Origin of the sequence: Absiella sp. AM29-15 (assembly GCF_003434225.1) — a bacterium.
GTDB lineage: Bacteria > Bacillota_I > Bacilli_A > Erysipelotrichales > Erysipelotrichaceae > Hoskinsella > Hoskinsella hominis.
In genome coordinates this window covers 57,672-115,342 of sequence record NZ_QVFL01000011.1, presented here as the reverse complement: position 1 = coordinate 115,342, position 57,671 = coordinate 57,672, and the positions used below count along the sequence as shown (strand labels likewise).

Annotated in this window: 61 protein-coding genes, 4 tRNA genes and 2 pseudogenes (2 of these 67 cut by a window edge); 54 read left to right on the top strand and 13 right to left on the bottom strand. The window is 34.3% G+C overall.

Annotated features, from left to right (window positions below; genetic code table 11):
• The 12 genes from DW761_RS12285 to DW761_RS21855 all read left to right on the top strand — a co-directional run.
• A protein-coding gene (locus DW761_RS12285) for an energy-coupling factor transporter ATPase (RefSeq protein WP_117453418.1) crosses the window boundary here: on the top strand, nucleotides 1-438 show its 3' portion. The gene continues 390 nt to the left of window position 1, outside the view; only the last 438 of its 828 coding nucleotides appear in the window; its start codon lies off the left edge, out of view; its stop codon occupies nucleotides 436-438.
• Complete coding sequence (locus tag DW761_RS12280; RefSeq protein ID WP_117518348.1) at nucleotides 414-1,274, top strand: energy-coupling factor transporter ATPase; 861 nt, start codon at nucleotides 414-416, stop codon at nucleotides 1,272-1,274. Before DW761_RS12285 ends, DW761_RS12280 begins: the two co-directional genes overlap by 25 nt.
• Nucleotides 1,267-2,067, top strand: coding sequence for an energy-coupling factor transporter transmembrane component T family protein (locus DW761_RS12275; protein ID WP_117453420.1), 801 nt, complete (start codon nucleotides 1,267-1,269; stop codon nucleotides 2,065-2,067). The genes DW761_RS12280 and DW761_RS12275 overlap by 8 nt, the downstream gene beginning before the upstream one ends.
• Complete coding sequence (gene truA / locus DW761_RS12270) at nucleotides 2,061-2,819, top strand: tRNA pseudouridine(38-40) synthase TruA (protein ID WP_117518363.1); 759 nt, start codon at nucleotides 2,061-2,063, stop codon at nucleotides 2,817-2,819. Before DW761_RS12275 ends, truA begins: the two co-directional genes overlap by 7 nt.
• Before the next feature lie 67 nt (nucleotides 2,820-2,886).
• Nucleotides 2,887-3,675 (top strand): histidinol-phosphatase, encoded by a 789-nt coding sequence (locus tag DW761_RS12265; RefSeq protein WP_117518347.1) that lies wholly within the window; start codon nucleotides 2,887-2,889, stop codon nucleotides 3,673-3,675.
• 815 nt (nucleotides 3,676-4,490) lie between these two features.
• Complete coding sequence (gene rplM / locus DW761_RS12260; protein WP_117453422.1) at nucleotides 4,491-4,928, top strand: 50S ribosomal protein L13; 438 nt, start codon at nucleotides 4,491-4,493, stop codon at nucleotides 4,926-4,928.
• A 12-nt stretch (nucleotides 4,929-4,940) separates the two neighbouring features.
• Nucleotides 4,941-5,345, top strand: coding sequence for a 30S ribosomal protein S9 (gene rpsI, locus DW761_RS12255; RefSeq protein ID WP_117453423.1), 405 nt, complete (start codon nucleotides 4,941-4,943; stop codon nucleotides 5,343-5,345).
• Nucleotides 5,346-5,813: 468 nt separating this feature from the next.
• Entirely contained in the window at nucleotides 5,814-6,017 is a 204-nt protein-coding gene (locus DW761_RS12250) for a helix-turn-helix domain-containing protein (RefSeq protein ID WP_117518346.1), read from the top strand.
• Nucleotides 6,007-6,711 (top strand): response regulator transcription factor, encoded by a 705-nt coding sequence (locus DW761_RS12245; protein ID WP_117518345.1) that lies wholly within the window; start codon nucleotides 6,007-6,009, stop codon nucleotides 6,709-6,711. Before DW761_RS12250 ends, DW761_RS12245 begins: the two co-directional genes overlap by 11 nt.
• The gene (locus tag DW761_RS12240) at nucleotides 6,695-8,275 is read left to right on the top strand and encodes a sensor histidine kinase (protein WP_117518344.1); all 1,581 of its coding nucleotides are present in this window, start codon (nucleotides 6,695-6,697) and stop codon (nucleotides 8,273-8,275) included. Before DW761_RS12245 ends, DW761_RS12240 begins: the two co-directional genes overlap by 17 nt.
• Before the next feature lie 123 nt (nucleotides 8,276-8,398).
• On the top strand, nucleotides 8,399-9,724 hold the full coding sequence (locus tag DW761_RS12235; protein ID WP_117518343.1) for an alpha/beta fold hydrolase: 1,326 nt from the start codon (nucleotides 8,399-8,401) through the stop codon (nucleotides 9,722-9,724).
• Nucleotides 9,725-9,736: 12 nt separating this feature from the next.
• Nucleotides 9,737-9,853 carry a TSCPD domain-containing protein gene (locus DW761_RS21855; protein WP_117518342.1) on the top strand — a complete coding sequence of 39 codons (117 nt, stop codon included), beginning with the start codon at nucleotides 9,737-9,739 and terminating at the stop codon, nucleotides 9,851-9,853.
• 63 nt (nucleotides 9,854-9,916) lie between these two features.
• Here the strand turns inward: DW761_RS21855 and rhuM are convergent.
• Both rhuM and DW761_RS12215 read right to left on the bottom strand, forming a co-directional pair.
• Nucleotides 9,917-10,402, bottom strand: a pseudogene (gene rhuM / locus DW761_RS21760) (RhuM family protein).
• A 237-nt stretch (nucleotides 10,403-10,639) separates the two neighbouring features.
• A complete protein-coding gene (locus DW761_RS12215; protein ID WP_117518339.1) occupies nucleotides 10,640-10,978 on the bottom strand; it encodes a hypothetical protein in 339 nt (112 codons plus the stop codon).
• Nucleotides 10,979-11,699: 721 nt separating this feature from the next.
• Between DW761_RS12215 and DW761_RS12210 the strand changes: the two genes are divergently transcribed.
• The 9 genes from DW761_RS12210 to DW761_RS21035 all read left to right on the top strand — a co-directional run bounded on the left by DW761_RS12210 (nucleotide 11,700) and on the right by DW761_RS21035 (nucleotide 17,975).
• Entirely contained in the window at nucleotides 11,700-12,095 is a 396-nt protein-coding gene (locus DW761_RS12210) for a hypothetical protein (RefSeq protein WP_233509605.1), read from the top strand.
• A gap of 77 nt (nucleotides 12,096-12,172) precedes the next feature.
• On the top strand, nucleotides 12,173-12,607 hold the full coding sequence (locus tag DW761_RS12205; RefSeq protein WP_117518338.1) for an NUDIX hydrolase: 435 nt from the start codon (nucleotides 12,173-12,175) through the stop codon (nucleotides 12,605-12,607).
• A gap of 105 nt (nucleotides 12,608-12,712) precedes the next feature.
• Nucleotides 12,713-13,606: a hypothetical protein gene (locus DW761_RS12200; RefSeq protein ID WP_117518337.1), complete on the top strand. Its 894-nt coding sequence runs from the start codon at nucleotides 12,713-12,715 to the stop codon at nucleotides 13,604-13,606.
• Between the two features lie 272 nt (nucleotides 13,607-13,878).
• The gene (locus tag DW761_RS12195; protein WP_117518336.1) at nucleotides 13,879-14,295 is read left to right on the top strand and encodes a pyridoxamine 5'-phosphate oxidase family protein; all 417 of its coding nucleotides are present in this window, start codon (nucleotides 13,879-13,881) and stop codon (nucleotides 14,293-14,295) included.
• Nucleotides 14,296-14,427: 132 nt separating this feature from the next.
• On the top strand, nucleotides 14,428-14,970 hold the full coding sequence (locus DW761_RS12190) for a hypothetical protein (protein ID WP_117518335.1): 543 nt from the start codon (nucleotides 14,428-14,430) through the stop codon (nucleotides 14,968-14,970).
• Between the two features lie 102 nt (nucleotides 14,971-15,072).
• The gene (locus tag DW761_RS12185; protein ID WP_117518334.1) at nucleotides 15,073-15,432 is read left to right on the top strand and encodes a hypothetical protein; all 360 of its coding nucleotides are present in this window, start codon (nucleotides 15,073-15,075) and stop codon (nucleotides 15,430-15,432) included.
• A 143-nt stretch (nucleotides 15,433-15,575) separates the two neighbouring features.
• A complete protein-coding gene (locus DW761_RS12180) occupies nucleotides 15,576-16,142 on the top strand; it encodes a suppressor of fused domain protein (RefSeq protein ID WP_117518333.1) in 567 nt (188 codons plus the stop codon).
• An 82-nt stretch (nucleotides 16,143-16,224) separates the two neighbouring features.
• Entirely contained in the window at nucleotides 16,225-17,580 is a 1,356-nt protein-coding gene (locus DW761_RS12175; protein ID WP_117518332.1) for a hypothetical protein, read from the top strand.
• A 254-nt stretch (nucleotides 17,581-17,834) separates the two neighbouring features.
• Nucleotides 17,835-17,975, top strand: a complete 141-nt coding sequence (locus DW761_RS21035; RefSeq protein WP_158552222.1) for a hypothetical protein — start codon at nucleotides 17,835-17,837, stop codon at nucleotides 17,973-17,975.
• Between the two features lie 13 nt (nucleotides 17,976-17,988).
• Here the strand turns inward: DW761_RS21035 and DW761_RS12170 are convergent, their stop codons facing one another.
• The 4 genes from DW761_RS12170 to DW761_RS12155 form a co-directional block, all read right to left on the bottom strand.
• Entirely contained in the window at nucleotides 17,989-19,203 is a 1,215-nt protein-coding gene (locus DW761_RS12170; RefSeq protein ID WP_158552727.1) for a DUF2812 domain-containing protein, read from the bottom strand.
• Between the two features lie 112 nt (nucleotides 19,204-19,315).
• Nucleotides 19,316-20,536 carry a tRNA guanosine(34) transglycosylase Tgt gene (tgt, locus tag DW761_RS12165; RefSeq protein ID WP_117518330.1) on the bottom strand — a complete coding sequence of 407 codons (1,221 nt, stop codon included), beginning with the start codon at nucleotides 20,534-20,536 and terminating at the stop codon, nucleotides 19,316-19,318.
• On the bottom strand, nucleotides 20,523-21,167 hold the full coding sequence (locus DW761_RS12160) for a queuosine precursor transporter (protein ID WP_117453462.1): 645 nt from the start codon (nucleotides 21,165-21,167) through the stop codon (nucleotides 20,523-20,525). The genes tgt and DW761_RS12160 overlap by 14 nt, the downstream gene beginning before the upstream one ends.
• A 142-nt stretch (nucleotides 21,168-21,309) precedes the next feature.
• Nucleotides 21,310-23,352, bottom strand: coding sequence for a sensor domain-containing diguanylate cyclase (locus tag DW761_RS12155; protein WP_117518329.1), 2,043 nt, complete (start codon nucleotides 23,350-23,352; stop codon nucleotides 21,310-21,312).
• A gap of 288 nt (nucleotides 23,353-23,640) precedes the next feature.
• On the opposite strand from DW761_RS12155, the gene DW761_RS12150 reads away from it, so the two are divergent.
• Entirely contained in the window at nucleotides 23,641-25,899 is a 2,259-nt protein-coding gene (locus DW761_RS12150) for an EAL domain-containing protein (RefSeq protein WP_117453466.1), read from the top strand.
• Between the two features lie 170 nt (nucleotides 25,900-26,069).
• A complete protein-coding gene (locus DW761_RS12145) occupies nucleotides 26,070-26,930 on the top strand; it encodes a sulfite exporter TauE/SafE family protein (RefSeq protein ID WP_117518328.1) in 861 nt (286 codons plus the stop codon).
• Between the two features lie 82 nt (nucleotides 26,931-27,012).
• Here DW761_RS12145 and DW761_RS12140 read toward each other — a convergent pair whose 3' ends face one another.
• Nucleotides 27,013-27,732: a Crp/Fnr family transcriptional regulator gene (locus DW761_RS12140; protein ID WP_117518327.1), complete on the bottom strand. Its 720-nt coding sequence runs from the start codon at nucleotides 27,730-27,732 to the stop codon at nucleotides 27,013-27,015.
• 132 nt (nucleotides 27,733-27,864) lie between these two features.
• Here DW761_RS12140 and DW761_RS12135 point away from each other — a divergent pair, with 132 nt between their 5' ends.
• The 4 genes from DW761_RS12135 (at nucleotide 27,865) to DW761_RS12120 (ending at nucleotide 31,380) form a co-directional block, all read left to right on the top strand.
• Entirely contained in the window at nucleotides 27,865-28,698 is an 834-nt protein-coding gene (locus DW761_RS12135; RefSeq protein ID WP_117453469.1) for a DUF3100 domain-containing protein, read from the top strand.
• A 3-nt stretch (nucleotides 28,699-28,701) separates the two neighbouring features.
• Entirely contained in the window at nucleotides 28,702-29,148 is a 447-nt protein-coding gene (locus DW761_RS12130) for a hypothetical protein (protein WP_117453470.1), read from the top strand.
• A gap of 1 nt (nucleotide 29,149) precedes the next feature.
• Nucleotides 29,150-30,448: an amidohydrolase family protein gene (locus DW761_RS12125; protein ID WP_117518326.1), complete on the top strand. Its 1,299-nt coding sequence runs from the start codon at nucleotides 29,150-29,152 to the stop codon at nucleotides 30,446-30,448.
• Nucleotides 30,449-30,540: 92 nt separating this feature from the next.
• Nucleotides 30,541-31,380 carry a ZIP family metal transporter gene (locus tag DW761_RS12120; RefSeq protein WP_117518325.1) on the top strand — a complete coding sequence of 280 codons (840 nt, stop codon included), beginning with the start codon at nucleotides 30,541-30,543 and terminating at the stop codon, nucleotides 31,378-31,380.
• A gap of 26 nt (nucleotides 31,381-31,406) precedes the next feature.
• Here DW761_RS12120 and DW761_RS12115 read toward each other — a convergent pair whose 3' ends face one another.
• On the bottom strand, nucleotides 31,407-31,958 hold the full coding sequence (locus DW761_RS12115) for a chromate transporter (RefSeq protein WP_117518324.1): 552 nt from the start codon (nucleotides 31,956-31,958) through the stop codon (nucleotides 31,407-31,409).
• Nucleotides 31,955-32,518 carry a chromate transporter gene (locus DW761_RS12110; RefSeq protein ID WP_117518323.1) on the bottom strand — a complete coding sequence of 188 codons (564 nt, stop codon included), beginning with the start codon at nucleotides 32,516-32,518 and terminating at the stop codon, nucleotides 31,955-31,957. The genes DW761_RS12115 and DW761_RS12110 overlap by 4 nt, the downstream gene beginning before the upstream one ends.
• Nucleotides 32,519-32,617: 99 nt before the next feature.
• Between DW761_RS12110 and DW761_RS12105 the strand changes: the two genes are divergently transcribed.
• The 5 genes from DW761_RS12105 (at nucleotide 32,618) to DW761_RS12085 (ending at nucleotide 37,668) form a co-directional block, all read left to right on the top strand.
• Nucleotides 32,618-33,490, top strand: coding sequence for a LysR family transcriptional regulator (locus DW761_RS12105; protein WP_117518322.1), 873 nt, complete (start codon nucleotides 32,618-32,620; stop codon nucleotides 33,488-33,490).
• An 89-nt stretch (nucleotides 33,491-33,579) separates the two neighbouring features.
• A complete protein-coding gene (locus tag DW761_RS12100; RefSeq protein WP_117518321.1) occupies nucleotides 33,580-34,533 on the top strand; it encodes a lactonase family protein in 954 nt (317 codons plus the stop codon).
• Nucleotides 34,530-35,939, top strand: coding sequence for an NADP-dependent phosphogluconate dehydrogenase (gndA, locus tag DW761_RS12095; RefSeq protein ID WP_117518320.1), 1,410 nt, complete (start codon nucleotides 34,530-34,532; stop codon nucleotides 35,937-35,939). Before DW761_RS12100 ends, gndA begins: the two co-directional genes overlap by 4 nt.
• A complete protein-coding gene (zwf, locus tag DW761_RS12090; protein ID WP_233511962.1) occupies nucleotides 35,881-37,329 on the top strand; it encodes a glucose-6-phosphate dehydrogenase in 1,449 nt (482 codons plus the stop codon). The genes gndA and zwf overlap by 59 nt, the downstream gene beginning before the upstream one ends.
• Nucleotides 37,330-37,338: 9 nt before the next feature.
• Entirely contained in the window at nucleotides 37,339-37,668 is a 330-nt protein-coding gene (locus DW761_RS12085; RefSeq protein WP_117518319.1) for an inorganic pyrophosphatase, read from the top strand.
• A 98-nt stretch (nucleotides 37,669-37,766) separates the two neighbouring features.
• Here the strand turns inward: DW761_RS12085 and DW761_RS12080 are convergent, their stop codons facing one another.
• From DW761_RS12080 to DW761_RS12065, 4 genes are all read right to left on the bottom strand, one after another.
• Nucleotides 37,767-38,972 (bottom strand): tetratricopeptide repeat protein, encoded by a 1,206-nt coding sequence (locus tag DW761_RS12080; RefSeq protein WP_117518318.1) that lies wholly within the window; start codon nucleotides 38,970-38,972, stop codon nucleotides 37,767-37,769.
• A gap of 78 nt (nucleotides 38,973-39,050) precedes the next feature.
• Entirely contained in the window at nucleotides 39,051-39,905 is an 855-nt protein-coding gene (locus tag DW761_RS12075) for an alpha/beta hydrolase (protein WP_199484174.1), read from the bottom strand.
• 55 nt (nucleotides 39,906-39,960) lie between these two features.
• Nucleotides 39,961-40,170 (bottom strand): hypothetical protein, encoded by a 210-nt coding sequence (locus DW761_RS21455; RefSeq protein WP_117518316.1) that lies wholly within the window; start codon nucleotides 40,168-40,170, stop codon nucleotides 39,961-39,963.
• 123 nt (nucleotides 40,171-40,293) lie between these two features.
• Nucleotides 40,294-40,590 carry a hypothetical protein gene (locus DW761_RS12065; RefSeq protein ID WP_117518315.1) on the bottom strand — a complete coding sequence of 99 codons (297 nt, stop codon included), beginning with the start codon at nucleotides 40,588-40,590 and terminating at the stop codon, nucleotides 40,294-40,296.
• A 165-nt stretch (nucleotides 40,591-40,755) separates the two neighbouring features.
• On the opposite strand from DW761_RS12065, the gene DW761_RS12060 reads away from it, so the two are divergent.
• The 22 genes and pseudogenes from DW761_RS12060 to DW761_RS11955 form a co-directional block, all read left to right on the top strand.
• Nucleotides 40,756-41,331, top strand: coding sequence for a GNAT family N-acetyltransferase (locus DW761_RS12060; protein ID WP_117518314.1), 576 nt, complete (start codon nucleotides 40,756-40,758; stop codon nucleotides 41,329-41,331).
• Nucleotides 41,315-42,388, top strand: a complete 1,074-nt coding sequence (locus DW761_RS12055; protein ID WP_117518313.1) for a M42 family metallopeptidase — start codon at nucleotides 41,315-41,317, stop codon at nucleotides 42,386-42,388. The genes DW761_RS12060 and DW761_RS12055 overlap by 17 nt, the downstream gene beginning before the upstream one ends.
• Before the next feature lie 82 nt (nucleotides 42,389-42,470).
• Nucleotides 42,471-43,157, top strand: coding sequence for an N-acetylmuramoyl-L-alanine amidase (locus DW761_RS12050; protein WP_117518312.1), 687 nt, complete (start codon nucleotides 42,471-42,473; stop codon nucleotides 43,155-43,157).
• Nucleotides 43,158-43,399: 242 nt separating this feature from the next.
• Nucleotides 43,400-44,878 (top strand): DUF3502 domain-containing protein, encoded by a 1,479-nt coding sequence (locus DW761_RS12045; protein ID WP_117518311.1) that lies wholly within the window; start codon nucleotides 43,400-43,402, stop codon nucleotides 44,876-44,878.
• Nucleotides 44,862-45,737, top strand: coding sequence for an ABC transporter ATP-binding protein (locus DW761_RS12040; RefSeq protein ID WP_158552728.1), 876 nt, complete (start codon nucleotides 44,862-44,864; stop codon nucleotides 45,735-45,737). Before DW761_RS12045 ends, DW761_RS12040 begins: the two co-directional genes overlap by 17 nt.
• Nucleotides 45,715-47,928, top strand: a complete 2,214-nt coding sequence (locus tag DW761_RS12035) for a hypothetical protein (protein WP_178695219.1) — start codon at nucleotides 45,715-45,717, stop codon at nucleotides 47,926-47,928. The genes DW761_RS12040 and DW761_RS12035 overlap by 23 nt, the downstream gene beginning before the upstream one ends.
• Nucleotides 47,921-48,949: a hypothetical protein gene (locus tag DW761_RS12030; RefSeq protein ID WP_117518308.1), complete on the top strand. Its 1,029-nt coding sequence runs from the start codon at nucleotides 47,921-47,923 to the stop codon at nucleotides 48,947-48,949. Before DW761_RS12035 ends, DW761_RS12030 begins: the two co-directional genes overlap by 8 nt.
• Nucleotides 48,950-49,043: 94 nt before the next feature.
• A tRNA-Ile gene (locus DW761_RS12025) sits at nucleotides 49,044-49,120 on the top strand.
• 18 nt (nucleotides 49,121-49,138) lie between these two features.
• Nucleotides 49,139-49,214, top strand: a tRNA-Ala gene (locus DW761_RS12020).
• Nucleotides 49,215-49,404: 190 nt separating this feature from the next.
• Nucleotides 49,405-49,481: transfer RNA gene (locus tag DW761_RS12015), tRNA-Ile, on the top strand.
• Between the two features lie 18 nt (nucleotides 49,482-49,499).
• Nucleotides 49,500-49,575 (top strand) — tRNA-Ala (locus tag DW761_RS12010).
• Nucleotides 49,576-49,716: 141 nt separating this feature from the next.
• Nucleotides 49,717-50,088, top strand: a complete 372-nt coding sequence (locus DW761_RS12005; RefSeq protein WP_117456208.1) for an Imm1 family immunity protein — start codon at nucleotides 49,717-49,719, stop codon at nucleotides 50,086-50,088.
• A gap of 107 nt (nucleotides 50,089-50,195) precedes the next feature.
• Nucleotides 50,196-51,521 (top strand): sensor histidine kinase, encoded by a 1,326-nt coding sequence (locus DW761_RS12000; protein ID WP_117518307.1) that lies wholly within the window; start codon nucleotides 50,196-50,198, stop codon nucleotides 51,519-51,521.
• A gap of 11 nt (nucleotides 51,522-51,532) precedes the next feature.
• Nucleotides 51,533-52,273 carry a LytR/AlgR family response regulator transcription factor gene (locus tag DW761_RS11995; protein WP_117518306.1) on the top strand — a complete coding sequence of 247 codons (741 nt, stop codon included), beginning with the start codon at nucleotides 51,533-51,535 and terminating at the stop codon, nucleotides 52,271-52,273.
• 103 nt (nucleotides 52,274-52,376) lie between these two features.
• The gene (locus DW761_RS11990; RefSeq protein WP_117518305.1) at nucleotides 52,377-53,228 is read left to right on the top strand and encodes an ABC transporter ATP-binding protein; all 852 of its coding nucleotides are present in this window, start codon (nucleotides 52,377-52,379) and stop codon (nucleotides 53,226-53,228) included.
• A gap of 145 nt (nucleotides 53,229-53,373) precedes the next feature.
• A complete protein-coding gene (locus tag DW761_RS11985) occupies nucleotides 53,374-54,120 on the top strand; it encodes an ABC transporter permease (protein WP_147322890.1) in 747 nt (248 codons plus the stop codon).
• Nucleotides 54,121-54,251: 131 nt separating this feature from the next.
• Nucleotides 54,252-54,756 (top strand): annotated as a pseudogene (locus DW761_RS11980) (MGMT family protein).
• 122 nt (nucleotides 54,757-54,878) lie between these two features.
• Nucleotides 54,879-55,601, top strand: a complete 723-nt coding sequence (locus DW761_RS11975) for a leucine-rich repeat domain-containing protein (protein WP_117518303.1) — start codon at nucleotides 54,879-54,881, stop codon at nucleotides 55,599-55,601.
• A 14-nt stretch (nucleotides 55,602-55,615) separates the two neighbouring features.
• A complete protein-coding gene (locus tag DW761_RS11970; protein WP_117518302.1) occupies nucleotides 55,616-56,440 on the top strand; it encodes a hypothetical protein in 825 nt (274 codons plus the stop codon).
• The gene (locus tag DW761_RS11965; RefSeq protein WP_117518301.1) at nucleotides 56,437-56,685 is read left to right on the top strand and encodes a hypothetical protein; all 249 of its coding nucleotides are present in this window, start codon (nucleotides 56,437-56,439) and stop codon (nucleotides 56,683-56,685) included. Before DW761_RS11970 ends, DW761_RS11965 begins: the two co-directional genes overlap by 4 nt.
• Nucleotides 56,640-57,137, top strand: a complete 498-nt coding sequence (locus tag DW761_RS11960; protein WP_117518300.1) for a DUF3916 domain-containing protein — start codon at nucleotides 56,640-56,642, stop codon at nucleotides 57,135-57,137. The genes DW761_RS11965 and DW761_RS11960 overlap by 46 nt, the downstream gene beginning before the upstream one ends.
• A gap of 15 nt (nucleotides 57,138-57,152) precedes the next feature.
• A protein-coding gene (locus tag DW761_RS11955; RefSeq protein ID WP_117518299.1) for a hypothetical protein crosses the window boundary here: on the top strand, nucleotides 57,153-57,671 show its 5' portion. The gene runs 333 nt beyond the window's last position; the window shows 519 of its 852 coding nt (coding positions 1-519); the start codon lies at nucleotides 57,153-57,155; its stop codon lies off the right edge, out of view.

The window sequence follows — 57,671 nt, the reverse complement described above, 5'->3', positions numbered from 1 at the left end:
ATGAACAGTGAACCTACCAAACTATCTGGCGGACAGAAACAGCGTGTCGCAATCGCTGGTGTGCTGGCAATGTCACCTCAAATCATTATTTTTGATGAATCCACAAGTATGCTGGATCCTCAAGGAAAGGCTGAAATTAATGAACTGATTCAGGAAATTCATAAAGAAAGCAAAATGACAATTATATCTATTACACATGATATAGAAGAAGTTGCACATAGTGATGATGTCATTGTCATGGATGATGGTAGAATTGTCATGCATGGAAAACCCGAAGAAATCTTATTACAGGAAGAAAAACTGATTGATTTAAAATTAGATATTCCTTTTTCATTAAAGTTCACAAAAGCATTACAGAAACAAGGCATAGAAATTGAGGCCTGTACAACAATGGAAAGGTTGGTGGATGAAGTATGCCGATTACATTTCGACAAGTAGAACATACCTATCAAGCCGATTCACCATTCTCATATGCGGCATTAAAAGGTATAGATTTAGATATTCAGGAAGGAAAAGTCACTGCCATTATCGGAGAAACAGGCAGTGGAAAAAGTACACTGGTACAGCATTTAAACGCCTTATTGCTGCCAACGGGTGGAGAAATTGAGATATTAGATAAGAAAATTATCGCCAAAGAGAAACCTAAAAATCTAAAGGCCTTAAGAAAACAGGTGGGATTGGTTTTTCAATTTCCAGAATACCAGTTATTTGAAGAAACTATCGCAAGAGATATCAGCTTTGGACCAAAAAACTTTGGTGTCAGTGAAGAAGAAGCATTGCAAAGAACAAAAGATGTATTAAAAGTTGTTGGCTTAGATGAAAGCTATATGGAAAAAAGCCCATTTGATTTATCAGGAGGGCAAAAACGAAGAATCGCAATTGCCGGTATTTTGGCGATGGATCCAAGTGTCCTTGTATTAGATGAACCAACAGCTGGACTAGACCCACAAGGCGCAAAAGATATGATGCAGCTGTTTCAGGATATGAATACCAAATATCATAAAACAGTATTAATCGTAACACACGATATGGAGCATGTATTAAACTATTGTGACCGTGTGGTAGTCGTAAAAGATGGATATATCAAAAAACATTGTGATGTACAAGCGTTCTTTGAAAATATAAATTTATTAAAAGAGTTAAGAATCAACCCACCGGCAGTGATTCGTTTACGTGAAGAACTGCGTGCCAAAGGCTTTCAAATCGATTCATCCATTCTGGATATCGAAGCATTAGCTGAAGCGGTGGCAAAGGAGGTGAAGGCTCGTGGATAATATCGCATTAGGAAGATACCTTCCCTTAGATTCTATCATTCATAAGATGGATCCCCGTGCCAAAATCATGGCGATGCTGTTTGTGATGATTGCCATCTTTATTGATGCTGGATATATCGGTTATGCGATCATTGGGGCAGTTGTCATTGCCATTGCGCTTATGGGAAAATTAAAGTTAAGCTTTTTGTGGAGAAGTATGAAACCAATGTTATTCATGCTGGTATTCTTGTTAATCATCAACTTGTTGGTGATCAAGGATGGAAGTATTCTGTTTTCCATTGGCAGCTTTCATATATATAGTGGTGCCTTGTCCCAGACATTATATATCGTTATTCGTCTGGCATTGATGATTATGGTTACCACGATTTTAACAGCAACAACCAAGCCTTTACAGCTTACCTTGGGAATCGAAGACCTGTTAAAACCATTTCAGGTTATTCATGTACCTGCGCATCAAATCGCTATGATGATATCCATTGCATTACGTTTTATTCCAACTTTGATAGAAGAAACACAGCGAATCATGAAAGCCCAGGCAAGTCGTGGTGTAGATATCGAAGAAGGAAAATTAATGGAAAAAATTCGTGCAATCCTTTCCCTGATCGTACCATTGTTTGTTTCTGCATTCCAAAGAGCTGAAGATTTAGCGTATGCCATGGAAGCACGTGGCTATATACCAGATCGTGAAAGAACCAGATACCAGCAGTTGAAGATGTATGCGAAGGATTATATCCTGTTATGCGGCAGCGTGGTAATTCTGGCAGTTATGATTACTTTAAATATTCTATTATGAGATATCAGGCAATTGTAAGTTATGATGGCTTCGCTTATGGAGGCTGGCAGAAACAAACCAATACCAATGCGATACAGGAAGAAATAGAAAATGTGTTATTAAAAATCAACGGTTATGATACACCAATTATCGCCAGTGGCAGAACAGATGCGAAAGTACATGCAAAAGGCCAGGTGTTTCACTTTGACAGTGATCGTATATTGGATGATTTCCATTTTACCAGAGCAATGAATTCATTATTGCCATCAGATATCCGTATACAACATGTATATCAGACATCAGATGACTTTCACGCGCGTTTTGACGCCTTTGGAAAGCGATATGACTATTTGGTAACCAATGATATCAAAAATCCTTTTTACGAGCGCTACATGGGGAAAGAATGGAAAACACTGGATATATCCATGATGCAGGAATGTGCACAGGTATTTTTGGGAGAACACGATTTCACAAGCTTTACCAGCAATAAAATCGACCCTAGAAAACCAAGAGTCAAGACCATACGAAAGCTGGAAGTCATTGCCCATCAAGACCATATCCAGATGATTTTTATAGGTACAGGTTTCTTGCGTTATATGGTACGCATGATTGCACAGACTCTCATTGAAGCCGGAAAACACAGAATCACAAAACAACAGATACAGGACATGCTGAACGCCAAAGATAAACATGCCTGTCGATATAAAGCAGACCCACAGGGATTATACTTAATAGAAGTATTTTATAATGAAGAGGACTATCTGAAAGGATAGTTTTTTTCTAATGATTCTGCGTTTTTGTGATATAATAATAGCCGATAAGAAGGAATAAGGTGAGATTATGCGAAAGACAAATTATCATATGCATACCAAACGCTGTATGCATGCTTCTGGTAGTGATGAAGAATATGTATTAGCAGCCATTGAGGGAGGATATGAAGAAATTGGATTTTCTGATCATTGCCCATGGAAATATGATTCAGATTTTGTGGCACATATGCGTATGCCATTATCCCAGTTTGATGATTATTATCAATCCATTGCGGCATTGAGAGATAAATATAAAGATCAAATTAGTATTAAAATCGGATTGGAATGTGAATATTTTCCTAAGTATATGAAATGGTTAGAAGAATTTAAAGAAGCAAAAGGCTTAGATTATATTATATTTGGAAATCATTATTATAAGACTGATGAAAAGCGTATATATTTTGGCACGGAATGTGAATATGATCATATGTTGAAAGCCTATATTGATGAAGCAATTCAGGGAATGGAAACAGGATTATATGCATATCTTGCACACCCGGATTTATTTATGCATGGTAGACGTAAGTTCGATGAGCTTGCGGAAAAGAAAAGTGTGCGATTATGTGAGGCAGCAAAACATTTGCATATTCCTTTAGAATATAATCTGAATGGGGCATTATATAATGATGTGATGAATGTGACACATTATCCACATCCTAAATTTTGGGAAATTGCTGCACATGTTGGAAATGATGTAATCATTGGTGTTGATGCACATGAACCTAAAGCGATGATGAATGATCGATACAGAGATGAAGCGATTGCTTATTTAACATCTTTGGATATGAATATTATCGATAAGCTGCCAGAAAAACATTAATTTTGTTTTTCACATACTTCTACATATTTTCTACAAAATTCTCTTATAACGCTAGTTTATACTATAGTCAGCAAGTGAGATAAGGTACTTGCTAAAATATGATAATTTCCCCTCAAAAATTATTTCATATTTTCTCCCTTTCAAAAACATAATAATTTTAAGCAAAAGAAGCATACTTCCCTCAATGCTTCTTTTGTTTTATCTATGTGCTTTTTCTTATCACATATTTCAAATGTAATTGTATTTGCATTCAACATAATCTAACATAATTTCTACAAACTTATACGCAAAGTATTTGTTATACTATAGTCAGCAAGTGAGGTAAAGCCACTTGCAGGTATGATAATTTCCCCTCAAAAAATTCATACTTTTCTCCCTTTCAAAAAATAAATTATAATAGAACAAAAGAAGCACTCACCCCTCAGGTGCTTCTTTTGTTTATGTTAAAAAGGTATTCACATAATTGTCTGAATAAGTTAGTTAACAACAACATAATCTAACATAATTCCTACAAACTTGTACGTAAAGTATTTGTTATACTATAGTCAGCAAGTGAGGTAAAGCCACTTGCGGTATGATAATTTCCCCTCAAAAAATTCATACTTTCTCCCTTTTTAAAACTATAATTTACAGAAGAAGCGCTATTCCCTCGGCGCTTCTTTTGTATATATACATAGAATTCACAAAAAAACATGAATTTATTGAAAAAACTGAAAGTTTTAGTTGACTTCTTGCCAATTTAAATATAAACTATTAAATAGGCACTTATGCCTTTGTAGCCCCGGAAACTACATAGGAAAGGAAGTTTAAAGAACATGCGCCAAACAACATTTGCAAAACCTGCTGAAGTAGAACGTACTTGGTACGTTGTAGACGGAACAGGAAAGACTTTAGGTCGTTTAGCTACTGAAGTAGCATCTGTGTTAAGAGGAAAAAACAAACCTACTTACACACCAAACGTTGACTGTGGAGATTTCGTTATCGTTATCAACGCTGACAAAATCGAATTAACAGGAAACAAACTTGATACTAAAAAATACTACAACCACTCTGGTTACGCTGGAGGACTTCGTACACGTACTGCACGTACAATGAAGGAAAACTATACTGTTGAATGGGTTGAAAAAGCTATTTACGGTATGTTGCCTCACACTAAATTAGGTGACGTAATGCGTAAACACTTATTTGTTTACACAGGTAATGAACATCCACATGCAGCTCAGAAACCAGTTGAGCTGGAAATCAAAGGTTAGGAGGAATAAGAAATGGCAGCTAAGAAAAATACAGTAACTTACAATGGTACAGGACGCCGTAAAACTTCTGTTGCTCGTGTCTTTATGACTCCGGGTAAAGGTAACATCGTTGTTAATGGTAAAACATTAGAAGAATACTTACCTTTAGAAACTTTACGTATGGTTGTTCGTTCACCATTAGAATTAACAGAAACTTTAGATCAGTTTGATATCAAAATCAACGTTCAAGGTGGAGGATACACAGGTCAGGCAGGAGCTATGCGCCATGGTATCACTCGTGCTTTAATGGAAGCTAGTGCAGACTATCGTCCTGCATTAAAAGCAGCTGGATTCGTAACACGTGACTCTCGTATGAAAGAACGTAAGAAATACGGATTAAAAGCAGCACGTCGTGCTCCACAGTTCTCTAAGAGATAGTTATTATTGTTTCTTAAGAGAGCAAAAGAAAACTACAAAAACGAGAAAAAGCCTTTATTTAATGGCTTTTTTTCATATTCAGTGATTTTATGAATTTTTATAAAAAGTGGGAGAAGTGCTATAAAATTTGGAAAAAGTGGCTCAGTTGGTGGAAAATAAGCAGCAAATAAGCAACAATTTGGCGTAAAATCTGGCGTAATTTTTGGCGTAAAGTTGACGTAAAATTTCAATTCCTCGCTGACATTGTTTTATCCGTGCGATAGAATGATTGTGTAGAAAGCATAAAGGTGTGAAATTTGTAGAGGGTATTTTTAATAGATAGGATTGGTGAAAAAATATCTGAAATAGAAAAAGTGGCTGTAAAGTGCTGTGTAATCCCCTATATATAAAGCGATAGTTTTTTATTAGCATCTTGCATACTTCGGAGAAACGAAGTATAATATAACATTATTATGCAGGAGGTGCGATATGGATTACATTACCACGAAAGAAGCCGCCGCTAAGTGGGGCATATCAGATAGACGGATTTTACAGTATTGTAACAGTAATCGAATTGAGGGCGCAGTCAAAATGGGCAATACTTGGCTGATACCCAAAGTGGCTGGCAAGCCTGTTGACAGACGAAGAAAAATACAGGCTGACGGCAAAGAGGTGAAGCTATATGAATCGTAAAATTCTGGTAGCTGAAGATGACGCCGATATTCTGAATCTGTTGAAAATTTACTTGGAAAGCAGTGGATTTCAGGTTTTGACAGCACAGAACGGCGAAGTTGCTTGGCAGCTACTCCAAGCTGAGAAGATTGACCTTGCTGTTTTAGATATTATGATGCCGAAAATGGACGGCTTTGCCCTTACCCAAAAAATTCGTAGCGAGTATAATATGCCTATTTTGTTGCTTACTGCAAAAACAGAGGATACGGATAAGATTTTAGGACTGAATCTCGGGGCAGACGATTATATGACAAAACCGTTTAATCCGCTGGAGGTTGTTGCAAGGGTAAATGCAAATCTCCGCAGATTTTATCAGTTGAATCCTGCGTCGTCGGAAGAACCCGTTTCTTCGGTTATCACGCTGGGAGAACTTGCATTGGATACAGAAAAATGGATTTTACGAAAAAACGGGACAGAAATTATTTTAACGCCGAACGAATACAAGCTCCTTGCATATTTAATGCAATCTCCTGGGCGTGTTTACACAAAGTCACAGCTTTGTATGGCAATAAACGGCGAGTATTATGATAATTATGAAAATGCAATGATGGTACATATCTCTCATCTGCGTGAGAAAATCGAGGAAGACCCAAAAGCTCCCCGTTATATCAAAAATGTAAGAGGGGTGGGATATAAGATTGAAAAAATCGAATAAGCGTGGCAGTGTTTTTACGCTTCTGCTTAAAAATTATATTTTACTTACGCTGATTTTGCTGCTGTTTTTGACAGGTTTGTTTATCGGTTTGCTGCAAAAAATGAATGGTATTGTAGCAGGAATTGAACCGTCACAGATTTTAGAATACAATGAAGTTTTAGAGCAAGAGCGGTTTAATGACTTTCCTATAAAACAGATATTAGGTATAAAAGGCGGAATTCTTATCGTTGATGATCAGTATCAGCCAATTTATCAAAATGGTAAGGCTCTGCCTGTAACGAGCTTTGATAAAAATGATATTGCCTGCATTTCTGAATACAGCCTTGCGCCTGAAATTATAAGCAAAGAAATGATTACAGCCGACGGACAGCGGCAGGTATCCATATCTATTTTGGAAAAGCATGAGGGTAAGGATATTTTCAGAATATATATTTTAGATAAAGATAATACCATTCTTTATCAGCCAGGCGATTTGCCGATGGATACGCTTACTGCAAAACAAGTTCGTTTGCTCTCCGACAGTTTTACTCCCGAATATAGCATTAAAAAGCATTCTTTCGTAACTACGGACGGCAAGACATATACAATGCTATTATTTGGCAACCCTGCACGCCCTGAAACGGCAGAAGCGCTTGAGCGTTCCGTTTATGACTTTATTTTGTTATGCCTTTTGGTCTATTGTCTGATTATATTTGTATTTGTTATCTTTCTGAAAAAGAAAATAAGCAAGCCGTTAAAGCTACTGTGTTCAGAACTGAATCATTTAGAAAACGGAGAAAGTCAGCATACTTCTTACAGAGGTCCAAAAGAGTTTGTGGAAATCTTTGACAGCTTTCATTCTCTTTCCGAACGGCTGCACCAAAGCGAACAAGAACGGCAGAAATTAGAACTGGGACGGCAGAAAATGCTTGCTGATATTTCCCACGATTTAAGGACACCTATTTCGGTCATTCAAGGATATTCCAAAGCTTTGCACGATGGTGTGATTCCTCACAAACAGCAATCGCAGTATTTAGAAATTATTGAGCAAAAAGCGGGCAATCTCAATGAATTGATTAATACCTTTTACGAGTATAGCAAAATGGAGCATCCTGATTATGTGCTTAATTTAGTCTCGGAGGACATCTGCAATACGCTTCGTGACTATGTAGCGGACAGATATGCCGAGCTGGAATTGGCAGGATTTTCAGTCAAGGTTGATATACCTGAAACACATATTATGTGCGGTATTGACACCGCAGCATTTCGGCGTGCCCTTGATAATATCGTAAATAACTGTATCAAGCACAATCAGAAAGGCACGACATTTTCTGTGTGTCTTACGCCGTATGAAAAGCAAGTTTGCATTATTTTATCCGATAATGGCGCAGGCATACCGGCAGAATTGCGTGATACAATTTTTGCACCGTTTGTAGTAGGTGAAGCTTCACGCAGTAATTACGGTTCAGGCTTGGGACTTTCTATCGCAAAGAAAATTATTGAAGCGCATAACGGAAACATTACGCTTTTAGAGAGAGAATTGGCAGACGGCACTGCTTTTGAAATTACATTACCTATTGTATAGTAATGCGAAAATTCGCTAAATCAGCGGATTTTTTTGTTTCTTAAGAAATCTTAAGAGTACTCACAATCTGTCTTAAGAATGATGCGGTAAACTGCAATTGACAAATCACTTGGAGGTAACGAAATGAAATACTTAAAAGGTTTTCTGAATTTTTTAACTGGAGCATTTTTTGCAATTCTGACCGTGCTGTCAGCGATTCTTTGCTTCAGTCTGCTTGTCTATCCCACAAATGAATATATCGCCGTAATCCTCTCCATTACGCTTGCGTTTGCCGTGGCATTCTTTCTAAACAGGCAGCGCAGAAAGATGTTTAAATCTGTCCCTGTGAAAAAGCCGATTTTTGCTGCTGTTACAACAGCAGTTCTTGCGGTAGCTATGATAGTTGTATTTTGGATTCCCGTAGATACATTTGAAAGCACTAGGACGGTTGTTAACGGTTACGGACTTGAGCCTGAATACATTAAAATTCATACCGGCGATGAAATTGCAGTGTATGTGCATAAGCCTGATGTTCCGAACAGTGAAGATCCAATCCTTTTTGTTACTGGCGGACCGGGTGGTTATCCGTCACACAGCACAAAGTTATATCTTGATGAATACGCAAAACTCGGCTATACCGTTTATACCTATGATCCCATTGGCTGCGGCAAGTCGCCTTTGCCGAAAGAAACCTCTGCTTATTCAATGACTCACGAGGTTGAAGTTATAAACGATATTATGAAGCACTACAATATGGAACAGGTGAGCCTTATAGCTTCCTCCTACGGCGGTAATGTAGTTGCGAGATTTATTGAACAATACCCTGAACAGGTAAACGCCTATCTCTCTGTTGATACAGCCCCTATTTATTCTATGGACGCCAATTGTCCCGGTCAGGAAAATGACACGGCATTTATGAACACCGTAGAAGATGTCCGCAGCAATCCGTCAAACGTAGAGCCGTCGCCGATAACGGACTATACATCTCCGAGACAGTTGATACGCATATTGTACGGAATGAATTTGATGAAACTGATGGGCAAGAATGATATTCCTTACGGAAGCTGTGAGGAATACGATTATATGATGAGCATTATGACAAGTTTCGCTACAAACTCTTTTGCAGAAGGTGGAAAACCCACACGGCACATGAATTATCTTTCCAATATACTTAACACAGCTTCACTTGAAAGCTCACCTGATTTCACTGAGAGCCTTAAAAATAAGAACACGCCGCCTGTTTTGGTTGTCCAGCCTGAATTTGGCGTTGTACCGTGGCAGATTCATCATCAGTACAGCAAATACTTTGATGATGTAAAATTTGTAATTGCACCCGAATCAGGACACAGTGTTTGGGCAACGGAAATCGGAAAAGATATTTTAGTACGAAACGGTGATGCCTTATTCAAAGGCGAAGCGATTCCTGATGAATACACATCAGCAGAGAATCCATTTCCTCCTGTTCAGTAGTAGATAAAAGGTATGATGGCAGAATGGATTATCTCAAAATGCAGCAGAATTAACTGTAACATTAACATACGAAGAACTTCGTGTGCCGATCAGTTAGCTTGTGCATTGAAAAAAGTAGTTGAAGAATAAGTAAGGAAGTCTTGATTATGAAAAGCTATGCAGATGATAGTCATTATTGTTTCTTAAAGAAGACTACAAAAATGAGAAGAAGCCTTTATTTAAGGGCTTTTTTTCATATTCAGTGATTTTATGAATTTTCATATGATCAATAAGCGCTCGACATTTTTTGTAGGTTAGTGTGTATGTTGAAAGAATTCCTTCAGGTTTTTTAATGCATCCATGATCATAATCAACTAGAAGATTTAAAGCATCAGTATATGCCATAACAACATCATAAACATCTTTTTCATCGATTTCTAAGGCATTAGCAATAATTCGAGATTGTATTTCTATAGTTTTATTTAATGCTTCAAGACGTTTTTGATTAATAGTGTAATCTTGAATCATATAATCCTTTAAAATACTAGTAGCCCATTTTCTAAATGTTATACCACGCTTAGATTAAACACGATATCCAACAGAAATTATCATATCAAGATTATAGAATTTTATTTTTCTTTTGATTTTACGTGAACCTTCGCCTTGAACTAGTGCGTTTTCCGCACATGTTAAATCCATAGATAATTCATTATCTTTATAGATAAAATACGTCTTGTGATTCTTGTTCTGTCTACTTTAAATAAATCTGTCATTTGATCCTGTGTTAACCAAACTGTTTCTCTATTCTCGCTAACATTGACTTCTAATACTAATTATCCATCTTTTAAAAATTATAATCTCGTTATTCATGTTCTTCCTTTCCAAAAAAATGAGTATTTTGTTTATACCTATAAACTGGAATTTGTCTACATCTTTTTATACTCCAAAATGTATTATAAATTTATTATTATCAATTGCCATACTTATTAAATTTGCCAGTTCTACCAGATGTGTATCTTCATTTATTCTTTTATCTGAGAGAATAATATCTTGAAATGCTGGTAAAGACTCAGGCGGAATTAAAGTGATCCCCCACCTAGCAAGCGCTTGCGCTGGCCTATCCAAATTATGAAAATAAGTTTTTATTGTTAGAAGTTTATTCCACCAATCATTAATGTACTTATCTTCATCAATATAAATAAGTTCGATGGATTCATCTATAACATATTCACCATTATCAAAATATTCTACAATTCCGAATTCAGTTTTAAGCATATCATACCTCCACAAATTCTAATTAGATTGGTTTTCATAATTATAACATTCTTTATTTTATAGTCAAAGGAGTGCGATAATTAAAAACACCAATAGAAACATATTTTTGAAAATCAAATAGAGTCAAAGGAAACTTAATTCATCGAGTTACGTAAAATCGCATAGAGAAAGCAACAGTGACTTTGCTCACTATAATTGTGATAGGATAATGATCCCGGATTTTTTTAATGTAAAATGAATCTTTAAAGCATATAGAAGAATTTGTGGTGGTTTATAGGTTGGTCACCAATAGTTAACAAACTGTTAACAAAGTAAAGTAATTTGTGATGTAAAGTTGACGTAAGATTATGTGATGATTTATTAGACGTATTCAAGTTTCATTCATAAGATTTAATTATTTTTTTTAAACTATTTTTGAATTTAGGATATGAAAAATGATACAAGTTATCCTTGTGAGGATCAATATTGAACAAGCCTAGCTTTCATCTGTTGAGACACAGTATGAAACAAAACGCTAGGTTTTAAGAAAATAGTGATACTATTTTTATAACAGCCTTGCCTTCATCAGAACCGTTTATCCATAGCCAAACCGCAAGCTGTATAGTTTATAGGTGTTCAAAAATGAATACTGTTTTAAAATCTTGTGTTTTCATTCATGAAATGTCATAATGGTATAAGAAAGATGAACTTGAATTTTTATAAAGTCCAGGAGATGATAAAAATGAATTTAGACGCACAAGTTGAACAGCTTGTTTGCACAGATAATAAACAAGCATATAAAATATTGAAAGAGCTGTTGAAAATAAGTGAGAAGTGTAATGACGAATATCCATATTTCGATAAGTTTGTTGAGATGATGAATGATCGTACAAAATCATATATTCGTACAAGAGGATTACGATTGATTGCTTATAATGCAAAATGGGATATTGAAAATAAAGTGAATAATATTATTGATGAGTGGCTTAAACATATCGAAGATGAAAAACCAATTACAGCAAGACAATGTATTAAAGATGTGGTTATGATAGCAAAATATAAACCGGAGTTAATAGATGTTATTCTTGAGGCATTGGAAAATATGAGAAAATATATGATGATAGTATGCAGAATTTAATTTTTAAAGACAGGCAAAAAGCAATACGCACAATAAGACAGTATACTTGGTAAATTAGAATTATTGGAGGTAGAAAAATGATTGAAGTTAAATTTTATGATAATGTAGATGATAGATTATTAAAATTTGCAGTTATTATTTCTAAGTCAAATGGGCAATGGATATTTTGTAAGCATAAGGATAGAAATACTTATGAAGTACCTGGCGGACACAGAGAAAAAAATGAACTGATTTTAGATACTGCGAAACGTGAGTTAAAAGAAGAAACTGGTGCCGTAGATTTTACGATGAAGCCTATTTGCGTGTACTCTGTGAAAGGAAAAACCAGAGTAAATGAGAATGTGAATGATGAAACATTCGGAATGCTTTATTATGCGGATATTTATTCATTTGAAGAAATACATAGTGAAATAGAAAAAATCATTTTAATAGACGATTTAGTGAAAGATTGGACTTATCCTTTCATTCAACCTAAATTAATCGAAGAAGCAAAACGTAGGGGAGTTATATAAATACCGCTAAAATCAAATACCCTTTTAGCTAAACTACGGTATGTTTGTAATATCATAGATTGCATATTTGAGGCTACGTATTTAATCATAAAAAGGAAAACACATATGAAAATCAAAAAAATTGTAAAGGGAAGAATCATTTTAGGAAATCATCATGAGGATTATATAGCCTATAAAAAAAGAGGCAAACTTGCATTATTTAATCTTGAGGATTTATCGGAAATACAAACAACCTATAAAATTGGTTTATTTGTATATTTCAATGATGATTGGAATATCGCCATACTTGCATCAGAAAATAATGATGTCTATAAACTTGATCTAAAAGATTTCAGTGCTGAAAAGATAACAAAGAAATTAAGATTGCCCCTTGTAAATCCCATTTGTTTTACCTCGAAGTATATTTGTTTTCATGAAGCGTATTCAAATGAGCTTGTAATTTATGAGTATCTTACAAAAGAAACAGAATATCATCATCTCAAAGATTATCATATTTACAGTATTCATGAATATGATGAAGAAAGATTTATCGTAACTTATCTTGAAAAAAATAAGTATATTCAAAAATTGGGGTTAATCCGTATTTCAGATTTTTCAATAAGCGAAATTGATTTTAACCAAGAAAATATTAATGCATATAGAAGTATACAATGCATTCAAGAATTGAATATGCTGATTTTTCTAACAAAATCTAAGCTTATGGTTCTATCTAAAGACTTAAAATCTATATTAAAAGAAATAAAAATATCAGATTATTGCAAGGATGAACATGAAGAATTTAACAGCTATACATATAATAAATATATACAAAAAATTTTGTATTGTATTAAAGATAAGCTCTACTATTTAGATTTGAAAGATATGTCTATAAATTTTATTGATAATATTATACCGACAAATTTTCTAGCATATAGTCATAAAAATAAAACATTAGCCATCAACAGTATAGTAGATGGTGAATATACAGACAAAATCGTTATTTACGACTTATATTTATAGATATATATTTTAACCAAAAGTAGGCAAAAGTCCGCCACTTCAATGGTGATAAGTAAGTAGTTGAGCATTCTGTGCACCCTTTGGGCGCTTGATTTAAGCATTGAGGGACTATGCTTATCATGGAATATAGAAAATGTGATAACGAAGTTACTACAACAGTAAATAAGTTATGCTTTTGGGATAATAAACAAATCTCAAAAGAATGCTATTCCAAAATAGATATTTGTCCATATGCAGAGAAATAAATTAGAATTGGTAGAGGAGATGACCTTGTGAAAAAATTGAGTGAAGACGCTGAAAAAATAATGATTGAACGCTTTGGAAAAGATACCATCATTGCATTAGCAACTGTAGAAAATGAGGTGCCTTTTGTGCGTTATGTAAATGCCTATTATGAGAATGGTGCATTTTATATTATTACATATGCACTTTCAAATAAAATGAAGCATATAGAAAGTAACTCTACTGTTGCAATAGCTGGTGAATGGTTTATAGCACATGGAAAGAGTATAAATTTAGGATATTTCGGGAAAGATGAAAATTATCGAATTGCCGAGAAATTGAAAGATGTATTTTCTGAGTGGATAGACAATGGGCATAATGATTTTGATGATGAAAATACTATAATTTTATGTGTAGAAATAACAGACGGATTGTTACTCTCACATGGAACAAGGTATGAGCTTTAGCTTTTAACTTATAGTTTATGCGATTTTAGGTATTCAAATATGAATGCCGTTTTTTTAATCTTGTTTTCTATTTTAGAAGATGTCATAATAGAGCTAATAATAAAATAAATGGAATAAGTGGAGGAAAATAAGGTGCAGGGTAAAGAAGGAGTGATAGGGTTATTTTTAATCATTATGGGTATATCAATGTTTTTGATGTGTTTAGTATATTATAAAACAAGTAAAATGAAATATGCATGGATGGCATTTGGTTTCCTTTATACTTTAGGAATACTTATGTTAATGACTAACAATCCTATAAAAACATATTTGAATGTATCATCAAATAGTCGATTTTATTCTATTCCTTCTCTTATCATTCTTATGATAGGTATCATGTTATCTTTTATTTTATTGAGTAATAAAGGTGAAAAATATGTAATTTCAGGTATTTTATTTAGTGTAGGAATACACTTTATACCATTTAATTCAATTTACACCATGATTTTGAGTGGTTTAGTAAGTTTAAATGCTATATATTCTTTTGTTAAAAAAGATAGTTTATTAATAGATTATTTAGAAAAAATCATAATAAATACGGATTTTAAACGTTGGTATTTTGGACATTATCATGATAATAAAGCGATCAACGATAAAGAGATGTTATTATACGAACAACTAATAAGGGCACTTTGATTATATAGCTTAGTTTTTTTTAGGTCTTGTTTTCTTCGCATAGGATCACCTTATGTAAACAGAATCATAGAAGCTTTTAAAAGCATTCAGGAGGAAATAACTATGAACACGTTTATGGTACCAGCAGGAGAGTATTTGCAGTTACGTAATATGACAGATAGAACAATCAATGATTTGTATTTCACTTATGGAGATTATCCAATAACAAAAGTAAGAAAAATCGAAGCAAATGCTAGAGAAAACTTCATGATTGCGACAGCTAATCTTTCAAAAGATTATGATTTGGTTTTTTACTTCAAAGATGATGTCGAAAGAAAAATGGTATTTAAAGAAGCAGTAAAGAAAATGACAAAAGATAATATGTGGTCGTATTTCTTTGGAAAGATTATAGAAAAGGAAGGCATGCTGGTAATTGAAGAAGATCCAGAAGGGAAAGATTTATACTTTTCTTCACAACAATGATTTAAATGAATATTAAGCTGTGATATCCAAAATTGGCTAGTACAGCTTTTTCTATATATGATGGTAATTTTTCTTGTCATTCAAGAACTTAAATGCAATAATTGTAATATAGAAGCGCTTAAATTAATGGAAAGGATACTAAAATGATGAAAAAAGAAATAGCAAATACTCTATTAAATATCGTTGGCGGAAATAAAAAAATTTATAGATTTTATGATGAAGCAGAAGAATCCAGTATAGATATATATTTTGGCATAGACTCTCCACAAGAGGGGGTCACAACTTATGGAACGATTGGATTATCGGATTATTCTCTCGGCTTGAAATTGGATGGAAATCGTGAATTAAGAGTGGAACTTATTGCTGCTTGTGAAAGTGCTCGTCCTGAATTTGGAAATATATTAAGTTCATGCGCTTTTAATATTATCAATACACATTATCCATGTTTTCCAGGGGTGATATATCCTTCTGTGATCAGCGAATATTATAAAAACTCTGATATGAAGCATATTTTATTAACGACACCATTTTTATGGGATGATTTACATCCATTAGATGATGAAAAAAATCATGTTACATGGTTAATGGCTGTTCCAATTTCAGATAAAGAGCTTAAATATGCGCAAGAATATGGCACAGATGTATTAGAGGATGTTTTTGAAAGAAAAGATATTGATGTATTTGATTTAGATAGAAAATCAGCGATATAGTCTAATGTTTACAAATTAAAATCAATTTTTTTAAATCTATGAGAAAGGATTACATCTCTAGGAAAGATATAGGTGATATAAAATGAAATTATTTAAAAGAAAGAAACCAAATAATATTTTTGAATTGCCAATAGATAAAGCAGCATTGTACGATGCTTGTATTTTATCAACTTTATTTCATTTAGTGGGAGAATTAAAAGATCCTATTTTCTCATATGAGCAATCATGGAATGATAATCATTATCATAGAATCAATGATGAGGGAAGAGGAACCATAACCTTTCTTGATGATGGATTTATCGCTGCATTTAGATTTGAAGGAAGCAGAAGATTAAGAGAAGAATTTGACATAGAAAAGAAATTGAAAGAAATGCCTGAAAAGTATAGAGAAATTGCAGAAAGTGAAACACTGCAATATCTTTTGGAAGATGTAGATGGAGTAGTGCAACCAAGTATTACCACGTTCATTTGGAATATCAATGGGAAAACATACTCTTTTGATGATTTAACTACATTCCAAACAGAAAGTGCAGAGCTGATCATGCCACATATTTCTAATGAAAAGGACATTATGAATTATTGGATAGAATATCATGAGGATTTAGATAAAAATGAACTTGATTTCGTTAATACCCTGTGGAATTTTTATAAAAAGAATAAAAGTTTCAAGGGATTGAAACTAAGTATATCCGACTTACCTAATTCCTATCAAGATGATGGATTGAGAGAATTTGTTGAAACTTTAAATGAATTAGGAATTCAACATGATATAAAGCTACCAGAAAAGGTTAAAAAACCTCTCAAAAAAAGGATAGAACAAACAAACATAAAGTATGATTATTTATATTTAAACAGATATTGTGCTTATATGACAATTCTATATGCATCAAAAAGAGATTTATTTCCTCATAACATAAAGTTAGAATGGAAAGAAAACTGTTTTTATATAAGTAATGTGACTACAACAATTATTCTTTGTTTTCAAGGTCTAACATATATTGGTGCTTGTTTGACTCATCATTCTTATACAAATAGAAAAGAAATCCCTGATTACATTATGGATAGTATTCATAGCGATAAATGTTTTACATCTATTATAGCAAAACAAAACTATCCTTCTATACTATATTTTTGGTGCAATTTTAATGTAGATTCAGAAGTACCTTTTAATGAATGGGAACAAAGCGATATTGAATTAGTTAAGTGGTTTTTAGGCTTTAAGGATGAAGTTAAGCCTAAATTACAAAAAAAAGAACAGGAATGTTTTGAAAGTATAGTAGAAAAATATATAAAATTAGATATACTAATGTCAATTATTCAACATACAGTAGTTGAAAGTATAGAAAAAAGATATTTGAAATTGAATAAATCAGATATAAGTGATGTTGATTTTGATGAACAAGTATTGAGTCAAATAAATATTATGTTGGTAAAGTAGGAATGTGAAAAATATTACAGTAACAGGATAGTAGATATTTCATGATTATATTTATACTTTTCTTCACAACAACAATTCAAATGGATATTAATTGTAATATAGAAGCGCCTAAATTAAAGGAAGAATAATAAAATTAGAAATTCAACATGATCTCGTTATACCAAAAAGCGATAAATAAAGGTATAAGCTTATTTACTATTTACAATAGTTTGAATTTGTGATACCTTTATTTATAATGAAGGGAGATGATGATTATGTTAAATACTATTATGCTTGCAAGTAGCGCAGAATATTTAGGTGGATTGCTTTTTGATATCTTTAATGCAGGAATATTTTTTTTCATACTGCTTTTGATTTTAAGAAAAATAAAAAACAAAAAGAATAAAATAAAATGATTTACTGAAGATTTTACCAATTTAATTTATTAATGATTTCTATGATTCTATTCTTATGAAAATTATTGTTTGAGGTTAAGGCAATAAGATGATGATTCTTTCGCAATACAAGAAAAGGCTGCCATTTATATTTCTGACTCATGAAACTGTTATCTCGATCAGGAGTATATACTTCCACACCCTTATATTCATAAGTTTTTACGACTTTACGATTCTTTGTTATGGATCTCATAGCTAAATCTGTTATGAAATTGCTTTTCGTATCATATTGTTGGTAATCAAAATAATTATCATCATTTTCTAAAATGCATGATTTATATTTTATTAGAATAGATTGATAGTTTTTAGATTCACACGTATTATGATTTAATTCGGTTACATCAGATGAAAAGGTACATGGTGAAGTAACAGTTGGATGATAAACTGTTAGAAAATGACTATAAAAGAAGTCTAGGCTAAAGTACAACAATCCTGCAATTAGTATTAGTTTGATATAAGATTTTTTCTCACCAAGTTGTTGAAAAATAAATTTACCAATCAATAAACAGACAACAGCCCATGATAAGGTTCCTTTAGATGAATCGCTATGATTGAATAATATCAGAATACTAACGATTAAAACCAAACTTATAAAGTCAAATAGCCAAGTGAAAATAGAACGAATTTTGATTTTCCGTATTTTCTTTTTATAACTTGATGTGTGCAATGGTTGATTGAATGTTGAAATTATACAAAATGGAAGAGTGATAAATAATAATAAACTAAGAATAATTGAGATATTGTAAGATAATAAAGTTAAGAATAATTGTGGATAACCATAACATATTGTGAAAGAACAAAAGATAATGAATAATGGAAGCCAGCAGTATCTCCAGCGTAAATGATTTCTCTCTTTTGTTAAAGCATCTTCATGAATGAGCGTATTAAAAAACTCACTAGGACGTTCCATCATGTAATAAATATGAAAATAGGCTGTATGGGCTTCTTTACAATGTTGAATGGTTTTTGAAGTGTTTTCATCGGCTATTTTAGCTTCTACATATCCTTTTTCTTTTAAAGTTTTGTAGTTATAATCTACAATATAGTAATATGGTGTATCACTCTTTTCAAATATTATAAAAGAGTTAGATATGCTATCTAAATACCATCCTTGATCTGCCATATTATCTAAATGTTGCTGCAGGATATCTTTATCTTCCAAAAGAAACTTCATCAATTGTATTTTCATAGTCATCACCTTATTTACCTTGATTAATTCTATTATATAAAATAATGTAGTGAATAAGAAGATATTTTTTTATTATGTATCAAAAAGGATATACCCTATACGGATATATCCTTTACTTTGCATTTGTATGATAATAATTCTGTAAGAATTCTGCTTTATATTCCTCAAATGTTCCATTTTCAATCGCAGCACGTATTTCTTCAGTTAGACGTACGATAAATCGTAGATTATGTATAGAAGACAAGTTATAGTATTGACGTTTCTTTTCTAAATCAGGGGATTTCCAAAGTTCACGCAATGCGCCACGTGTCCATCCTGCTTTACATGTAGGACAATCACAATGTTCATCAATTAATTCGGTGCTATTAGAGAATTTTGCCAGATTGAAAGGGCCATATTTGGTGTATAACTTTCCATGTCTTGCCTCACGTGTAGGTGCTACGCAATCAAATGTATCAGCACCCATTTCTGTACCTATTAAGATATCATCAGGATGTGAAAGGCCAAGCAAATGGCGTGGTTTATTTTCAGGTAACTCTTCACAACACCAGCGTAAGATTTCTCCAAGACTTTCCTTTAAGAACGCACCACCAAGTCCATAACCATCAAAGTCCATTTCCGCAAATTTTTTTGCTGTAGATCGACGTAAATCTTCCCATCGACCACCTTGTAAAACTCCGTACAAAGATTGATGATAACCCAGCTGATCACATAGTTTTTTATGTTCATCCAAACTCCTTTGTGCCCAGCGTTCTGTACGTGCAAGTGCTTCTACATTATATTCATAGCTATCCGCAAGTGAGGTTAATTCATCATATGCCATATGAATATCTGCACCAATTCTGCATTGTATCTGCATAGATTCTTCTGGACCAATGAAATCTTCCTGATCAGTGAAAGGATCATGGAATTGTACGCCATCTTCACTAACATGTGCCAAACGCTCTTTTGGATCAGCATTCACAACCCCTTGTTCCCGTTTCATACTGACAACTTTTCCACAGCCAGATCCTAAAGACATAACCTGAAATCCACCAGAATCAGTAAGCGTTGGACCATCCCAGCCAGACCATGCGGCAAGACCGCCTTTTTCTGCAATTTCAGGAGATATATTTCTTAAGTGATAACCATTGCTTAACATTGCCTGTGCATTTACTGCATTTAAATCTTCCATTGACATAAAACGCACAGCGCCATTGGTACCTACTGCCATGAAGGCTGGTGTTTTTATATCCCCATGTGGGGTGTGGATAATTCCAGCACGACCAAGTTTTCCTGGGATTCTTTTTGTGATTTCAAAACTGAATGTGTTGTTGTTTTTATATGTTGTCATGTTCCAGTTTTCCTCCTAATTTCTTTGCTATGAATGCTTCTATTGGTGATAATACTATTTCAAATCCAATGCCAAGTACATAAGCAAAAATTGCTTGTGCTAGGAATTCCTGAAATGCCAGTACACCAAAGAAGGCAATTGTTTCAAAGATAAATGAATCAATAATATGTGCAAATGCAGAAGAGCCAAGTGCTCTTGCGATAAAGCTTGATGCGAAAATTCCATTACCGTTCTTCAGCTTTGTGAAGATAAAGTTATTAAAGATATTTGAACAAAGATAGGCGATTAGCGAACCAATAATGATTCGTGGTGTAAAGCCAAGAACACTTGCGTAAGCTTCTTGCATATTCCAGCCATCATAAGCTGGTAAGGCGATGACGATATAAAACACGAGAATCGCTAATATATTAACGAAAAAACCTGCAAATATAATACTTTTGGCAATTTTCTTTCCATAAAATTCCACAATCAAATCGCCCATAATATAGGTGATTGGGAATAAGACGACACCTCCATCTACTGCAATGCCAAAAAGGTTCCATAACTTAACAGCTGATAGGTTTGAAATCAGCAGCGTACCAGCTGAAATCGCTGCGAAATAAATCAAAAGCTTCATTTTAAAATTGCTCATGGTGGTATTATATCACAAAATGTTATGGTGGAAACATCTACATATAATTATAATTAGTGGACTATTGAGTGAAGTATGATAGGAATAATTTCAGGTAATAAGTTATCACATATATAAAAAAGATGGAATCAGTTTCCATCTTTTACATTTGTACACAGTTCTTTCCATTTCGTTTTGCGACATATAAACGCTGATCAGCTTCTTCAAAAATAGCTTTCAAAGTAGTATTGATTTGTGTCTGATGACAACATCCAATACTGATGGTAAATGTGATCTGGTTATCACCACATTTTACTATACAGGATTCACAAGTATAACGGATATGCTCCGCTATTTGATACAACTCTTGTTGAGAAACATTGTTAATCAACAGGATGAATTCTTCGCCGCCAAATCGGGCAATGATGCCATGCTGTTTAAACTGATCCATAACATTTGTTACCTGGCGAATGACTTCATCCCCCTGAATATGTCCATAGGTATCATTGATATTTTTAAAGTTATCGATATCGATCATCAAAGCACCCAAAGCTTCATGATTTTCTTTAGCCTGTAAAAGCATCTGTTCTCCATGCTGCATCAATGCACTTCGATTATATGTTCCTGTTAGATAATCATAACTGGATTTATCCAAAGCACTTTCAAATTGATAGATATTATGTAACGCAATTGCTACATAATCAGCAAATACCTGTAGTAATCCCTGATCGGTTTGACTAAAGAAATTAATCTGATAAGAACCAAAATAGATAATTGCCAATAGATTATTCTGATAAGTTACAGGTTGTAATAAAATCGAACGTAAACTTTTCTCATATAAAGAACCAAGCTGTCCACAGATTGCATCGCCTTCCTGAATATTGGCATTGACAATGGCTTCCTTGTCATTGATACACTGTTGAAGTACTGGGTGTGTGGCAGATAGAAAAATGGTCATATCTAAAGATTGGAATTGATTTTTCTTTTCATTATACAGAAGCAGTCTACTAACATCAAATTTAAATATCTGAGGCAGACGTTCTTGAATGATTTCAATCAGCTGGCTTCTTGTAAGTGTAGAAGTTACCGTTTTCCCAAAAGTAGTGATATCTAATAAACGCTGATACAATACCTCATAGGAAAGCATACGGTTACGTTCCCATACGTCTTCAATTTCATGGCGATACATATCATCAATGAAGTTTACATATTTAATACTTCGATCATGTGCTTCTTTCAAAGAAGTATATGCCTCTTCGTATTGTTTTTTTCTAGCTTTTAACAGTGCGATTTCTTCATGTATCTGACGTTTATGCCCCAGCATATTATTGACGTTTTTTAATACGATTTCATAATAGACTTCAGCTTGATCATACGCATGGATAAACATAAAGTAACGTGCATACGCAAGATATACTTCCATATTATCAATCATATCGTTGGTTTCAAAATTGTAGGTATCTTGTAAATAGTGAAATGCCCGTTTTGCTTCTTCATAATCTTTTTCCATCATGGCAGCTTCCAGATAGAATTTATTAAACAGAGATGTGTCAAATAACTCTGTCGTTTGTATATGATTTGCATAAGTTTCAATGATAGAACGCAGTTTCTCGATATTTCCTGAACTGACACATAAATTGCCATAAAGGAATATGGTAACGATAAAATTGCTTTCTCCAATAAATTCTCTTTTTTGTAGAGTTTCTTCTACCTGTTGAATTGCTTTTCCATACAGACCAAATTCTGATAGTATGATTGCGCCATTGTTTAAGAAAGCAGAGTAATAAGACATGCGCTCGCTTTTTTCTGCCATTGGCATAGCCTGCAAGATTTCATCATAAGCAGCTCCATAATCTTCTTTTAAAATATTACCAAGAACCGCATTATTCGCAACTGTCAAGATACCCTCGGTGTTCTCATATCCAGGAATCTGTTTAAAAAGAGTACGGGCTTTTTCATTATATTCAATCGCCAGATCGACATCATTAGAGTATAAAAAATAAAAGATCATAGAGTAGCCAAGAGCTGTAGAATAGGCATAGTGCTGTTCTTTTGCGATCGTTAAAAAACGTTTTAGGATAGGGTATAGTTCATCTGATAATCCTATATTATTCAGAATCAATCGTTTTAATTTCACATTGACGTCTTCATCAACTTCAAATTGTTTAAAATATTCATCAAATGTTCTCTGCAGCTCTATTTTCATATAAGACTCCTTTATGTCACATATATATCTTACACTAATATTTGTGAAGAAAGTATTTTATTTGAGAAAAATAATAAAAAGTACTTCTTTTCTGTTAATTTTAATACTTTTTATATTTTATTCCTAGTATTTTTCATATATTTTCTAATATATTTTAAAGTTTTTCTCATATAAGATATTTTTATGCAAAATATCCATTTATTTATACAATAAGTATGATGAAAAAGCCATATATCATAAAAAGTATGGTAAAATAAATATATTAGGCACAATAAGGAGAAAAAATTTATGAAACAAATGTTTTTTATGGATGGAAAGCAGAAACGCCTGTTTTTAGGACTGATCTGCATGATTATTGCGATTATATCCGTACTTTCATGGGGATTGATCAAAAAGGGAGAAAATATTGTTGGTAAAGAAGTCAACAGCTATCTAAATGAATTATCCCAACAAACTTCCTTTAAAGTAGAACAGCGTGTAGAAACAAATGTATCTTACATCAGTAATATCGCAAATGAATTAAAATATATAAGCGAAACCAAATATGAAGCATTTGTAAATGATAGTCTATCAAGCAGTGCGTTTGAATGGTTTGGATTTATGGACAACAAAGATATCCTGCATGTTGAGGGGAGAGAGCCTATCCATATTGATGCCTTACATATCACAGAAAAATTGAAAACAAGCGATGTGTACATCAGTGATGAACTTGTTTCATTATATAAGGGAGAAAAGGGTCTGATATATGCAGTTCCTTATCTTGATAACGATGATTATACAGCCATCATTGGATATATTCCTGTGGATACAATGAAACTGTTAATGAATACCGACACCTTTTCAGGAACGGGATTTTCACATATCATTTCTTATGAAGGAAATTATATCAAGCGTTCTACTAATGAGAATGCCTTACTAGATGGTTCCAATTTCTTTACAAGTTTTGAAGAACGGGCAGTTATGGAGTCTGGCTATTCCCTTGCACAGATGAAAGCTGATATGAAAGATGGCAAAAGCGGCAGTTTTGAGTTCAGAGTTGATGGACAAAAAAAGCGTACTTTAACATATAAGCCATTAGAAGGCACAAGCTGGTATCTTTTATCCATTGTACCTTCCACCATCTATGCACGAAATTTATTAGAATATATAAACATGACAATCTTTGTATTAGTAGGATCATTATTTGTATTATTCATAGGATTCATTTTCATTTTAACGTATCGTACTTATAAAGCAAATAAAGAAATCTCAGATCTTGCATATAAAGATTCAGTCACCGAAGGTATTTCACAGATTATGCTGGAGATTGAATTAAAGAAGAAGTTGAAGAATTTTCATCCTTATACATTTGTTTCGCTGGACTTACGTAAATTCAAATTGATCAATGATACCTTTGGCGCCGATGCAGGCAATCAAGTGTTGGCACATGTTTATAAAACCATCCAAAACAAGTTGCACGCTGGAGAGTTTGTCGCAAGAATCAACGCAGATAATTTTAATATTGTATTCAATTCCACAGATGAAAAAGAAATTGAAGAACGACTACAGGATATCGCACAAAATATCAATGTCTATAACATAAATTCAGATAAACCTTACTATATGCCTATATCTTGCGGCTGTTATGTTGTAAAAGATGAATCACAGGAAATTGTAGTTATCCGTGATAAAGCAAATATTGCCAGAAAGAAAGATAAGGAAAACAGTGCCCATCATTTATGTACAATCAACTTTTACAATGATATGGAACATGAACAGATGATTAAGGAAAAACGTTTGGAAAATATGATGGAAAAAGCTTTAAAGGAAGAAGAATTTGTTGTATATCTTCAACCAAAAGTAAGCTTGAAAACCGGTCATGTGATTGGTTCAGAAGCGCTTGTCCGCTGGGATAGTCCAACAGATGGTATGATCTTGCCAAATGATTTTATACCACTGTTTGAAAAGAATGATTTTATTATCAAATTGGATTTATATGTATTTGAAAAAGTCTGTCAAACACTAAAAGAATGGATAGATAGTGGAAAAGAGGCATTACCGATTTCTGTGAACTTATCACGTAACCATTTACGCTACAACAATTTCCTTAAAGAATATAAGTATATTCAGGAACGTTATGATATTCCTTCACATTTGATTGAAATCGAATTAACAGAAACCGTTGTATTTGAAAACTTGGAGCTTTTGAAGAATGTCATTGATGAAATTCATGAATTTGGATATTTATGTTCTATGGATGATTTTGGCAGTGGCTATTCTTCCTTGAATGTTTTAAAAGAAATTCCTGTGGATATTTTAAAACTGGATAAAGTATTCTTTGAATATGAAGATGATAAAAAAGCAGAATATATTATTGAATCCGTCATAGATCTTGCTAATCATCTTGGCATGGAAACCATTGCGGAGGGGGTAGAAACCATACCGCAAGTAGAGTTATTAAAGGCTCTAAAATGCGATATTGTGCAGGGATATGTATTCTCTAAGCCATTACCGATTTCAAGCTTTGAAGAACTTCTTGAAAATAATCCAAAACTGATGAATCCATAATATATGCATTAGATTTTAAATAATCATTATAAGAATGGGAATATTTCCACATGAAGATATCCCATTCTTTTTTAGCTGTTAATCGTTTAATACAAGGATTTAATTGTGGATAGCTTATGTAAATTTTATCGATATGGTAATATAAAGGATGGAAAAAAGGGGTATTGTTTATGGTCGCAACATTGATTTTGTTATTGCTGGTTATTGTTATGGTATTATATATTCTTTATTATGGATATGATGTATACACACATCGTGATGAACTTGAAGCAGAAACATCTTGTGTAAAAGCCGGATGCTTTGGCTTTATTTGTTTATTTTTTGATGTACTTGGCATTGGAGCTTTTGCGCCTCATACGACCCTTTATCATCGATTTCATCAGGTAAAAGATTATTTAATTCCTGGTACCTTAAATGTGGGCAATGCAATTCCTACCATTATTCAGGCACTTATTTTTATCCATCTTGTGAAGGTAGATACGATAACGCTTGTCAGTATGCTTATGGCATCTGTCATCGGTTCTTATCTTGGTGCTTCTATTGTTTCAAAAATGGATGAGCAAAAAATCAGATTAAGCATGGGAGTCGCCTTATTGATTACCGCATTATTCATGTTTCTAAGCGCAGTTGGGCTTATGGATATTGGAGGTAATGCTGATGGATTAAGTGGTATGAAACTAATCATTGCCATAGTAGTCAATTTTTTACTTGGCGCACTCATGACTGTTGGTGTGGGATTATATTCACCATGTATGGCACTTGTTTCATTATTAGGCATGTCCCCAACCATTGCTTTTCCTATCATGATGGGATCTTGTGCATTCTTAATGCCTGTATGTGGTGTAAAATTTATCAAAAGTGGCATGTATAATCGAAAAGCAGCAGTATCATCAACAATCGCAGGATCTGTTGGTGTGTTGTTAGCCGCATTTATCGTAAAATCATTACCTTTACAGGTTCTTCGCTGGGGTGTCGTTGTGGTTGTTATTTATACCGCATGTTCCATGTTGAAAGCAGGCATGAAAAAATAATATGTCAAGAATGTTATGTCTATGTGTTAGCTAACATTGACGAAGTGTTATGAATTATGTATATTTCATTACGATGCTTCAATCATTCTGATGATTTTACGCTCATTTGACGATAATAAACAATCCGCTGTTTTGCGGTATCTAATTGATGCTGACTCATGGTGATCTTTCCTTTATATATATTGATCAGACCTTCGTCTTTTAGCTTTGATATGGTACGGTTCAATGTTTTGACACTGATACCAATTTCTTCATATAAATCATTTCGTGTCTTTTTTACCGTGATGAATGGTTCTTTTGTGTGGCTGAGTAAAGGTTCCACATAACTGATTAAATAATCCAGCAACAAGAACTGTGGTGGATAAAACAGCTTGGCCCCTCGATTATAAGAGGAACGATATAATTTTAACGCAACTTTTGCGGATACTAGACGTAAGAAATGAATATCCTGTGCAATCCATGCTTCAAAGTCAGCTCTTGAAATATATAAAATGATACTTTCACTAATTGTTTCAATCGTGACACTGGTCTTAGGCATACCGGCAAGAATGGTTACCTCGCCTATAAAATCAATGGGTTCATTTTTTTCGATCATAAAAATATTACCATTTTCAAATTCATTGATTACACGGTGTTCACCACTTGCGACAATGCCAAAATAATCTAATGGACTATCTTTTTGATGGATGATATATCCTGGTGGATGCACCTTGATGTTCATCCTGTTTTTATATTCTTCTGGCATATGGCGAAGGTAGTCTTTTAAGGCAGGTACCTTCTTTAAAACTTCATCTAATGTCATGGTATCACACTCCACTTTGATTGTATCATGAAATTAGTAAAATTTTCCTTGAAAATAGCCCAATTGTCCTTTTTTTGAGGCTTATACTTTTGGTAACATTACACTGAACAAAAAGAGAGAAAGAAGGATTTTATGAAAAAAGAGAAAGAAACGTATGTGTATCACTCGTTAAAGGAAAGGATTTTAGGAGAATATAAACTGTACCTGTTGGCATTTGTATTCATCCTGATTGCGGACAGTATCGGACAAATCAAGATTCCTGTCTGGAAGGGAACCTTTATCCTGTTTCCAATATTCTATGCGATTTTAATGGGAATCTGTTGTGGCCCAAATGTATTGAAGATCGTGAAACGTAAAGAAGTAAAAGCTGCCAGTAAATTGGTGATTGTGGCAATCTGTCCATTTATCGTAAAGCTTGGTATCAATGCAGGGGCAAGTATTGAAACAGTCATATCCGCAGGACCTGCCTTGTTGTTTCAGGAAATCGGCAACTTGGGTACTATTTTCTTAGCTCTTCCTGTAGCATTATTATTAGGCTTAAAACGTGAAGCAATCGGCGCAACACATTCCATTAACCGTGAAAGCAATCTGGCATTGGTAACGGATATGTTTGGTCCGGATTCACCTGAAACAAGAGGTAGTCTATCGATTTATATTGTTGGTGGAATGATTGGTACGATCTACTTTGGCTTTTTAGCATCTATGAGTGCTGCGACGGGTATCTTTCATCCATTTGCGTTAGGAATGGCATCCGGTGTTGGAGCTGGAATCATGATGGCAAGTGCAACAGCGTCTTTATCCGCTATTTATCCAGCAATGGCAGATCAAATATCTGCTTTAGCAAGTGCAAGTGAAACGATATCAGGAATCACAGGCATTTATGTTGCGATATTTATCGGTATTCCGTTAACGAAGAAATTATATAGTGTTCTGGAACCTCGTATATCCAGAAGAAGAGGAGAATAAGGTATGAGATTACGTGAGTGGGCTTTCTTATTTATTGTAGCTGGATGTGGAATTGCGCTGGCTAATTTTGTAGGTTTTCAAGTAGGATTGATGCAGTCTTTACCAGGGATTGCCATCTTATTGATCCTTTCTTTATGTGGTGTATTGATCAATAAAGTATTACCATTTCGTTTACCAATTGTGGCATATTGTTCCTTATTGGGACTGTTTGCCGCATGTCCCTTATCCCCATGTCGTGACTTTGTGATTCAATCAGTAAATCAGATTAATTTTACAGCACCACTTACCATGGTGGGTGCATTTGCGGGTATTTCTATCAGTGACCAGTTAAAAGAATTTGCCAGTCAGGGATGGAAAATGATCATTGTAGGATTATTGGTTATGACAGGTACATTCTTAGGTTCTGCAGTGGTTGCGCAGGTGATGTTATCCTTAACAGGAGCCATTTAATATGTTACTAAAAGATATTGCATATCTCAATGAAAGCATGGAAGTTGTGTATCATCAGGATATCCGTATCGAAGGTGCTTATATCAAAGAAATCAAAGCTCATGGGACCTTACATCCTGTGGAAAATGAAGAATGGATGGATGCTTCTTCTCTATTGATGATGCCGGGACTTTGTGATGCCCATATGCATACGGGGCAACAGCTTTTAAAAGGACGGATATTAGATGCGCAAGGGATGATTTGGAAAGAAATCATGTTGCCATTTGAGAGTACACTCACAAAAGATATTATGCGTATCAATGCACAGCTTGCGGCTTTGGAGATGATCAAAGGTGGAACCACCTCATTTGTGGAGGCTGGCAGCTACTTTATGGAAGAAGCAGCTAGTGTATATGTACAAAGCGGTTTACGTGGATTATTAACATATTCAACCATGGATGATGATCCTGCATTGCCTGATCAGATACAAGATACATGGGAAAGTGCCTTAAAACATAACGATGAATTATATGATCACTATCATGGTGTTGGAAATATCAAGGTTGGATATTCATTAAGAACGTTATTGTCTGTCAGTGAAACACTCATCCAAAATGCTTATCAGCATGCCCATGAAAGAAATACGATTTTACAGGCACATATGAATGAATATCCCAAAGAAGTGGAAGGTGTCATACAAAAATTTGGTATGCGCCCTTATGAATATCTTCAGGCATGTGGTGTGTTAGATGATCATTTCTTAGGTGCACACAGCTTGTTGGTGGATGAGCATGAAATACAATTGATCAAAGAAGCAGGCAGTCATATCGTGTTATGTCCATTTAGTAACTGTGCCAAGGCTTTATTGCCATATCCCAAATTAAAACAAGCGGATATTCCCCTTGCGATTGGCAGTGATGGGGCAGCACATGGAGGATTAAGTATTTGGAACGAAATGCGAAATCTTCGTTGTATGATGAATGTAACCCATGGCATTGCTTTACAAGATACACGTATTCTTACATCTAAGAAACTGCTTCAGATGGCCACAGGCAATACCGCATCTTTTATGATGGAAAAAGATTTGGGATATATCAAAGAAGGAGCACTTGCGGATGCCATCTTTATCTATTATCATCAGCCACATCTTTATCCAAGTGGCAATATGCGTAATACACTTGTGGAATGTGTGAATGTAAATGATGTGATGCACAGTATGGTGCATGGGAAATGGCTCATGAAAAATCGTGAAGTTCTAACATTAGATGAAACCGCCATTTTAAAAGAGGCAGAAACAATATATAAACAGGTCATGCGATAAGCATGGCTTTTTCTCACTTGTGTTTTTCTTGATTAAAGCGCTAAGGAATGGTAAACTTGCTGTAGAAATAGAAAGAAGGAAGCAATGTTATTATGGGGATATTAGGAACATTAATTTTAACAACGGCGATTTCCGGTGTTGTTGGCACAGGACTTGGTGGTTTGATAGGCGCATTGTTTCGCAAAGACTCCAATAAGACCGTAAGTTTATTATTGAGTTTTGCGGGTGGTGTCATGCTGAGTGTTGTTTGTTTTGATTTGATACAGGAAGCAATCGCAACAGGTACACATATTTTTATCGTTATTACATCTATTTTGACAGGTGTAGCCATTATCTATATATTAAATTATTTGATTGATAAAAGAACCAATCCAGAAGTTCCACATATCAATAAGGAGCATCCACAGACAGCTGACAACCTGGATGAATTGATACATAGTGATCATCTGGAACAGCATTATAAAAAGAAAGATAAAGGATTTTCTTTATTTATCGCAGGGATCGTCATGGCCAGTGCGATAGCGCTGCATAATGTACCAGAAGGTATGACGATTGGTGCATCTTATGCAAGTAATGATGGTGTGATGGGAAGTGCTGCGCTTATGTTGGCAATTTTGATTGGTCTACATAACATTCCAGAAGGCATGGCAGTATCGGTGCCATTGATCAGTGGAGGCATGCATAAAGCAAAAGCGGTTTTGATTACCGCTTTAAGTGGTGCTCCTACAATTATTGGCGCATTATTTGGATACTGGTTAGGTGATATTGGTGATTTAGGACTGGCCATTAGTCTTGGTTTTGCGAGTGGTGCGATGCTGTATGTTGTATTTGGGGAAATATTTCCACAGTCCATTCTGATGTATCGCAGTAAACGACCTGCCTTTTTTACGATATTGGGTGTCATGGTAGGCTTATTGATCATTTATGCATAAAAAAACGCAAATTCGCGTTTTTTTTGTTATCGATAGATGAATACGCCCATAACACCTGATAATACCATCAGCGCAATGGGATTGATTTTCCATTTTCTTGCGATAAACAAGATAATCGTAAAGATAATGATAGCGGGAATCTGTAGATTTGATGTGGAAATCACACCCTCCTTAAAGAAGGCAAGCGATAAAATTATCGCAGCAGCGGCCATGATTAAACCTAAAGAACCAGCTTTTAAACCTTTTAATACTTCCATAAATATCTTCGATGTGGAAAACTTTTGAAAGATATGATAGATACCATAAGCAATCAACACCCCCATACAGATACAGCCAATGGTGGCACACAGGGCACCAGCAATACCAGCAACACGCATACCCACAAAGGTAGAAGTATTGACGGCCAAAGGACCTGGCGTCATTTGAGAAATGGTAATGATATCTGTGAATTCCTGTGCTGTCAACCAGTGCTGATGCACAACCACCTGATCAGAAATCATGGGAATGATGGCGTAGCCTCCCCCTATACTAAACAATCCGATCTGGAAAAACGCAAGGAATAATTGTAGTAACATCATAAGGAAATCCTCCTTCTTTCTACCAACACTTTACCAACACATATCAATGCACAAAGAATAATCAAGATCGCAACATTGATATTAAAGATATAATTTAATAAGAATACCGCAGGTGTCATCAGGGTGAAAAACCATTGTTTTTCTTTAATGATCATCGCATACATATCCACAATCAAATCCACAATCAATGCCGCAACACCTGCTTCCATCCCTTTTAATACCGCATTCACAATCACATTGTCACGAATCAGGGAATAGATAGCAGATACAATCGCCAAGATAAATAATGGTGGTAAAATCGCTGCGATACAACTTACCAGCAGTCCTTTTACGCCCGCAACACGATAGCCGGATAAAGCACTCATATTGATGGCAATCGCACCAGGAGAGGATTGAGAAATAGCCGCAATTTTCATTAATTCATCTTCATCAAAATAGCCTTTCTTTTCTACATAATATTTTTTTATCATAGGTATGACAACATATCCACCACCAAAGGTAAAGGCACTGATAAACATATTGATGCCAAACAGCCATACCAGATCTTTCATTTTATTCATAAGTATCACCTCTTACAGTATAAGGATACCATTTGACAATCCATAAATAAAATTATAATATTTTATCAGATAGATAACCTGTAGGTTATGGAGGTGCTTATGGATATCCGACGTTTTCGTATTTTTCAAAAGGCAGCGGAATTGAAAAGCTTCACAAAAGCCGCAAATGAATTGTATATGACACAGCCTGCTGTTTCAAAGGCCATTATGGAATTAGAGGAAGAACTGGGAACTCCCTTATTTGAACGTTTCCCTAAAAAGGTTGTATTGACACCTGAAGGTACAGTATTCTTGGAACGAATCAATGGCTTATTGACCCACTATGATGATGTCATTACACAGGCCGCAACCATCAAAGAAGCGTCTTGTTTACGCATTGGCTCAGGCATCACCGTTGGTAATGATGCTTTACCAGCCATGATTGAAGAATTAAATAAGCGATTTCCTGACATGCAGATACAGGTGGAGATTGCATCAAGTGCACAGATTATGGAGAAAGTAAGACAGCAAAAATTGGATATTGCATTTGTGGAGGGTGTCATTGCGCAAGAGGATGTGATATGTATTCCTGTATCCACCTATCGCATTTTACCTGTCGCAAGTCCTGCATTTCTCAAAGAACATCCAATCCAAAATGTGCAACAGTTATCACTACAGCCATTACTTTTACGAGAAGAGGGAAGTGCCATACGCTCTGTGGTGGACAGTGCCTTTTTATTACATGATACACATGTCACTCCTTGTTGGACATCTACCAATTCCACAGTATTACTAAAGGCAGCGGTGGAAGGCTTTGGAGTAGCTTTTTTACCAGAAAAGATGATTTACAAGAAACAAAAACAAAAGCGCTTAGAAACTGTAATCGTGGATGATTTTGGCTTGGAGAATGTCAATCATATCGTTTATCTAAAGCATAAACATCTCAATGATGCGATGTACTCCTTAATCGAAATTGCGAAAAGCTATAAATAAATAGAGGCAAATAGTTAACAGTTTTTCTTCGTTCATGCTAAGCTAGGAATGTAAAACCATTTGGTTTTTCAAAGAAAGGTGCTGATACAATGATCGGTTATATTGGAAGCTATGCGTCAAAGGATTCTACAAGCGTCATACGTTTTACCTTTGATGAGCAAACAGAAGCATTTACAGAGATAAAAAATATCCTGCCATGGAAAGACAGTAAATATTTGTCTGTCCTAGGAAATGATTTTGTGTCAATTTTAAAGAAAGATAAGGCTGGAATTGGCCTTTGGCATATGGATTGTAAAGAAAGTGAAGAAGTCTTGGATGAAGAAATCACTTCTTGTTATGTGACACAGGATCAGGATTATATTTATACAGCAAATTATCATGAAGGAACACTTTCTATCTATGTGAAAAAGGAGCATCTGCATTTACAAAAACGTATATTGATCAAGAAGCATGCAGGATGTCATCAGGTGATTTTGTATAAGCAGTATTTGCTTGTGCCATGTCTGTTGATAGATAAGATAATGATTTTTGATCGTCTTCATGATGATCAGCTTGTAAAGGAAATAGATTTTCCAAAAGGCAGTGGACCACGACATGGAGTGATGGATACAAATAATCATTTATATTTGGTCAGTGAATTAAGCAATCAATTGTTTATCTTCCATTTGGATGAGGAACTCCATATGGAATTGTTAAAGACGATTGATTTAGTGCCAGAAAAAGAAAAAGCGGCTGCGGCAGCCATTCGTATGAGTAAAGATGGACGTTTCCTTTATATATCTATACGGGACATCAATCAGATTCTTGTATTTGACATAAAACAAGGCGCAGTCATACAGCGAATGGAAGCACGTGGTGATCATCCAAGAGATATCGCTTTATCACCTGATGATGCTTATCTGTTTATTGCGAATCGTTTTACTAACACTTTGGTGGTATGTAAACGTGATAAAGAATCTGGATTATTGACGCTTTGTTTGAATGAAATGAAAGCAGTGGAAGCTGTAAGTATTGTATTTGAAGAACAGGAGGCAACAGTATGAATGATATCGCAATGATTGGACTTGCGGTCATGGGTAGAAGTCTTGCCTTAAATATGGCAGACCATGGATATGAAGTTGCCGCATATAATCGAAGCTATGCTTTAACACAGGAAATGATGGAAAAATATCCTCATGAACATGTACATGCCTATCAGGATTTGAAAGAATGTATCCATTCACTTATGAAACCGCGTAAAGTCATGTTGATGGTAAAAGCGGGAAAACCAGTGGATATGGTGATTGAACAACTTATACCCTTGTTGGAGGAAGGCGATATCATCATTGATGGTGGTAATTCTTTCTTTGAGGATACCATTCGAAGAGAAGCATATCTAAAAGAAAAAGGGCTGCATTTCTTTGGCGTTGGTATCTCTGGTGGAGAAGATGGTGCACGTTTTGGCCCAAGTATCATGCCTGGAGGAAATCAGAAAGCATATGAAGAAATACGACATATATTAGAAGATATCTGTGCAAAGGCAGAAGATGGCAAAGCCTGTTGTACATATATCGGAGAAAATGGCGCAGGTCATTATGTGAAAATGGTACACAATGGAATTGAATATGCAGATATGCAGCTGATTGCCGAGGCTTATTTGTTATTGAAACATGCAGGTGGATTTGATAATAAAGAAATTCATCAAATCTTTGAAGCATGGAATGATAGTGAATTAAACAGTTTCTTGATTCAGATTACAGCGGATATCTTTAAGGAAAAAGATGATCTAGGTAGTGGTGAGCTGTTGGATAAAATCGTTGACAGTGCAGCCCAAAAGGGTACGGGGCGATGGACTAGCATAGAAGCTTTAAAACAAGGTGTGGATATCTCAATGATTACGGCATCATGTAATGCACGTATCATGTCGAATCAATTGAAACAACGCCAACAGGCACATGTTGTATATCCAACACAAAAGATTGCTATACAGCATGATCAAAGTTTTGTGGATGATGTAAAAGAGGGCTTATATACCGCTAAGATTATTGCTTATGCGCAAGGCTTTGACCTTTTAAAACATGCGTCCAACACGTATCAATGGAATCTTTCCTTTGGTGAAATTGCATCGATATTTCGGGCAGGATGTATCATTCGGGCACAGTTTTTAAATGATATTATGAAAGCATACGCAAGAGATACAAAATTATCCCATTTAATGATGGATGAATTCTTCTCATCACAGATACAAAAGCATCAGGAAAGTCTGCGACGTATCACTTCACTGGCGATAGAAAAAGGAAATGCAGTACCGGCTATGAGCAATGCAATTTCCTATCTGGATATGTTTTCATCTACACATATGGGTGCTAATTTGATTCAGGCACAGCGTGATTACTTTGGCGCACATACGTATGAAAGAATTGATCAGGTGGGATCTTTCCACCATGCATGGGGACATGATCATGAATGATCTGACGCTTACCATCTTTGGAGGAACCGGAGATCTGACCTATCGAAAACTGCTGCCGGCATTATATAATCTATATGTATCGAAACAGGTAGTGAATATACGAATTGTCATTGTTGGAAGAAGAGCGTATGATCATGAGAGCTATTGTGAAGTGATAAAACCATGGATCAAACAGTTTGTTCGTTTACCATATCGTGACCAGGCATTTCAAATGTTCTGTGATCAGCTTTCCTATTATCAGATGGATTTTACAGATGAACAAGCATATTTGCCTTTACAAGCGTTCTATCAAAAACATCAGATGAATCATCATATTTTCTACCTTGCGGTGGCACCTCGTTTCTTTGATATCATCGCAAAAGGCTTACACCATGTCACAAATGCAAATATGGGAAGTGTTGTTATTGAAAAACCTTTTGGTGAAGATCTAATTTCTGCCAAAGCTTTAAATAAAGAGCTGGAAGCATTCTTCACAAAGGATCGTGTCTATCATATCGATCACTATCTGGGCAAAGAAATGGTACGAAATATTCAGGCCATTCGTTTTACGAATCCTATATTTTCAAATATATGGAGCCATGAATATATTGAACATGTACAAATCAATGCCATGGAAGAAGTTGGTGTGGAGAATCGTGGATCCTATTATGATCACAGCGGTGCTTTAAAAGATATGGTACAAAATCATCTCTTTCAGATTTTGAGTATCATAGCGATGGAGCCAATGAATCTTTACACACGGGATGAAATGCATGCTCGTCAGCTACAGGTATTAAAACACCTTCGTCCTGTTTCTAACTTGAATATCGAAGATACTATGGTATTGGGACAATATTTTGATTATCAGAAAGAACCATCTGTGGCAAGTGATTCCCAAACGGAAACATATGCAGCACTACGTTTATTTATTGATAACCAACGCTGGCAGGATACACCATTCTATATTCGTACAGGAAAGAAACTGGATCGAAGAGAAATGGAAGTCATCATTACATTCAAACGTGTCATGCCAGATGTAGATCCTAATATATTAATCATTAAGATACAGCCCAATGAAGGCGTCTATGTAAGATTTAATATCAAGAAGCCAGGCAATAGTGAAGACATCGTGCCAGCTAGTATGGATTTTTGTCAGAGTTGTTTAGATATCAATCGTATCAATACACCAGAAGCCTATGAACGCCTGTTGCTTGCTGTAATGCAACAAGACAGCTCATGGTTTTCTAAATGGGATCAGATTGAAGCAAGCTGGCAATATGTTGAAGAACTAAAACAACGATATCATAAAGAAAACTTGCCAATATATGATTATCTTTCCTACAGCAGTGGACCACAAGCCGCAGATGTGTTACTATCAAAACATCAGCACGCATGGCAGAAGAGCAGCTAAGGAGGACATATGGAAAGAAAAATTGTGACCGTTACGATTGATCGAAAACTAGGCAGTAAACACCCGCACTTTGATATGATCTATCCCGTCAATTATGGATATATCAAAGGAATCATGGGTGGTGATGGTGAGGAACAGGATGCCTATATCGTTGGGGTAGATACACCATTAGATTCATTCACAGGAGAAGTCATTGCGGTAGTAGAACGCTTTAACGATTGTGAAGAAAAATGGGTTGTCGCACAAGCAGGCAGTGAATATACAAAAGAAGAATTAGAAAAATTATTAGAATTTCAGGAAAAATATTTCCAGCATGAAATTCACGTGATGGAAAAGTAACATTTCATTAAAACTTGTGTGAATCATAGTATTCCTAATAGCGAACATCCACATCGCAGATGATTACACATCCTATGAACAAAAGAAAAGGCTGATTTTCAGCCTTTTTGTTTATGCATTTCCTCTAAATATTCCCTTGCGCTTTCAACATAATACGTACTATTTCCTTTTTCAATGATTTCATCAAATAGCATTTTTGCCTTTTCCTCATCCTGCAACATGTAGTAACAATACGCTTCCTTGCTTAATAAACGAATGGTATCCAGTGTTGTTTTCATAGATAGAGAATGAATCTGTGCTAATGCTTTTTCATATTCCATCCGATGAATATACTTATCTGCTTCTAAAGATATCAATAGTTTTTGTGCATCATCCTGATACTTTGGATATTTTTTCGCATAGGCGTCAATCACAGCTTTATCCTCTTCATAAAACTGTGGGAAATATGCCTCACGTTCATGTTTACTCATACTTGCATAATGATAGACCACTCGTAAGTTCGCATTATTTAAATACGTATTTTTATGCTTTATCAAATCTTTGATTCTTTCATGATTATCCTGTTCACGTAAAGAAGTCATTAGTATATATTCTCCAAACATTGTTTCTATTTTATGATGATCCAATAGATGATCCATGATCAAAGTCATACGATAAGGATCACATTGTTTATATAATAAATCCTCTGCCATATGATGAATATAAGCATTGATCTTCAACGTAAACAAAAAGCGATACAGGATAATGGATACCATCGCCAATCCAAGCGACAACAAGTCATTTTCAAATACCATCCAACAAAGGATATTTACCCCTAAAAAAAGAAGTAATAAAACGATTCTTAATCGATTGACATATTGACTATATCCACGTATCTTTTCTTTACATGTGAGATCTTCAATCTCATCAAAAGCAAGTGCCTCATCATCTGCCTTGATAATGCCGCCACCACCAATCGTAGATAGCTTATACGTATCCCATTTTCTAATCAGCATCAAAAAGAAATCCACTAATAATAATGGAACTAAGCTTAATACACCTAAAAAGACAATGACAGGAAATCCTAGAAAAGCAATGCATGCGCTCATAATAGATTTTCCAGTAAATTCTCTGATACGTATCCAGTTGAAGAATAGATAATACCCATTCACTAATCCACCCATGACAATGACAGGCGCTAATACATCTAAGATAGTGAGCGTATCCATATATGGTGCACTTTGAGAAAATAAGTATGCTTCACAAGCTCCAACGACACCGCCAATCAGACATAGAAACAAATGAAACCGAATATTGATTTTCATATCCAGGACCCCTCTCTGATGATTTTATTATACACCAACACATAAGAAAAAAGTGATTTTCTGATGAGGAAAACCACCTTATATTTTTACATATTTATCTAAAAAATCATTTATGCATTGCCAATATTCTTCAGGGCGTAGTTTATCATTGCTCGCATGACGACCACCTTTGATAATCATTTTTTCCTTTTGACCCGGGCATACAGCATACAAATCCTCCATCATATGCATGGAAATAAAGCTGTCATGATCCCCATGTAAAAATAACATCGGTACCCTTGCATGTGATATATGTTTCATACAATCCACATCAGATATACGATAGCCCGCCTTGATTTTTAACACTAAGGATAAACAAAAGATTAAAAATCCACTGGGAACTTTTGGGACCATACGTTTCACAATATGGGTTAATTGTCCTTTCAATGTGGAAAAACCACAATCTTCGATAATGGCACGAATCGGATAACCTTCCACATCCGCACACATCATTACACTGGCAGCACCCATGGAAACACCATATAATAAAATATCGCTGGCGCCTTGTTTCTCTAATTCTTTACACCAATCTAAAATATCCAAACCATCCAAATAGCCAAATCCTATAATGTTGCCATCACTTCTTCCATGCCCTCTTAAATCTGGCAATAATACATTATATCCACGCTCATAAAACTGTCGTGCCTGAGAAATCATATCTTCCAAACGCCCCATATAGCCATGAACAATGACAACCCATGCATTTCCTTTATTTGAGATGGTGCTGGCATGAAGCTTTAAACCATCTTTTTCCATTGTGATATGACGCACAAACTTATTTTGAAGATACCAGTGGTCATCACTTGTTAAAGTGTCGTGAGGGTTCACCGATATAAAAGGCTTTTCTGATTTCGCATCAATTGCCTGATGGAAAAAATATAACCCGATCCCCATACATATGATAAAAAATATCAATAGGATACATAAAATAATACTATATACGTTCATGTCATTTGATTCCTTTCTTTACTTTCTTATATTCCCTTTGCAGGTAATCCAAATACGTACCTGATGTCACAAATCCTCTTAAATTTAAGATATCACTGCTAAAAGCACCCAATACCTGATCAACGAATTTTACACAATTACTGCCTAATATGAAATATTTACGATAATCCTTTGTATATTTATAGAAAGAAACTTTTGTCGCTAGATACAATTGATTAGTAAATTGAGAATCATCATGATCTGGATCATTTATAATATCAGGATACCGTGGAATGCTGTTTTCATAAAGTGTTGAAATTCTGGCATGTATTTCTTTAATCTGATGTGCTTCTAATCAAAGTCCAAACGCAAAAATTGTGTTCTTTTCATGTTCAATACAAAAAGGCAGATAGAAAGCTTCATCAAAGATAAACATCACACCATCTCCTATAGCCTCCATCATTTGAAAGCTACGATAATCATAGTTCCCATATGAGTATACCTTATGATCAATACTGAAATCAATATGTCCTATCATGCCAAATCCTTTTTTTATCGCATGAATATATACCATCATATCTGGTGTACCATCTTTCTTTTGATCATGTAATCCTAAGATACACAACACATATGCACTTAAGGCATACGTCATCACATCTATATGCTTTTTATCATGAATAAGCCCTTCTACACTATTATGGTACAACTTTTTATAAGGTACCACAAGGGATGCTTTTCATTTTACAACATAAAAAATATACATGTATTTGATTGTGATAGTATGCTAAAATAAAACTGCTGAATGTGAGGGGATGACATGCCAAAAGAATTAGATGTAAAAAATACCATTTTAGAATCCAAACGATTGATCTTAAGAGGATGGCAAAAAGAAGATCTTGATGATTTATATCAGATATTCACAGATCCTGCCATCTCAGAAATGTCTGGATGTCCCACCATATCCTCCATGGAAGAAGCACAGACGTTAATGAAGATGTTTCAGGATATGAATAAAGTATTTGCCCTTGTCTGGAAAGAAAATGGCAAAGTAATCGGTTCACTTGATTTAGAAACGCCACAATTTGATTTCGGTGAAGCATACAAAAATGCCTATGGAAAAGATGTTGGATGTATCCTGCATCAAGATTACTGGGGTAATAACATTATGGTAGAAGCTACTGATTTGGTGGTTGATTATTGTTTCCAACAGCTACAATGTGATTACATGTGTTGTGGCCATTTCAAAGACAATCCTCAATCAGAACGACTGATTGAAAAAATGGGATTTCATTATCAACGGGATGTGATCTTTCATCCACAAACAGGAGGAGAAAAAGCTGGTAAGCTTTATTTATTAGATCGAAAGGAAAAGGAATATGAGAACAAAAGCTGAAAATATTGAAATGATCAAACAGTTTTCAAATGCCAATGGTGTTAGTGGCTTTGAAGATGAAGTAGTATCACTCGCAAAAAAATATGCGCCACAGAACAGTGTTGTAAAAGAAGACCATTTAAGAAACACATATATCTATCAAACAAAACAAACACAGAAAAAACCGCTTGTCTTAATTGATGCACATAGTGATGAAGTAGGTTTTATCATACAGGCGATAAAACCCAATGGTACGATGGTATTTTTACCATTGGGAGGATGGGTGCCAGACACCATTCCTGCCTCAAAAGTACGTGTAAAAAATGCAGAAGGTAAATATATCAGTGGTATTGTAGCCGCAAAACCACCACATTTCATGAAAGACCGGGAACATCCAGAAAGCTTGTCTATGCAGGAAATGGTCATTGATGTTGGCGCCACAAGCAAAGAAGAAGTGATTAATCAATTACATATTCATATCGGTGCTCCTGTCGTACCAGATGTCAGCTGTACCTATGAGGAAGAACGTGACTTATTTTTAGGTAAAGCATTTGATTGTCGTATAGGATGTGCGTGTGTGATGGAAACATTAGCCCATATCCAAAATGATGATGTAGAAGTCATTGGTACACTATCTGCTCAGGAAGAAGTTGGTGAACGAGGCATGGATTTAGTCACAAAAACCATTCATCCAGATATCGCCATTTGTTTTGAAGGCTGTCCTGCGGATGATACCTTTCAGGAGGATTGGATGATACAAACAGCACTTCGTAAAGGGCCAATGCTACGTCACTTTGATAAAAGTATGATCACCAATCCAAGATTTCAACGCTATGCATTAGACTTAGCGAAACAATTAGGCATCCCATGTCAGGAAAGTGTCAGAAGCGGTGGCGGTACCAATGGTGCTATGTTGCATGTGTCAAATAACGGCACACCTACGATTATCATTGGTGTACCTGTTCGATATATCCATTCCCACCATGGATTTACCACTTATCAAGACTTTGAAAACAGTGTAAAACTGGCATATGAAATCGTAAATCGCTTAAACAAATCACAAATTGATACCTTCTAATAATCCTGCTGATTCAGCAGGATTTTCTTCTGTTTATCGCATGATATAAACAAGCATTTCATATACTGTAACTGGTGAGAAAATGAAAAGAAAACATTATATCCTAGGCATCGCCATGATCGCAACCATATTGGCATCAGCCTGTATGTTGTCACATATCCAAAGCATCAATGCATCAAGAACCTATCATTCTTTATCAGGCGTCAGTATCATTTTGGACCCCGGACACGGTGGAAAAGACGATGGTGCTAGAGCAGGCAATGTCAAGGAACAGGAAATTAATCTAAAAATCGCAAAGAAACTGGAAACACTCTTAAAAAACAACGGTGCCAGTGTCACTCTTACAAGAACTGGCGCCTATGATTTAGCCAGTGCAAATGCCACCAATCGTAAAAGAGAAGATATGAAAAAACGCATGGAAATCATCAATGCAGATAAAACAGACTTATTTCTAAGCATTCATTTAAATGCATATCCCAATACATCCGTAAAAGGGGCACAGGCATTTTATGAAAAAGATAATGAAGTATCCAAAGTATTCGCAGATATCATACAAAAGAATTTCAAAAAATTAACAGGAACTAATATGACAAGTAAAACAGGTGATTATTATATCCTGAATAATGCAAATAAAATCGGTTCACTTGTGGAATGTGGATTTCTATCGAATGATGAAGATCGAACAAAACTAGTAACTGATGAATATCAACAAGATATTGCAGAATGTTTATGCAACAGTGTTTTAGAATATTTCAGTTTTCTATCGTAAAAATGTTAAGTTTTATTAGCATAATATATCATTTAAGCAACAAATTATATTTACTTTTTCATAGATAAGAGTCATACTGTATATGAAAGAGGTTACACTGTAAGTGTTAAATGATTTATACTTTTATTAATCATGAACTCTCACAACGTGTAATTGTAAATGAAGCCTGTTTGAATATAAAAGTAAACAGGTTTCATTTACTAGCTTTTGATAATAGGGACAGTATGAAGAGGGTGAATATTATGAAAACTGTAAAAGCAGGAAAAGTCTTATTGATATTATTAATCTTAATAGCGCTGAATGGATGTGCAGGTAAAGATAAGACAAAAGAAATCGTATGGTACATAGAACAAGGCAGTGAATCATGGATTGATTCTGAAGAAACATATAAAGCAATATCTAATGAGAGAATTGATGCTGTTAATGAACGATTAAAAGAAATGAAAACAGGCTTGAAATTAGTGATAAAGCAATATCCAAGACCAGAAAGTCTGGAAGGTTTTTCTTTGAATAATCAGAAAAAGTTAGTAAGTAATATAATATCTAAGGATGAAAATGTGGATATCGTACCTTTTAATCAAACATATATCTCAGCACTAGAACCATTAGATACTTTATTTGACACAAAAGAAGGCAAGGATTTATCACAATATTATTCACAAAATCAGTTAGATACAGAAAAGCTTAATAATCAAATATATTTAGTGCCGAAAATAGTCTACCCTTTGGAAACCTTTTACTTATTTATAAATAAAGACTATTATCAAGCTCATAAAGAAGCGATAGATCATGTCATACATCAACCTTTAGAAGTGTTAAAATATTTTAATGAAAATTATCAGAATAAAAAGGATTGGATATTAAGTCAGCGTTTTAATTTAGAAACATATATCGCGGATAAATATCAAAATATTAATAATACGGGTCTATTTATAAGAAAAAAAGATCATAAAGTTGTGAATCCTTATGAAGAACCATATATTTTAGATACTATAAAATTGATTTCTGATATGAGATGGAAAGGTTTTACTGGTGCAGATTTAAGACAGGAGGATTTAAACGATATTATATCAAAAGATCAAGTTGTTATGGATGGCTCTCGTGGATTTACACAACGCCTTAAACAGAAAGAAAAAGATGTTCGTTTGGATATGACAAAAGAATATTATGCATACGTATCAGGATTTTCTATATTAAAGGACAGTAAACAAAAAGAAGATGCATTTCGATTAATGGCGATATTAAATACAGATAAAGAGTGTTCAACAATTTTACAATTTGGTACAAAACCAGAGCGTAATGCTTCAGGAAAAATCATAGATCATGCACATTATACAAATATTAGTTGGAATAACTTTGGTAATAACATGATTATAGAATCTTCTGAAAATGAAGTAGATAATAAATTAGAATACTTTAAAAAACTGGAAGAAGAGGCAAATATTACCAAAGAAGAATTATTGCCAAGCTTCTTTGATTTATCAAATGTTAGTGATAAACTGGATCAATTTGATAATATTAGAATGGCTACAGCAGATGGAGATGCAGATGTCATTGGATGTATTGCATGTAATAAGGGAGATACTGTAAAAGATACAGATACATTGATGAAGGATGTAGAAGAAGTAAATCAGAAACTAAAGAATGCAGGAATTGATCAAGTTATACAAGAACTACAAAAACAATTAGATGAATGGCTTCAAAATGAAACTGGAAATTAAACAATTGGTAAAAAATTATGGATCATTTACTGCATTGGATCACATATCGTATACCTTTGAAAATGGAATTTATGCATTGCTAGGCCCAAATGGCGCAGGAAAATCGACGTTTATGAATATTCTGGCAATGCTGCTGAAAGAAACACAAGGAGAAATCATATTAGATGGAAAACCTTTAGTGAAACAGAAAAAGAGTTTTTTAAATATGTTAGGCTATATGCCACAACAACAATGTTTATACGAAGATTTTACATTAAAGGATTTTATGTACTATATTGGCAATTTAAAAGGCATGAAGAAACAGGAAATCATTTCCCGTAGTCAATATTTGGTAAAAGAAGTAAAACTAGAAGATGTTTTCTATAAAAAGCTATCAGCCTTTTCTGGAGGAATGAAACAGCGTGCAATGCTTGCGGCAACCTTGATCAATGACCCAAAGATTTTAATTCTAGATGAGCCAACAGCTGGGTTAGATCCAATGAAACGAATGGAAATGCAAAATATGATTGCGAGTTTTGCGAAAGATAAAATCGTTTTAATTGCGACGCATGTTGTCAGTGATGTAGAATTCATATCTAGTAAATTCATCTTCCTAAAAGAAGGACATATTATTTTACAGGGAGATCGTATTAGTATATTAGAGTGCTTAGATCAAAAGGTAAAGGAAAGAGAAATAACAATAGAAGAATATCAGAAATATAAACAGGCAAATATCGTCAGCTCTATCTATTATCGTCATGATAAATTGTTTGCCAGAATCATTGACGATCATGATGAATATTCAGGAGAAGTGATCACACCAGAAATCAGTGATGTATATTTTTACTTGTTCAGGGATGAAAAAGATGCTGTATTATGATTTAAAGAAAACACTCCTGAATAAGAAAAGTTTATGTCTGATATGTTTGCTTTTGATATTTCAATTTGTACTATTCGTTACTGTTCAGCAATCCTCATCCATTTATCAGAAAGATTATCAGACACTACAGGAAAATATAAAAGGCATGCCTTTGTCAGATGCTGCTGATTATTTAAAAAAGATGGAACTACAGTCAAAGCTGAATGGAGATCGTATAAGTGATCAAGAATGGAAAGAGGCAGTGTCACAATATGGAAATGATGTGCTTTCTCAATTAGGGAAAGAAACATATGATTTAAGAACAATCCAGCGACTGCAGGATGAAGTGAATTATCTAATACGATATCCTGCATATTATCAAAGCATTGTTCAGAATCAAAAAGAAGAAATCTCTCTTTTCCGTAAGGATAATCATTTCATAAAAGAACGGCAGGTCGCAATCAAAAAACGTTATGAAGGTAAGAAATTAGAGGCGGGTACTTCCACAAAAGGAACATATGGAATAGAATTAATATTAAATGATTATTTTGTAGATATCTTCATCGCGGTATTCATGATTTATATAACATATATACAAGTAGATAAAGAATATCAGTCAGGCAGGATGTCTTATATCAAAGCTACCTCTAAGGGAGGGTTATGGAATTACTTAAGTAAATATGCTTCTTTGACAATATCAATGATTGTATTCATGGCACTTTCCTACCTTGGAATGTATGTGATTCGTGGAATACAATATGGGTTTGTGAATATACAACAGCCAATACAAAGTGTTATGATGTGCGCTACAACACCAATCAAATGTACGATTATACAGTTTTTATTACTGATGTTGATCATGCGCATATTGGCATTTGCATTTGTGGAAATGTTACTGCTTGGTGTTTCGACGTTCTTTAGAAAAACAATGATTGGCAGTGGTTTGATTGCGATATGTGTATGTATCAGCACATTGTTATCTAATTTTACTGCAGATAAAAACAGCTTACTTGCATATCTTTCATTATCACATATTTTACATCCAGAACTAGATTTTATTCGTGTGAGCTATATTTCTATTTTTTCACACGCAATATATTACACCTGGCTGTTGATTTGTTTAGCTCTATTGATTTGTTTGATTTTTGCTGGTTCTTATTATGCATATATTACAAAAGAATATAAACAAAAAATGATAGAGATACCAGTATATGATAAACATTTTCATTCTTTGTTATTTTATGAAGCAAAGAAGTCTTGGCTAAAAGGCGCTGGCGTCTTGTTTGCATGCCTGCTGCTTATGCTTGTATCATTTGATCTTTCTAATATACATACATTATCCTATCAAGATGATCGAATTATAAATTACTATATTGATGAATTTGGTGCATCACCAACAAAAGAAACATATCAAAACATCGAAAAAGAAAAACAGCGTTTTGCGGATATTGAACAAAAACTACTTTTATCAAATAACGAAACAGAAAAAACGCTTCTTTCTAAAGAACTTTCCACTCAGCGTACGTTTCAAGAATATTGTCAAAAAATAGAAATGATAAAAAATGATGAGTCAAGACAGGTATTAAAAGAAGATCATACTAGAATGTTTTTTGATCAATCAAAAGAATTCGCAAAATTACTGGTATTCTATATACTGATGATGGTGCTGATGTGTATGCATACATACGCAAAGGAAAAAGAAAGTGGAGTTACACTTTACTATAAAACAACAATGATTGGTATTAGAAAAACACATACGTTAAAATATATACAATTAAGTGTTGGCTTTACACTTCTATGGTGTTTCATCAGTATAATGATCTTCCTGCATAATAAGCAAATGTATCCAGACGTTATGTTGAATGTCGCAATGCATGATTTACAACAGTTCTTTACATCGCCATTTACAATGACGATTATGCAGTATTTAGTTATGCAATTTATATTAGAAATCCTTGTAATTCAAGCACTACTGTATTGTGTTTTATATTTGTTTTCACGTATTAAATCTGAAAAAGTCACAGCGATTGTACTGTTTCTTTTGTTAAGTGTACCATTATTGCTTTGTATCAATGAGGTTTATCAAGCACCACTGTTCATGTGCCTTTTTTATCCGTTTTTAAATATTAAAAAAGCATTTATTGCTTATATATTCATACTTATTGTATTTATACTATGCAGAATAAAGAAAGTGAGGGATATTCATGCGTAAAATATTATGTGTATTGTGTTTGTTATTGGTTTGCTGTGGATGTTCAAATAAGGAAAAGAAGGATAGTGAAGCTTATGTAATTGATGCATTTCCTTCTGTATCTGAACAAGGCGTCTATCATATTGTAAAAGGAAAAATAGGAAATCAACTATATTTTTATGATGGAGAAACGAATCAAGATGTACCACTTTGCGCAAAACCTAATTGTGACCATAATAATAATCAATGTGAAGCATACCTGATTACACAATATAAAGATACAGTCATGAATTATCCGCCAATGCCTTATGAAGGAAAACTTTATGGTGTTTATATGAATATGCAGACAGGAAATAATTATTTATGTTCTATGGAAGAAGATGGAAGTGATCGAAAAGAGATATTAAAACTTACAGATGGGGCGATTGCATCTTTGATGATTTATAAGAATAAAGCCTATATTTGTTTAGAAACATTTGAACATGATGAAAATGGAAGAATCGGAAGACTTGCAGAAAATTATCTTACATATATTGGAGATTTAACTAATGGAAAACTCACGCAATTAGATTTAGATGAAGACAGTATTGTGAATTTTGAAGGTGTTTGGGATAAGCAAGTGATGTATATGACAATAAAAGAAGAAAACGATAATGTGAAAGGTGTATTAATGAGCTTATCAGAAGATGGAAAAGAAAATAAGGTATTTTTAGATAATATGTCAACTTTGAATGCTTTTTTGTACAAAGGAAGTATTTATAGTAATGATAATCAACAAATTAAAAAATTAGATTTAAAAACGAAGGAAGAAGCAGATGTCTGTCAGGCTCATACAGATGGTTGCACATTGGATTCTGGTGTAAATGATCCTTTTGGACTCATGCGTATTACATGTGTGAAAGATAACAAGTTTGTAAAAGAAATATATGTTGATTTAGAAAAGAAACAACAAGTGTCCATAGAGGGTAACATTTATACAAAATATAAAGATGGCTATTTAGTGATGGATGAACAAGGACTTTTAAAATTTATAAAAGAATAACTTCACCTAAAATAGTTAAAATTTCAAAATAGTAAAAATAAATGTTGACAAACAAAAACTCCTATGGTATTATGTACAAGCATTCGGTGGAAATGGGCCTGTAGCTCAGGTGGTTAGAGCGCACCCCTGATAAGGGTGAGGTCGTTGGTTCAAGTCCATTCAGGCCCACCATCGAATTTAAATATACATGGGGTTTTAGCTCAGCTGGGAGAGCACCTGCCTTGCACGCAGGGGGTCATCGGTTCGATCCCGATAAGCTCCACCAAATTTAAAACGAATCTCGATAGGTTATCGCTTATCGGGATTTTTTTTGTTCGATAATTCGATGACCAGACATTGAAATAGAACGATAAATCGCTTATTATAAAATTTTTCAAAAAATTATTAAAATTAAAAAAATAGTGTTGACATATAAAAAACATCGTGGTATTATAATCAAGCATTCGATGGAACATGGGCCTGTAGCTCAGGTGGTTAGAGCGCACCCCTGATAAGGGTGAGGTCGTTGGTTCAAGTCCATTCAGGCCCACCATCGAATTTAAATATACATGGGGTTTTAGCTCAGCTGGGAGAGCACCTGCCTTGCACGCAGGGGGTCATCGGTTCGATCCCGATAAGCTCCACCAAAATTTAAAACGAATCTCGATAGGTTATCGCTTATCGGGATTTTTTTTGTATAGATATCAGATGACCAGAAAAGATGAAAAGAGTTTTTAAAATCTGGTATAATTAAGAAAAATGACAAAGAAAGGAGAAAAATCATAGTGATGTTAATGCATGTAGTAAGTAATCAAGGGGAATTTGATTGTCGTAGTAAAGATGAAATTGAAACAATCATAAGACAAAGCACCCAAATTCCATATGATGATATCTGGCTTTCTGGGGAATATGAGTATCCATGTTTGACGATAACATTAAATGGAGCAGATGCCTGTTTGCATTATTTTCTAAATGGTGATGGTGATTTCTGGCAATCAGTAGGAACTTGCGAAAGAGTAGTAAGCTTTGTAAGTGGCAATGGTGCCCCTGATTTTACACCAGAAAATGCTGTAATCACACTTGATCAAGCAATACAGTGTATGCGATTATTCTTTGATACTTTACAAAGACCAGATTGTATTGCATGGAGGAGTATGTAAAAATAAAGTGAACAGGATGAAGAAAAAACCTGTTCATTTTTATGTCGATACGATGAAAACCATAGTATAATTAATATGCTTTAAAAGCGAGTGGAGGAGAGATATGAATGAAAGTTTTTATATCTATATTTGGAAACTTGTGTTGGGTTTTGTCCATCTTTTGGGCTTATCAGAAAATCATATATCAAAAAGTCAGTTTCAAAAAAATGTGCTATGTCGCCATTTTTTACTTTGGGATAGGACTTGTTGAGGAAGTATTGCATACAGGAGAGATTCCTTATTACTTATCAGATTTAACTGGAATTGATATATTCTTTTTTTTGGAACTTGAAATATTTGTTTGGTGCTGGATCATCGCATATACACTATTTGACAAAAATCTAAAACGTTCAATTTTTCTCATCGCATGCATATGCTCAGTATGCCAGCAGACGTTCTTTATTCTAAATGAAATGCTTTGGTTTTTATCAAATGGAAATGTACAAATCTATTATTTATTAAATTTGCCAATGATAGCACTGTTGTTTTTTACGATTTATCTGATTGTGGAAAAGTTGAATATTGCCAGAATCTATCGAGAATTTGAGTATAAAAATTTTTCTTTCATACAAATTTTAGGAATGACGATTATTGTATTATTCATATATGATCTATTATCTTATTGTTTACAAATGATACCTGTAAAATCAAAAGAACAATTCTTGATACCACTTTTTTTGATGTTCATTATGATATTGACTATGATATATTACATTCAAATGGTCAGTTTAAAAGATAAGAAAAAATACAGTGATATGTTATTGAAGCAACAAAATCTTTATATTCAAGATTTAGAAAAAATACAACAAAATATGCGTACCTTCAAACATGATTATAAGAATATGATGTCCAGTATTTACCTACAAAGCAAAGAAGGAAACATGCAGGAAATAGAATCTACAATTTCAAAATTAATGGATGAATTTGATGAAGATATTGATAAGAAAATGAATCTAACCAATCAATTAGCAAATATCCAAATCAATGAAATGAAAAGCCTTTTATATTCAAAAATCACAGAAATCAATCATCAGCATATCTCATTACATATGGAAGTATTATATCCAGTGCAAACAATAAAAATGAATATTATGGATGCATGTCGTGTTTTGGGGATTCTTTTGGATAATGCAATAGATGAAGTTAAAGATCATGAAGGTGATATGAACCTGGTATTATCCAATCAGGAAGATGCCTTTCATATGATTGTGGAAAATTCATTATTCCATGATGTAGATATTGAAAAAATCTATCAAGAAGGATATTCCACCAAAGGTACACAGCGAGGGATGGGATTGATTTCTTTACAAAAGATAATTGATAAATATTCAAATGTGACGATAGCTACACAAATTGTGGATAATCGTTTCATTCAGGAAATAACCATTGTATAGGAAGTGATAACATGTTAGAAATATATGTATGTGATGATGAAGTTTCGACGTTAAATTTTATACAGCAGGCAATTGAAAAACAAATTCTGATTCATGAATATGATATGAAAGTAAAGCAGGTATATCGTGATCCTTGTGCAATGTTAGATGCGTTAGCGAAGCAACAAACCAAACGTAATATTTATTTTTTAGATGTTGAACTAAAACATCCAGAATATGATGGCTTTTTGTTGGGGAGAGAAATACGCAAAATTGATCCAAATGGCACAATCGTTTATATCACGAGTTTCAAAGATTTAGCTTATAAAACCTTCCAATATCATATTGAAGCCTTTGATTATATTGTGAAAGATACACAAGAACAGTTGCATACATCCATCAGTGAGTGCCTGCAATCTATTATTCAACGTCTAAAAGATGAAACAAAAGATCCTGTTGCATGCTTTACGTGTAAAAGTGGAGATAAACTGCGCCATATTCCCATCGATGATATTTATTACTTTGAAACATCAGCACGTTCTCACCATGTGATCTTACATGGGAAAAATCAACGGATAGAATTTCTGGGAAACCTTACAGATATAGAAAAAGAATTGAAAGAAGGCTTTTTAAAAATTCATCGTTCTTATTTAATTGCCTTAGATAAAATCGATTCCATTGATCTTAAACATAATGAAGTAATTGTAAGAGGTGGGGTATGTAGTATATCTCGTAAAGAAAAATCTCGTTTACTTGAAAAAATCAAGAAATGAGATTTTTTGTTATTTAGGAAACAATCCTTACCATTCAGGAACAAGCCACCATTTTCAATCCTTAAAATGTTATAGTGAAAAACGTAAAAAGGAGGATACATATATGATGCAGGAAATCATACGTTTAGATCATATATCAAAAACATTTGATAATGTCTGCGTGTTAAAAGATATTCACGCAACTCTAAGAAAAGGAGAAATTCTTGGCTTTTTAGGACCAAGTGGCGCAGGCAAGACAACAACGATTAAAATTCTTACAGGACAGCTTTTTCCATCATCAGGAGAGGCCTATATCTTGGGAATCAACGCCAATCAAATTGATGAAACCATCTATGAACAAATAGGTATTGTCACAGATAGCAGTGGTATTTATGAATATCTCAGTGTGGAAAAAAATCTGGAATACTTCGCAAAAATCCTAAAAGTGGAGAAACAAAGGGTCGAAGATGTGTTACATCAGGTAGGACTTTATGAACATCGTAAAAAACTGGCAGGAAAATTATCCAAAGGGCAGACACAGCGATTAATTCTCGCAAGAGCGGTACTGCATAAACCACAAGTATTATTTCTAGATGAACCAACTTCTGGTTTAGATCCATCGACCGCTTTACAGATACACAATATGTTGTTTCAATTAAAAGAAGAAGGCATGGCAATTTTTCTTACAACGCACAATATGGAAGAAGCCACAAAATTATGCGATCATGTGGCATTATTAAATGAAGGTGTGATTGTAGAATATGGAACACCAAACGATATATGTTTAAAATATCATAAAGTAAAAAAATATGACATACGATTACGTGATGGAAAACAGTATCTTTTACAACAGAATGATGAAAATGTAGAGAAAATAAATGCATGGCTAAAACAAGATCAGATAGAAACAATTCACTCTTGTGAGCCAACGCTAGAAAGCGTTTTTTTGGAAGTGACAGGAAGAAAACTATCATGAAGATATTTCATCTTCCCCATATCATAACGTGGAGAAATGCACCCGTTTGTGCATTATTTGGAAGTTGTTGTATCATCATACCAGTATTTGTGATAGGAGCTGTCATTTGGAAAATATATTTTTTATAGGAGAAGGGAAGGTTATTATGAAAACACTACATATACATAAAGTAATGGCGATAGCGGAAGTAAAGTTTCGTGCACTATGTGGAAAAAACTGTATCATTATGCCAATATTTGCGATAGGATTTACAATGATGATGCGTTTTCTATATCAAAATATGTCAGGAGATGGAGCCAGTGAAGAATATTTAAATGCGTATGCATTAGCAATGGGATTGGTCATGAATATTGGTATGACTGGCTTATATTGTACAAGTTTAATGCTTGCGGAAGAAAAAGAAAAAAAGACATTGCGCGTGTTGATGACATCCTCCGTGAATGCTTTGGAATTCTTTATCGGAAGTGTGCTGCCAGTATTCCTTGTGACAGTTATCGTTAATTATTTACTTATGCCAATCAGTGGGTATACCATCACAGGATCAAATCTTATATTGTTTAGTATTGTCACAATGATTGGGACATTGATCAGCTGTATTATTGGGATGCTGTTGGGAATCTTTGCGAAAAATCAGGTCAGTACCAGTACACTCACTTCGCCTATTTTACTATTGATGATGCTGGTACCAATGTTTTCTTCTTATATCGAAGAATTAAAGATGATATCTCCATTCATTTTCACAGGAGCAATTATGGATATGGTCATGCATATGGCAGAGCAAGTATCACCTGCGTTAAATATTGGCGGTATCCTTGCGATGATCATCGAGGCGGTAGTTTCCATAGCATTATTTGTTTTGATATATAAACGTAATGGATACGAAAAAGAATAAAGAAAGTTAAGATATGTTAGAAGAACGTGAACGATCTTCAAAGAAATAAGTAAAATTTAATACTTTTTTGAAAACAGCCTCATTGCATTGTATATAGAAACAAGCTATCCTTTAAGTAGGAGGTGGCAGACATGGCTAATGAAGATAAGAAAGACTTTAACGCAATGTTGCATGATGCTAAAGATATGCCAAAAATTCAAATCATTACCGATCAAAAAAGTATTGAAAAGTATGGAGGAAATCATATGTATTTCGCTCCACCAATCGATTATGATCATGTAATGAAACAGGTGCCTTATGGAAAGGTAATTACTATTGGAGAAATTCGCGAGTATTTTGCGAGAATTCATCATGCTGATTTTACAGAACCAATCACAGCTGGGATTTTTGTGTCTATTGCGGCGTGGGCAAGTTATCAAAGAACAGAAGATGAAACACCCTATTGGCGAACATTAAAGGCAAATGGGGAGTTGAATGCGAAGTATCCAGGCGGAATAGAAGCACAAAAAGAGAAGTTAGAAGCAGAAGGACATACCATTATACAAAAAGGCAGAACACAGAACAAATATAAAATATTTTGTGAAAGATTATCAAAAGGTACTTTTTGATTTAGGTGAAATAGAGAACAAATCATAAGATGTAATACGACAGTTGAAACATAATCAACTGTCTTTTCTTCATTTATAAGCACTTGATATTACACCCATGAAATGTGATAATGTTTGTAATGTATAAGATTTCTTAAGAGGTGATACGATATGGATTGGAATCATTATTTGTTGGAAGAAAAAAGTCCTCATCATCCTTATGCGGATTTAGGCGTTATGGAGGGTATGGTAAGTGGTATTTATGATTTAGCACTTGTCCCTAAAGATACACAGATATTATCCTTGACCATGCCATTAAAAAAGTATCATTTAACATATTCTCATGATGAAAGTCTTTATGGAAATAAATGTATAGAAGGTGTTTGTTTAAGTGAAGTAAATGTGGAAAACGTAAAGCTTTTATCAACGCTTCCTAACTTAAAATATCTTAAAATTTCTAATAATAAACAAGAAACAATATTAGATTTAACACCATTACGACATTTGGAGGTATTGATCCTATCTGATATCACAAAGGTCACGGATTTTAGCTTCTTATTTGGATTAGATTATCTCAAAACGCTTTATTTACGTGATGTAAAACAGTTATATGATTTGTCTTTTCTATCAAATATGACAAACTTACAAGAATTGTTTTTATCAAATGGGGGAATGAGCGGCGTGGGTAAGCCAGTGAAAAGCATGGCGCCATTATCTAATCTAAAGCAATTACAATACTTACATTTTGCGTTGACTGTAGAACATAAAAACTATGATATTTCACCAATATTATCTTTGAAAAATTTAAAATATCTAACAATGTTGCCACGCTATTATCGCAATCATCGATTAGAAACATTACAAAAAGAATTGCCAGATACCATCATAGAATAGAAAAGGGGTGTCGTATGGATAAAAAAGCAAAAAATATATTAATGAAAACCTATTGGTCTGCTTCTGGTTGGAAAGATGAATATACAATTACTCCGAAAGATTTTACTTATGCGAAAGAAAAAGGTTTGATGTTTGATGCAGTTAGTATATCGCATGATGAATGTGTAAAACAAATCAAAGCGATTGTGGAAAAAATCACGCCCCAACAGATAGTGAAAGCTTTTATAAGCAGTCTTTCAACCAGACGTTTAGACTGGCGCTCAGGTATCAGCTCTTACTACATAGCGAAAATGCTGCCAATGCATACTTATACACCTGTCATATCCGGAAAGTCATATGAAAACGGCAAGGTGGTTTATACATCATGTACCTGTTCTATATGCAAAGATTTGAAATACGGTGTGATTGGGAAAGAAGATTATAAAGATGTGGATGTCAATATATTAAACTTTGAACGTATTAAATGGGGTGGTGTACGCCATGGTGAATTAATTTATATCTTATTTGATCTTCAACAATTCATCAAAGAGGAAATACCAGAACCAACAGATGCGGATATACATATTTTAAAAGATATATTAAAGATAATTATGAGCAGTGCAGCCAATGATCATCCAGGTATATTATGCGATAGATTCAAAGATATTCCTGATTTTAAATCAAACAAAAATGAAAGGTCCTCGCTGGTTGAGATTCTCGCATGCATTGGGGTATTAAAACCCCAATCATATGAACGTAAAATTCAAGGGAAAAACGACTGGACATTTGTGGAATACTGGCGTGGAGAAGATGGCTATGATCAAGTGGCAGTGAATGAATATTTTGGAGAATATCTATGAGTATGCGTGATGATGTGGAGTCTATCATCAAAGCATTAAAGCTGGATCGTTCAAGAATTTTTGAGGTATCAAAGATCAAATATGTGGATATCATTACAAGAATTGAACATACATTCGTTTTGGATTATGGAGATATTCATTGGTCAAATATGGAAAATGATTTTCAACAACATTTATCAATTAGAAAAGAGGAATCAGAATGGATACAATCAGAAAAAAGCAACGTGGGCAAAATAGAAAATTAAAACGTATGTTCGATGATATTGATAAATTTCAACCAGATTGGAATAACGATGAGCGATATGAACATTTTCATGTGCCAAGTGATCCGTTTATCGAAAGTGAAAAAACTACAAATCAAAATAAGAAAAAGTTTTATGAAAAATGGCTTGCGACTGTGGAAAGATTGATGAAAGAAAAGCCACAGGATATCGTGTTTTGTAAAATTGTAGGAATGATATCTATCCCTGATGTATGGTGTTCAGAAATCATCATTTTCTATGATCAGGAGTATTATGAAGCTTTTTTTAAACGTGATTGTGCTTATCAAACGTGGATAAAAATTAAAAACGATTCTTTTCTTAAACGTAAACAGATACAAACACCGCTGAAGGAAGCTGGCTATCAACAAACCATTCGAGATGAAGATATATATCAAAACGAATTATGGTTTTATGGAGATATTGATGTAAGGTGATTGGAGGCATAAGATATGAATAACGTATTGGACATCACAAACTATGGCATTGCTTTATTTTCGCCAACAATTCTGCAGAATTTCCTGAAGAAAGAAAAAATCAGATCAAAGAAATTGCTGAGTAAATTTGAAAAGGATAAAGATGTGTATCTGAAAACTCTAAAAGAAGGAATCTGGATGCCAATTGTGAAAATTGACGCAGGCAGTTATGTGATAAAATTGAACGGTGTTGATGAACCATTTGATGATACATGGATACAGAAGTTTTCGTATGAAGAATTTCAAATAGAAATCAAAGATACACTTTGTATTGGGGATATCCATTTGCTAGAGCCATTTCAAACAAATCAGGAAATGCGTTATCAAGATATGGAAGGCAATATCTTATACAAAGGGCATACATATGAAACAGCTTCAGGTAAATATCAATTACGTGTAGAAGGATATGTGCGAAAAGAGGCGAATGGACATGCTTCCACCTATCAAAATCCAGAATATGGATTCTTATTTACACTCAATCAAGTAGAGGTCTTT

What these genes read in the sequence shown, in the direction of transcription:
- DW761_RS11970 (WP_117518302.1), top strand. Translation starts at nt 55,616, where the DNA reads ATGGATAAAAAAGCAAAAAATATATTAATGAAAACCTATTGGTCTGCT.
- DW761_RS12105 (WP_117518322.1), top strand. Translation starts at nt 32,618, where the DNA reads ATGGATATCCGACGTTTTCGTATTTTTCAAAAGGCAGCGGAATTGAAA.
- DW761_RS12175 (WP_117518332.1), top strand. Translation starts at nt 16,225, where the DNA reads ATGAAATTATTTAAAAGAAAGAAACCAAATAATATTTTTGAATTGCCA.
- DW761_RS21035 (WP_158552222.1), top strand. Translation starts at nt 17,835, where the DNA reads ATGTTAAATACTATTATGCTTGCAAGTAGCGCAGAATATTTAGGTGGA.
- DW761_RS12080 (WP_117518318.1), bottom strand. Translation starts at nt 38,972, where the DNA reads ATGAAAATCAATATTCGGTTTCATTTGTTTCTATGTCTGATTGGCGGT.
- DW761_RS12215 (WP_117518339.1), bottom strand. Translation starts at nt 10,978, where the DNA reads ATGCTTAAAACTGAATTCGGAATTGTAGAATATTTTGATAATGGTGAA.
- DW761_RS11985 (WP_147322890.1), top strand. Translation starts at nt 53,374, where the DNA reads ATGAAAACACTACATATACATAAAGTAATGGCGATAGCGGAAGTAAAG.
- DW761_RS11960 (WP_117518300.1), top strand. Translation starts at nt 56,640, where the DNA reads ATGGATACAATCAGAAAAAAGCAACGTGGGCAAAATAGAAAATTAAAA.
- DW761_RS12115 (WP_117518324.1), bottom strand. Translation starts at nt 31,958, where the DNA reads ATGATGTTACTACAATTATTCCTTGCGTTTTTCCAGATCGGATTGTTT.
- tgt (WP_117518330.1), bottom strand. Translation starts at nt 20,536, where the DNA reads ATGACAACATATAAAAACAACAACACATTCAGTTTTGAAATCACAAAA.
- DW761_RS12265 (WP_117518347.1), top strand. Translation starts at nt 2,887, where the DNA reads ATGCGAAAGACAAATTATCATATGCATACCAAACGCTGTATGCATGCT.
- DW761_RS12145 (WP_117518328.1), top strand. Translation starts at nt 26,070, where the DNA reads ATGGTCGCAACATTGATTTTGTTATTGCTGGTTATTGTTATGGTATTA.
- DW761_RS12005 (WP_117456208.1), top strand. Translation starts at nt 49,717, where the DNA reads ATGTTAATGCATGTAGTAAGTAATCAAGGGGAATTTGATTGTCGTAGT.
- DW761_RS12250 (WP_117518346.1), top strand. Translation starts at nt 5,814, where the DNA reads ATGGATTACATTACCACGAAAGAAGCCGCCGCTAAGTGGGGCATATCA.
- DW761_RS12135 (WP_117453469.1), top strand. Translation starts at nt 27,865, where the DNA reads ATGAAAAAAGAGAAAGAAACGTATGTGTATCACTCGTTAAAGGAAAGG.
- DW761_RS21855 (WP_117518342.1), top strand. Translation starts at nt 9,737, where the DNA reads ATGATGGCAGAATGGATTATCTCAAAATGCAGCAGAATTAACTGTAAC.
- gndA (WP_117518320.1), top strand. Translation starts at nt 34,530, where the DNA reads ATGAATGATATCGCAATGATTGGACTTGCGGTCATGGGTAGAAGTCTT.
- DW761_RS12205 (WP_117518338.1), top strand. Translation starts at nt 12,173, where the DNA reads ATGATTGAAGTTAAATTTTATGATAATGTAGATGATAGATTATTAAAA.
- DW761_RS12170 (WP_158552727.1), bottom strand. Translation starts at nt 19,203, where the DNA reads ATGAAAATACAATTGATGAAGTTTCTTTTGGAAGATAAAGATATCCTG.
- DW761_RS12125 (WP_117518326.1), top strand. Translation starts at nt 29,150, where the DNA reads ATGTTACTAAAAGATATTGCATATCTCAATGAAAGCATGGAAGTTGTG.
- DW761_RS12155 (WP_117518329.1), bottom strand. Translation starts at nt 23,352, where the DNA reads ATGAAAATAGAGCTGCAGAGAACATTTGATGAATATTTTAAACAATTT.
- DW761_RS11965 (WP_117518301.1), top strand. Translation starts at nt 56,437, where the DNA reads ATGAGTATGCGTGATGATGTGGAGTCTATCATCAAAGCATTAAAGCTG.
- zwf (WP_233511962.1), top strand. Translation starts at nt 35,881, where the DNA reads ATGAAAGAATTGATCAGGTGGGATCTTTCCACCATGCATGGGGACATG.
- DW761_RS12045 (WP_117518311.1), top strand. Translation starts at nt 43,400, where the DNA reads ATGAAAACTGTAAAAGCAGGAAAAGTCTTATTGATATTATTAATCTTA.
- DW761_RS11995 (WP_117518306.1), top strand. Translation starts at nt 51,533, where the DNA reads ATGTTAGAAATATATGTATGTGATGATGAAGTTTCGACGTTAAATTTT.
- DW761_RS12280 (WP_117518348.1), top strand. Translation starts at nt 414, where the DNA reads ATGCCGATTACATTTCGACAAGTAGAACATACCTATCAAGCCGATTCA.
- DW761_RS12120 (WP_117518325.1), top strand. Translation starts at nt 30,541, where the DNA reads ATGGGGATATTAGGAACATTAATTTTAACAACGGCGATTTCCGGTGTT.
- DW761_RS12085 (WP_117518319.1), top strand. Translation starts at nt 37,339, where the DNA reads ATGGAAAGAAAAATTGTGACCGTTACGATTGATCGAAAACTAGGCAGT.
- DW761_RS12030 (WP_117518308.1), top strand. Translation starts at nt 47,921, where the DNA reads ATGCGTAAAATATTATGTGTATTGTGTTTGTTATTGGTTTGCTGTGGA.
- DW761_RS12040 (WP_158552728.1), top strand. Translation starts at nt 44,862, where the DNA reads ATGAAACTGGAAATTAAACAATTGGTAAAAAATTATGGATCATTTACT.
- DW761_RS12150 (WP_117453466.1), top strand. Translation starts at nt 23,641, where the DNA reads ATGAAACAAATGTTTTTTATGGATGGAAAGCAGAAACGCCTGTTTTTA.
- DW761_RS11990 (WP_117518305.1), top strand. Translation starts at nt 52,377, where the DNA reads ATGATGCAGGAAATCATACGTTTAGATCATATATCAAAAACATTTGAT.
- DW761_RS12200 (WP_117518337.1), top strand. Translation starts at nt 12,713, where the DNA reads ATGAAAATCAAAAAAATTGTAAAGGGAAGAATCATTTTAGGAAATCAT.
- rpsI (WP_117453423.1), top strand. Translation starts at nt 4,941, where the DNA reads ATGGCAGCTAAGAAAAATACAGTAACTTACAATGGTACAGGACGCCGT.
- DW761_RS12100 (WP_117518321.1), top strand. Translation starts at nt 33,580, where the DNA reads ATGATCGGTTATATTGGAAGCTATGCGTCAAAGGATTCTACAAGCGTC.
- DW761_RS12035 (WP_178695219.1), top strand. Translation starts at nt 45,715, where the DNA reads ATGAAAAAGATGCTGTATTATGATTTAAAGAAAACACTCCTGAATAAG.
- DW761_RS12110 (WP_117518323.1), bottom strand. Translation starts at nt 32,518, where the DNA reads ATGAATAAAATGAAAGATCTGGTATGGCTGTTTGGCATCAATATGTTT.
- rplM (WP_117453422.1), top strand. Translation starts at nt 4,491, where the DNA reads ATGCGCCAAACAACATTTGCAAAACCTGCTGAAGTAGAACGTACTTGG.
- DW761_RS12210 (WP_233509605.1), top strand. Translation starts at nt 11,700, where the DNA reads ATGAATTTAGACGCACAAGTTGAACAGCTTGTTTGCACAGATAATAAA.
- DW761_RS12000 (WP_117518307.1), top strand. Translation starts at nt 50,196, where the DNA reads ATGAAAGTTTTTATATCTATATTTGGAAACTTGTGTTGGGTTTTGTCC.
- DW761_RS12245 (WP_117518345.1), top strand. Translation starts at nt 6,007, where the DNA reads ATGAATCGTAAAATTCTGGTAGCTGAAGATGACGCCGATATTCTGAAT.
- DW761_RS12185 (WP_117518334.1), top strand. Translation starts at nt 15,073, where the DNA reads ATGAACACGTTTATGGTACCAGCAGGAGAGTATTTGCAGTTACGTAAT.
- DW761_RS12065 (WP_117518315.1), bottom strand. Translation starts at nt 40,590, where the DNA reads ATGACGTATGCCTTAAGTGCATATGTGTTGTGTATCTTAGGATTACAT.
- DW761_RS12235 (WP_117518343.1), top strand. Translation starts at nt 8,399, where the DNA reads ATGAAATACTTAAAAGGTTTTCTGAATTTTTTAACTGGAGCATTTTTT.
- DW761_RS11975 (WP_117518303.1), top strand. Translation starts at nt 54,879, where the DNA reads ATGGATTGGAATCATTATTTGTTGGAAGAAAAAAGTCCTCATCATCCT.
- DW761_RS12130 (WP_117453470.1), top strand. Translation starts at nt 28,702, where the DNA reads ATGAGATTACGTGAGTGGGCTTTCTTATTTATTGTAGCTGGATGTGGA.
- DW761_RS12140 (WP_117518327.1), bottom strand. Translation starts at nt 27,732, where the DNA reads ATGACATTAGATGAAGTTTTAAAGAAGGTACCTGCCTTAAAAGACTAC.
- DW761_RS12160 (WP_117453462.1), bottom strand. Translation starts at nt 21,167, where the DNA reads ATGAGCAATTTTAAAATGAAGCTTTTGATTTATTTCGCAGCGATTTCA.
- DW761_RS12075 (WP_199484174.1), bottom strand. Translation starts at nt 39,905, where the DNA reads ATGGGGATCGGGTTATATTTTTTCCATCAGGCAATTGATGCGAAATCA.
- DW761_RS12050 (WP_117518312.1), top strand. Translation starts at nt 42,471, where the DNA reads ATGAAAAGAAAACATTATATCCTAGGCATCGCCATGATCGCAACCATA.
- DW761_RS12060 (WP_117518314.1), top strand. Translation starts at nt 40,756, where the DNA reads ATGCCAAAAGAATTAGATGTAAAAAATACCATTTTAGAATCCAAACGA.
- DW761_RS12055 (WP_117518313.1), top strand. Translation starts at nt 41,315, where the DNA reads ATGAGAACAAAAGCTGAAAATATTGAAATGATCAAACAGTTTTCAAAT.
- DW761_RS12180 (WP_117518333.1), top strand. Translation starts at nt 15,576, where the DNA reads ATGATGAAAAAAGAAATAGCAAATACTCTATTAAATATCGTTGGCGGA.